63 protein-coding genes and 1 pseudogene (1 of these 64 cut by a window edge) are annotated in these 42,098 nt (G+C 68.1%); 11 read left to right on the top strand and 53 right to left on the bottom strand.

The window, feature by feature from the left end; genetic code table 11:
- The 5 genes in view from BLR04_RS31410 to BLR04_RS31430 are tightly spaced (each overlapping or abutting the next) and all read right to left on the bottom strand, a layout consistent with a single transcriptional unit that may run on beyond the window.
- Positions 1–1,126, bottom strand: partial view of a hypothetical protein gene (locus BLR04_RS31410; protein WP_143022295.1) — the 5' portion only. 335 nt of this gene lie to the left of the window's left edge; only the first 1,126 of its 1,461 coding nucleotides appear in the window; the start codon lies at positions 1,124–1,126; the stop codon falls past the left edge of the window.
- Entirely contained in the window at positions 1,123–2,073 is a 951-nt protein-coding gene (locus tag BLR04_RS31415) for a YqaJ viral recombinase family nuclease (protein WP_090772114.1), read from the bottom strand. Before BLR04_RS31415 ends, BLR04_RS31410 begins: the two co-directional genes overlap by 4 nt.
- Entirely contained in the window at positions 2,073–2,462 is a 390-nt protein-coding gene (locus BLR04_RS31420) for a hypothetical protein (RefSeq protein ID WP_090772116.1), read from the bottom strand. Before BLR04_RS31420 ends, BLR04_RS31415 begins: the two co-directional genes overlap by 1 nt.
- A complete protein-coding gene (locus tag BLR04_RS31425; RefSeq protein WP_090772117.1) occupies positions 2,462–2,650 on the bottom strand; it encodes a hypothetical protein in 189 nt (62 codons plus the stop codon). The genes BLR04_RS31420 and BLR04_RS31425 overlap by 1 nt, the downstream gene beginning before the upstream one ends.
- Positions 2,647–3,630: a hypothetical protein gene (locus tag BLR04_RS31430; protein ID WP_090772119.1), complete on the bottom strand. Its 984-nt coding sequence runs from the start codon at positions 3,628–3,630 to the stop codon at positions 2,647–2,649. Before BLR04_RS31430 ends, BLR04_RS31425 begins: the two co-directional genes overlap by 4 nt.
- Positions 3,631–3,962: 332 nt before the next feature.
- Between BLR04_RS31430 and BLR04_RS31435 the strand changes: the two genes are divergently transcribed.
- A complete protein-coding gene (locus tag BLR04_RS31435; RefSeq protein ID WP_090772121.1) occupies positions 3,963–4,469 on the top strand; it encodes a hypothetical protein in 507 nt (168 codons plus the stop codon).
- A gap of 10 nt (positions 4,470–4,479) precedes the next feature.
- On the opposite strand, the gene BLR04_RS31440 is transcribed toward BLR04_RS31435, so the two are convergent.
- From BLR04_RS31440 to BLR04_RS31450, 3 genes are read right to left on the bottom strand one after another with little or no spacing between them, the layout of a single operon-like run.
- A complete protein-coding gene (locus BLR04_RS31440; RefSeq protein ID WP_143022296.1) occupies positions 4,480–5,433 on the bottom strand; it encodes a helix-turn-helix domain-containing protein in 954 nt (317 codons plus the stop codon).
- Between the two features lie 37 nt (positions 5,434–5,470).
- The gene (locus BLR04_RS31445; protein ID WP_143022297.1) at positions 5,471–5,731 is read right to left on the bottom strand and encodes a hypothetical protein; all 261 of its coding nucleotides are present in this window, start codon (positions 5,729–5,731) and stop codon (positions 5,471–5,473) included.
- A 3-nt stretch (positions 5,732–5,734) separates the two neighbouring features.
- Complete coding sequence (locus BLR04_RS31450; protein WP_090772126.1) at positions 5,735–5,995, bottom strand: hypothetical protein; 261 nt, start codon at positions 5,993–5,995, stop codon at positions 5,735–5,737.
- Between the two features lie 439 nt (positions 5,996–6,434).
- Between BLR04_RS31450 and BLR04_RS31455 the strand changes: the two genes are divergently transcribed.
- A complete protein-coding gene (locus BLR04_RS31455) occupies positions 6,435–6,644 on the top strand; it encodes a hypothetical protein (protein WP_090772128.1) in 210 nt (69 codons plus the stop codon).
- Here BLR04_RS31455 and BLR04_RS31460 read toward each other — a convergent pair.
- Both BLR04_RS31460 and BLR04_RS31465 read right to left on the bottom strand, forming a co-directional pair.
- Positions 6,641–7,342, bottom strand: coding sequence for a GntR family transcriptional regulator (locus BLR04_RS31460; RefSeq protein ID WP_143022298.1), 702 nt, complete (start codon positions 7,340–7,342; stop codon positions 6,641–6,643). The two genes, BLR04_RS31455 and BLR04_RS31460, sit on opposite strands and share 4 nt — an antisense overlap.
- 38 nt (positions 7,343–7,380) lie before the next feature.
- Positions 7,381–7,857 (bottom strand): GntR family transcriptional regulator, encoded by a 477-nt coding sequence (locus BLR04_RS31465; protein ID WP_245740746.1) that lies wholly within the window; start codon positions 7,855–7,857, stop codon positions 7,381–7,383.
- 131 nt (positions 7,858–7,988) lie between these two features.
- Here BLR04_RS31465 and BLR04_RS40055 point away from each other — a divergent pair, with 131 nt between their 5' ends.
- Together BLR04_RS40055 and BLR04_RS31470 are read left to right on the top strand one after the other, a co-directional pair.
- A complete protein-coding gene (locus tag BLR04_RS40055) occupies positions 7,989–8,321 on the top strand; it encodes a hypothetical protein (protein ID WP_143022299.1) in 333 nt (110 codons plus the stop codon).
- Positions 8,318–9,034 carry a hypothetical protein gene (locus tag BLR04_RS31470; protein WP_090772133.1) on the top strand — a complete coding sequence of 239 codons (717 nt, stop codon included), beginning with the start codon at positions 8,318–8,320 and terminating at the stop codon, positions 9,032–9,034. Before BLR04_RS40055 ends, BLR04_RS31470 begins: the two co-directional genes overlap by 4 nt.
- Before the next feature lie 122 nt (positions 9,035–9,156).
- Here BLR04_RS31470 and BLR04_RS31475 read toward each other — a convergent pair whose 3' ends face one another.
- From BLR04_RS31475 to BLR04_RS31500, 6 genes are all read right to left on the bottom strand, one after another.
- Positions 9,157–9,621, bottom strand: a complete 465-nt coding sequence (locus tag BLR04_RS31475; protein ID WP_090772135.1) for a hypothetical protein — start codon at positions 9,619–9,621, stop codon at positions 9,157–9,159.
- The gene (locus BLR04_RS31480) at positions 9,618–10,037 is read right to left on the bottom strand and encodes a DUF6292 family protein (protein ID WP_090772137.1); all 420 of its coding nucleotides are present in this window, start codon (positions 10,035–10,037) and stop codon (positions 9,618–9,620) included. Before BLR04_RS31480 ends, BLR04_RS31475 begins: the two co-directional genes overlap by 4 nt.
- Positions 10,034–10,360 (bottom strand): hypothetical protein, encoded by a 327-nt coding sequence (locus BLR04_RS31485; RefSeq protein ID WP_090772139.1) that lies wholly within the window; start codon positions 10,358–10,360, stop codon positions 10,034–10,036. Before BLR04_RS31485 ends, BLR04_RS31480 begins: the two co-directional genes overlap by 4 nt.
- A gap of 102 nt (positions 10,361–10,462) precedes the next feature.
- On the bottom strand, positions 10,463–10,789 hold the full coding sequence (locus BLR04_RS31490; RefSeq protein WP_090772142.1) for a hypothetical protein: 327 nt from the start codon (positions 10,787–10,789) through the stop codon (positions 10,463–10,465).
- Positions 10,786–11,049 carry a hypothetical protein gene (locus tag BLR04_RS31495; protein WP_090772144.1) on the bottom strand — a complete coding sequence of 88 codons (264 nt, stop codon included), beginning with the start codon at positions 11,047–11,049 and terminating at the stop codon, positions 10,786–10,788. Before BLR04_RS31495 ends, BLR04_RS31490 begins: the two co-directional genes overlap by 4 nt.
- The gene (locus BLR04_RS31500; RefSeq protein ID WP_090772146.1) at positions 11,049–11,270 is read right to left on the bottom strand and encodes a hypothetical protein; all 222 of its coding nucleotides are present in this window, start codon (positions 11,268–11,270) and stop codon (positions 11,049–11,051) included. Before BLR04_RS31500 ends, BLR04_RS31495 begins: the two co-directional genes overlap by 1 nt.
- A 275-nt stretch (positions 11,271–11,545) precedes the next feature.
- Between BLR04_RS31500 and BLR04_RS31505 the strand changes: the two genes are divergently transcribed.
- From BLR04_RS31505 to BLR04_RS31515, 3 genes are all read left to right on the top strand, one after another.
- Positions 11,546–12,385: a hypothetical protein gene (locus BLR04_RS31505; RefSeq protein ID WP_143022300.1), complete on the top strand. Its 840-nt coding sequence runs from the start codon at positions 11,546–11,548 to the stop codon at positions 12,383–12,385.
- A 287-nt stretch (positions 12,386–12,672) separates the two neighbouring features.
- A complete protein-coding gene (locus BLR04_RS31510) occupies positions 12,673–13,419 on the top strand; it encodes a ParA family protein (RefSeq protein ID WP_245740748.1) in 747 nt (248 codons plus the stop codon).
- Entirely contained in the window at positions 13,416–14,159 is a 744-nt protein-coding gene (locus BLR04_RS31515; protein ID WP_143022301.1) for a hypothetical protein, read from the top strand. The genes BLR04_RS31510 and BLR04_RS31515 overlap by 4 nt, the downstream gene beginning before the upstream one ends.
- A gap of 68 nt (positions 14,160–14,227) precedes the next feature.
- Here the strand turns inward: BLR04_RS31515 and BLR04_RS31520 are convergent, their stop codons facing one another.
- The 37 genes from BLR04_RS31520 to BLR04_RS31695 all read right to left on the bottom strand — a co-directional run bounded on the left by BLR04_RS31520 (position 14,228) and on the right by BLR04_RS31695 (position 39,134).
- Positions 14,228–14,581, bottom strand: a complete 354-nt coding sequence (locus BLR04_RS31520) for a hypothetical protein (RefSeq protein ID WP_090772153.1) — start codon at positions 14,579–14,581, stop codon at positions 14,228–14,230.
- Between the two features lie 6 nt (positions 14,582–14,587).
- Positions 14,588–15,007, bottom strand: coding sequence for a hypothetical protein (locus BLR04_RS31525; RefSeq protein WP_090772155.1), 420 nt, complete (start codon positions 15,005–15,007; stop codon positions 14,588–14,590).
- On the bottom strand, positions 15,000–15,248 hold the full coding sequence (locus tag BLR04_RS31530; RefSeq protein ID WP_090772156.1) for a hypothetical protein: 249 nt from the start codon (positions 15,246–15,248) through the stop codon (positions 15,000–15,002). The genes BLR04_RS31525 and BLR04_RS31530 overlap by 8 nt, the downstream gene beginning before the upstream one ends.
- Before the next feature lie 91 nt (positions 15,249–15,339).
- The gene (locus tag BLR04_RS31535) at positions 15,340–15,612 is read right to left on the bottom strand and encodes an HU family DNA-binding protein (protein ID WP_176903377.1); all 273 of its coding nucleotides are present in this window, start codon (positions 15,610–15,612) and stop codon (positions 15,340–15,342) included.
- Positions 15,613–15,827: 215 nt separating this feature from the next.
- Positions 15,828–16,070 carry a helix-turn-helix domain-containing protein gene (locus BLR04_RS31540; protein ID WP_143022302.1) on the bottom strand — a complete coding sequence of 81 codons (243 nt, stop codon included), beginning with the start codon at positions 16,068–16,070 and terminating at the stop codon, positions 15,828–15,830.
- A 35-nt stretch (positions 16,071–16,105) separates the two neighbouring features.
- A complete protein-coding gene (locus BLR04_RS31545) occupies positions 16,106–16,552 on the bottom strand; it encodes a bifunctional [glutamate--ammonia ligase]-adenylyl-L-tyrosine phosphorylase/[glutamate--ammonia-ligase] adenylyltransferase (protein ID WP_143022303.1) in 447 nt (148 codons plus the stop codon).
- Positions 16,549–16,827 carry a hypothetical protein gene (locus tag BLR04_RS40060; protein WP_143022304.1) on the bottom strand — a complete coding sequence of 93 codons (279 nt, stop codon included), beginning with the start codon at positions 16,825–16,827 and terminating at the stop codon, positions 16,549–16,551. The genes BLR04_RS31545 and BLR04_RS40060 overlap by 4 nt, the downstream gene beginning before the upstream one ends.
- 10 nt (positions 16,828–16,837) lie before the next feature.
- Positions 16,838–17,575 carry a hypothetical protein gene (locus BLR04_RS31550; RefSeq protein ID WP_090772164.1) on the bottom strand — a complete coding sequence of 246 codons (738 nt, stop codon included), beginning with the start codon at positions 17,573–17,575 and terminating at the stop codon, positions 16,838–16,840.
- A 3-nt stretch (positions 17,576–17,578) separates the two neighbouring features.
- Entirely contained in the window at positions 17,579–17,980 is a 402-nt protein-coding gene (locus tag BLR04_RS31555; protein WP_090772166.1) for a hypothetical protein, read from the bottom strand.
- Positions 17,977–18,336, bottom strand: a complete 360-nt coding sequence (locus BLR04_RS31560) for a hypothetical protein (protein ID WP_090772168.1) — start codon at positions 18,334–18,336, stop codon at positions 17,977–17,979. Before BLR04_RS31560 ends, BLR04_RS31555 begins: the two co-directional genes overlap by 4 nt.
- A 19-nt stretch (positions 18,337–18,355) precedes the next feature.
- The gene (locus BLR04_RS31565) at positions 18,356–18,955 is read right to left on the bottom strand and encodes a hypothetical protein (protein WP_090772170.1); all 600 of its coding nucleotides are present in this window, start codon (positions 18,953–18,955) and stop codon (positions 18,356–18,358) included.
- Between the two features lie 79 nt (positions 18,956–19,034).
- Positions 19,035–19,487: a hypothetical protein gene (locus BLR04_RS31570; protein ID WP_143022305.1), complete on the bottom strand. Its 453-nt coding sequence runs from the start codon at positions 19,485–19,487 to the stop codon at positions 19,035–19,037.
- 34 nt (positions 19,488–19,521) lie between these two features.
- Positions 19,522–21,447: a DNA cytosine methyltransferase gene (locus BLR04_RS31575; protein ID WP_090772174.1), complete on the bottom strand. Its 1,926-nt coding sequence runs from the start codon at positions 21,445–21,447 to the stop codon at positions 19,522–19,524.
- A gap of 77 nt (positions 21,448–21,524) precedes the next feature.
- Positions 21,525–23,177, bottom strand: coding sequence for a DUF3560 domain-containing protein (locus tag BLR04_RS31580; protein ID WP_090772177.1), 1,653 nt, complete (start codon positions 23,175–23,177; stop codon positions 21,525–21,527).
- A complete protein-coding gene (locus BLR04_RS31585; RefSeq protein WP_090772179.1) occupies positions 23,174–23,824 on the bottom strand; it encodes a hypothetical protein in 651 nt (216 codons plus the stop codon). Before BLR04_RS31585 ends, BLR04_RS31580 begins: the two co-directional genes overlap by 4 nt.
- An 85-nt stretch (positions 23,825–23,909) precedes the next feature.
- Positions 23,910–24,326, bottom strand: coding sequence for a hypothetical protein (locus BLR04_RS31590; protein WP_090772181.1), 417 nt, complete (start codon positions 24,324–24,326; stop codon positions 23,910–23,912).
- Positions 24,326–24,829 (bottom strand): hypothetical protein, encoded by a 504-nt coding sequence (locus tag BLR04_RS31595; RefSeq protein WP_090772183.1) that lies wholly within the window; start codon positions 24,827–24,829, stop codon positions 24,326–24,328. Before BLR04_RS31595 ends, BLR04_RS31590 begins: the two co-directional genes overlap by 1 nt.
- Complete coding sequence (locus tag BLR04_RS31600; protein WP_143022306.1) at positions 24,826–25,242, bottom strand: hypothetical protein; 417 nt, start codon at positions 25,240–25,242, stop codon at positions 24,826–24,828. Before BLR04_RS31600 ends, BLR04_RS31595 begins: the two co-directional genes overlap by 4 nt.
- A complete protein-coding gene (locus BLR04_RS31605; RefSeq protein WP_090772187.1) occupies positions 25,239–25,874 on the bottom strand; it encodes a hypothetical protein in 636 nt (211 codons plus the stop codon). Before BLR04_RS31605 ends, BLR04_RS31600 begins: the two co-directional genes overlap by 4 nt.
- 201 nt (positions 25,875–26,075) lie before the next feature.
- A complete protein-coding gene (locus BLR04_RS40990) occupies positions 26,076–26,216 on the bottom strand; it encodes a hypothetical protein (RefSeq protein ID WP_176903378.1) in 141 nt (46 codons plus the stop codon).
- Entirely contained in the window at positions 26,213–26,497 is a 285-nt protein-coding gene (locus tag BLR04_RS31615) for a hypothetical protein (RefSeq protein WP_090772191.1), read from the bottom strand. The genes BLR04_RS40990 and BLR04_RS31615 overlap by 4 nt, the downstream gene beginning before the upstream one ends.
- Before the next feature lie 164 nt (positions 26,498–26,661).
- A complete protein-coding gene (locus BLR04_RS31620) occupies positions 26,662–26,931 on the bottom strand; it encodes a hypothetical protein (protein ID WP_090772193.1) in 270 nt (89 codons plus the stop codon).
- Positions 26,931–27,503 (bottom strand): hypothetical protein, encoded by a 573-nt coding sequence (locus tag BLR04_RS31625; protein ID WP_090772195.1) that lies wholly within the window; start codon positions 27,501–27,503, stop codon positions 26,931–26,933. Before BLR04_RS31625 ends, BLR04_RS31620 begins: the two co-directional genes overlap by 1 nt.
- Positions 27,504–27,530: 27 nt before the next feature.
- Entirely contained in the window at positions 27,531–28,067 is a 537-nt protein-coding gene (locus tag BLR04_RS31630) for a hypothetical protein (RefSeq protein WP_090772197.1), read from the bottom strand.
- Positions 28,068–28,161: 94 nt separating this feature from the next.
- A complete protein-coding gene (locus BLR04_RS31635) occupies positions 28,162–28,800 on the bottom strand; it encodes a hypothetical protein (RefSeq protein WP_143022307.1) in 639 nt (212 codons plus the stop codon).
- A gap of 5 nt (positions 28,801–28,805) precedes the next feature.
- The gene (locus BLR04_RS40065) at positions 28,806–29,018 is read right to left on the bottom strand and encodes a hypothetical protein (protein WP_143022308.1); all 213 of its coding nucleotides are present in this window, start codon (positions 29,016–29,018) and stop codon (positions 28,806–28,808) included.
- Positions 29,019–30,060: 1,042 nt separating this feature from the next.
- Entirely contained in the window at positions 30,061–31,224 is a 1,164-nt protein-coding gene (locus BLR04_RS31645) for a helix-turn-helix domain-containing protein (RefSeq protein ID WP_090772203.1), read from the bottom strand.
- Positions 31,225–31,574: 350 nt separating this feature from the next.
- On the bottom strand, positions 31,575–31,826 hold the full coding sequence (locus BLR04_RS31650) for a hypothetical protein (RefSeq protein WP_143022309.1): 252 nt from the start codon (positions 31,824–31,826) through the stop codon (positions 31,575–31,577).
- Between the two features lie 288 nt (positions 31,827–32,114).
- On the bottom strand, positions 32,115–32,420 hold the full coding sequence (locus tag BLR04_RS31655; protein WP_090772207.1) for a hypothetical protein: 306 nt from the start codon (positions 32,418–32,420) through the stop codon (positions 32,115–32,117).
- Positions 32,417–34,378 (bottom strand): helix-turn-helix domain-containing protein, encoded by a 1,962-nt coding sequence (locus tag BLR04_RS31660; protein ID WP_090772210.1) that lies wholly within the window; start codon positions 34,376–34,378, stop codon positions 32,417–32,419. Before BLR04_RS31660 ends, BLR04_RS31655 begins: the two co-directional genes overlap by 4 nt.
- Positions 34,379–34,388: 10 nt before the next feature.
- The gene (locus BLR04_RS31665) at positions 34,389–35,348 is read right to left on the bottom strand and encodes a hypothetical protein (RefSeq protein WP_090772212.1); all 960 of its coding nucleotides are present in this window, start codon (positions 35,346–35,348) and stop codon (positions 34,389–34,391) included.
- On the bottom strand, positions 35,345–35,794 hold the full coding sequence (locus BLR04_RS31670; protein WP_090772214.1) for a hypothetical protein: 450 nt from the start codon (positions 35,792–35,794) through the stop codon (positions 35,345–35,347). The genes BLR04_RS31665 and BLR04_RS31670 overlap by 4 nt, the downstream gene beginning before the upstream one ends.
- 13 nt (positions 35,795–35,807) lie before the next feature.
- On the bottom strand, positions 35,808–36,362 hold the full coding sequence (locus tag BLR04_RS31675) for a hypothetical protein (RefSeq protein WP_090772217.1): 555 nt from the start codon (positions 36,360–36,362) through the stop codon (positions 35,808–35,810).
- Positions 36,362–36,601 carry a hypothetical protein gene (locus tag BLR04_RS31680; protein ID WP_090772218.1) on the bottom strand — a complete coding sequence of 80 codons (240 nt, stop codon included), beginning with the start codon at positions 36,599–36,601 and terminating at the stop codon, positions 36,362–36,364. The genes BLR04_RS31675 and BLR04_RS31680 overlap by 1 nt, the downstream gene beginning before the upstream one ends.
- A gap of 149 nt (positions 36,602–36,750) precedes the next feature.
- Positions 36,751–37,137 carry a hypothetical protein gene (locus BLR04_RS31685; RefSeq protein ID WP_090772221.1) on the bottom strand — a complete coding sequence of 129 codons (387 nt, stop codon included), beginning with the start codon at positions 37,135–37,137 and terminating at the stop codon, positions 36,751–36,753.
- The gene (locus BLR04_RS31690) at positions 37,134–38,639 is read right to left on the bottom strand and encodes a hypothetical protein (protein WP_143022310.1); all 1,506 of its coding nucleotides are present in this window, start codon (positions 38,637–38,639) and stop codon (positions 37,134–37,136) included. The genes BLR04_RS31685 and BLR04_RS31690 overlap by 4 nt, the downstream gene beginning before the upstream one ends.
- A gap of 54 nt (positions 38,640–38,693) precedes the next feature.
- Positions 38,694–39,134, bottom strand: coding sequence for a hypothetical protein (locus BLR04_RS31695; protein ID WP_143022311.1), 441 nt, complete (start codon positions 39,132–39,134; stop codon positions 38,694–38,696).
- A gap of 265 nt (positions 39,135–39,399) precedes the next feature.
- Between BLR04_RS31695 and BLR04_RS31700 the strand changes: the two genes are divergently transcribed.
- The 4 genes and pseudogenes from BLR04_RS31700 to BLR04_RS31715 all read left to right on the top strand — a co-directional run.
- On the top strand, positions 39,400–40,074 hold the full coding sequence (locus BLR04_RS31700; protein ID WP_176903379.1) for a GntR family transcriptional regulator: 675 nt from the start codon (positions 39,400–39,402) through the stop codon (positions 40,072–40,074).
- Between the two features lie 41 nt (positions 40,075–40,115).
- Positions 40,116–40,850, top strand: a complete 735-nt coding sequence (locus BLR04_RS31705; RefSeq protein WP_090772229.1) for a GntR family transcriptional regulator — start codon at positions 40,116–40,118, stop codon at positions 40,848–40,850.
- A gap of 117 nt (positions 40,851–40,967) precedes the next feature.
- Entirely contained in the window at positions 40,968–41,159 is a 192-nt protein-coding gene (locus tag BLR04_RS31710) for a hypothetical protein (RefSeq protein ID WP_090772231.1), read from the top strand.
- Between the two features lie 148 nt (positions 41,160–41,307).
- Positions 41,308–42,098 (top strand): annotated as a pseudogene (locus BLR04_RS31715) (pentapeptide repeat-containing protein); the annotation flags it as partial.

Raw genomic sequence — 42,098 nt, forward strand, 5'->3', positions numbered from 1 at the left:
TGAGGTTCTTCGTCGAGCCCTCGACCGGGACCTTCAGGAACTCGGACAGCCACGCGAACCGTGCCTCGTCGTTCAGCTTCGTCGATCCGCGCCCAGTGTGCACGGTGATCCCGGCGTCCGTCATGAGGATGCCCAGCTCGCGCAGCTGATCCTTGTTCGCGGGCTCGTCCTCGACGACGTCGCCCTCGACGGGCTCGTCGGCGTCGGCCGGAGGCTGCTCGCCGCCGGCGAGCTTCTCGTCCGGCGCCGCGGCGACCGGCCCGCTGGCGGGCTCGGCGCTCGCCTGCGCCTCCTCCGGCTCCATCACGGTGGGCGGCAGGTGCTCGCCCCGGCCGAGCGCGCTCTCCACCGCGGCGGCCTGCGCCGGCGTCAGGTCAGCCGCCGACCGGAAGGTGTAGTCCGGGTGGACGAGATGCAGGTAGCCGAGCTTGTCAGTCACGCCCTTCTCGTCCATCAGCTTGGCCAGGCGGCGAAGCTGATCGGTGGTGGCCTTGACCACGCCGGTCACCTCCTGCGAGGCCGTGGCTGCCTCGCGCACCGAGGCGCCCGCCTCCACCCTGGCGTCGGTGACGACGTACGAGCCGTCCGGGTTCATCTCCGCGCCCAGCTCCTCCGGCACGTAGGTGAAGCCGAGCAGCGCCTCCTTGCAGGCTTCCCGGGCGCATTCGGACACCGAGCGGGCCTTGAGCATCTGCTCGGGGTACTTGAGGTAGTTCTCGTTCTGCTTGATCAGCCCGGCCTTCCGGGCCCGGTCCATCGTCCACGTCGCCCGGAACTCGAAGTCCGGGTCGTCGGCACGGATGATGGTGGTGACGGCCTTGACGACGTTGCCTTCGTCGTCGTGCTCCACCCACGTGCGCAGCTTGTGCCCGGCCTTACGGACCAGCGCCGACATGAGGCCTGCCGACGCGGTCGGCTTGCCCTTGATGATGTGGACCTCGGTGATGGCGACCATCGGCTCGACGCCGAGCGCGATGCCCCACTCGACCGCGTACAGCACGTTGGCGGGCTGCTTGCGGTAGGCGTCCGGCAGCAGGCCCGCGTTGGACAGGTCCTGCGCGTACTTGATGCGGGCAGGCATGTCCCACGTGGCGATAGCGGGCAGGTTGGGGGTTGCTGCGGTCATGCTGCGACTCCTTGCAGTTCAGGGGTGGGAAGGTCGGATTCGACGACCAGGAAGGGGGTGCCGCCGCCCTTCGCCTGGCGGCGAGCCACGTTGTCGAGGCCGAACCGGGCGCGGCCGGCCAGACCCATCGCATCGAGCAGCTCGGCGCGGGCCTTCTCAGCTCGGGCCTTGGCCGACTTCGCTTCGGCGGCCGCCGCCTTCTCCTCCGCGAGGGCGGGGAGCCAGCGGGCGGCCTGCTCGTCGGTGATGTCGTAGATGAGTTCGTTGTCGATGTCGGGGTGCCGCTTGCGGATGGCCTTGACGGTGGCCTTGTGGCCGTCGACGGGCGGCATCTCGTCCCACGCGATGCTGAGCAGGAACTCCTCGGCCTGCCTGCGCATCCACTCGGCGTCGGCTTCGTCGGGCAGGATGTGGTACTCGCGGAAGTCGAAGCCGCGGCCGATGACGACTGCGACCTTCCACCACGGCAGGCCGGTCACGTCGAGGTACCAGCGGACCTGGGTGAGGTAGTGGAACGGGATCTCTGCGGTTCCGGAGGTCCCCCAGCCGCGGCCGTCAGCGTCGGTCTTGATCTCCAGTCCGCCGACCACGCGACCGTCCTGCAGAAGGAACCGGTCGGGGTTGGTGAGCTGCCAGTCCCGATCCGGGTCAGCGTGCACGTACGTCCCGGCTTCGACGACCTCGAACTCGGGGTGCTCGTGAGCGAACCAGGCGGCCACGCCAGGCTCCAGGAAGTGGCCGCGTGACTGCTGGTCGTTCTGGGGGTCGGGTTCGATGAGTCCGGCTTTCTCGCACCACAGGCTGTACTTGGACTGCCACTTGGACAGGCCGATGATCGCGGCGACGTCGGATCCGCCGATGCGGTGCTGACGTGCTGCGTGCCACTCGGGGCTTCCGGAGGCCCACCGGCCGAGGTACCGGCCGGTGGGTGTGACGAGGGTGGTCATCAAAACGGGGGCTCCTGGAACTTGCGCTCGCGCCCCTCGCGGACCAGGTGCCACGGTCCCCGGATGGACAGCATGTCGTCGAGGTCTTCCACGGCGAAGTTCCCGCCCGTGTTGACCAAGGTGACCTCTCGGTTTCCATGTCGGCGGACCGCGTACCACTCGACGTCCTGGCCGTCTTCCCAGATGTCGCCCTCGATGGGCGGCCACTTCTCGGGGGTGAGGACCTCGACGTTGATGCCTTCGGTGTGCAGCGGGATCTCGCCGACGAACTTGGTGACGCCGTTGGGCTGCGGGAGGCTGACGAACAGCTGGTCGCCGTGCTTGAGCTCGTCGGCCTCGCACAGGATGGTGATCCTCAGGCGATCACCGGGCCGGATCTTCGGCGTCATCAGTCCTCCCGCTCGCGCTCGTAGACCCACCGGTCGAAGAGGGTCAGGGCCTTCTCGGCCGGGTTGGTCTGGTCTCGCCACACCAGGCGGCGGGCCGGCTGGATCACTGGGTCGCTGGGGTGCGGGGCGCGGATGGCGTGGAGCATGTCCGTGATCTCGTCGTCGGACGGCGTGGGCAGGAGCTTCACTCGGTCACCTCGCCGATGGCCAGCTGGTAGATGGTGTTGCGGTCCCGGACCGAAGTTGCTTCAGCGACGCGGACGAGCCGCTCGACCAGGTCCATGGGGCTGCTCATCGGCACGCCGAGCGCTGCGCAGTTGATGCGGTGGATCGCCACCGGGAGCGTCGTGTACGCGGCGGGCGCTTCGGGAACGGTCTGGACCTCGACGAGGAAGCCGCTGTTCATCCAGTGGAAGATGCCGAGCCCGTCCTCGGTGAGGCCTCCCTTCCACACGTCTGGGTAGCGCTCGACGAGCCGCTCCATGTGCGCGGCCACCCGAGCCGGAGTCGCGTCGAGCGGGACGTACGCCTCAGCAAACGGGATCACGCCTGCGCTTCGCCGAGGGTGGATCACCGGGAAGTCGCTGGTGACGTCGCGGCCGGTCGCGTCGCTTACGGTGATGTCCCACACGCGGCTCAGGTGACCGGGCGGCAAGGAGGCGCGGCGGGCGAGCCCGATGCCGAGCCGGGCGTTGAACCGCTCTGCGGTGATGCGTAGCATCTCGCGCGGCCCTTCGGCGGTCTGCCACCGCGCGTTGTAGACGGGCGCGGCCACCTTGATGAAGACGGGGCTGGTGGCGCCCTCGATCGGGATGACCTGGCCGTCGCCCTGCTCCAGGTCGATCGTCACCTCGCACGCCAGGCCGTGGTACAGGCAGAGGTAGGCGGCGAGCTGGTTGGCCAGGTGGGCGGCGTTGAGGGCGGCCAGCAGGATCGCGTTGGGGAGGCGGTCGCACTCAACGCGGAACACCGGGTCGTTCTCGACGTCCTTGACGCGCTGGTTGATCATGCGGTCGGCGGCCTGCCCGTCACCGTCGAGGAGTTGGACGAGCCGGTCTCGGGCTGCCACGCCGACGTCGGTGAGCCGGTTGTTGATGACACCGTCGACGAGTTCGTCGAGGCGCTTTCCCGTGACTCTGAGGGCGGGTGCGGGGGGCGTGATGGTCATTCACTCTCCTGGCTTTGTCAGTGGTACCGCTTGCGCTTTTGGCGAGGTGTTACGTGTGGTGTCCTCGCTTGGGGCTCGGTTCCGTTTCTGCTGGTTATTGCGGTCTCGGTGCCCTATTTGATCTTGTTTCGGACAGGCTGAACCGAGATCTCAACCATATCGTGAGCATGTCCTGTGTGTCCACTTTGGTGCGTACATACGTGACAGACGCGACACTCTTGCACGTGATTTCATGATCACCTTTAGTGATCGCTTTTTTGTCCAGCCCTGGGCGACATGGCGTACACGTTGGTACTGTTGCGACAATTACGCCACGAAAGAAGGACGCCACCGTGCCCACCCCACCGCAGAGGCCTGCCGACGCGGCACTCCTCCACCACCTCCGCACCCGGCGAGACGAGCTGCTGCCCGAAGTCCCTCTCAAGGCCATCGCCGACAAGGTCGCACGGACGGCGGGCTACAACTTCTACCCCAACAAGCTGCGCCGCATCGAAAGCGGCGAGACCAGTGCCAGCGATCTCGACTACGCCTGGGTTGCCTGGGCAGTCAACGCCACGCCCAACCAGGTCGAGGAAGTCGGCCGGCCCGAGGCCGCCCGCCTGCTTCGCGAGATCATCGACAAGCACTCCCCCAAGGACACCATCCTGTCCGCAGTGCTCGCTCCCGACGTAACCCCCGACGCCGTGCAAAAGCATCTCCGGCAGAAGCTTGAGGAGATCAGGTCGGCACCAAATTTCACGCCCGAGGAGCGGGCCAGCATGGAGGAGTTCCTCATCGCCCAGATCGAGCTTCTGCTCCAGAATGTTGGGCGTCAGATGGAGATGCTCCGCTCACGCTGACCCGCAGAGATCAGTTCAGCCAGTTACGCGCGGCATGGAAGATCAACGCTGGGCGGGAATCAACTTCCGCGAGGTCCCGCATCCGCTTGATCCGCCGCAGGATCGTCGACTTGGACACATCCATCAGCCGGGCCATCTGTTCGTCCGTCTGCCCTGCCACGATGTACTGCAGGATCGACATGTCGACCGGATCCAGCTCGGTGTGCTTATCGGCGGCGGCCAGGCGGGGATCGCGCAAGGGAACTGCCTCGTTCCAATGATGCTCGAACACTACGATCATGGATTCCAGCAATGACCCGCCACGGATGAGAAGCGTGGACATCTGATCCGGATATCCACGAGGCCACCTCGGCACCAACGCCTTCTCGCGGTCGGAGATGATCAGCTTGAACGGCAGACTCTTGGCCACCCTCACGTCTGTGCCCAGTGCCACCACGTTCCGCAGCCCGGACATGGCGTTCTCATCGTCCAGCACCGCCTGCTCGTAGATGAAGCGACGCTTCGGCCGGCGCACCGTGCCGTCCGGGTTGCGTCGCGCCGGGTCCCCCGGTGCATGCACCCTCGTAAGCGGGATGAACGGGTAAGTGGCGAACTGCATCACCTCTCGGTGTGCTCCGAGAGTGAGATCGTCGATCGCGGCCCCGACGCGCTGACGCGATTTGAGGACCTCCACGGGCGCGTTCGGGCCGTACTGAGTGTTCGCCTCGTACACCTCGCGCAGTTCTTCCGCCTGCAGCTTCAGACGCGCGAGGCTCACTTCCGCCTGTGCCACGACAGGCTGCAGAGCGAAGTCCGGGTGGCGCGCAGTGGCGGGTTCACCAACGACAAGTCCGACATCACGCAAGCGTTCGAGTGCGTACTCGGCGGGCAGACCGCCGAAACGTTCCAAAAGCTGCTGCGTCGACGTTGGGCCTTCCTCGATCAAGTAGATGTAGATCGAGGCCCCGGTGTCGCCGATCCCCATGGGCACGGCTTGATCTCCTTCGTTGCATCCCGGTTGGTTACAGCCGCGCCCGCGCTGGTTGGTGGAGCAGCGCGGCGGTGCTGCGTGCATGTTCCAGGCCGAAGCGGTAGGCCCGGCGCCAGGCCGCCACGGCGCGGTGGACCACGACCGCCAAGGTCGCGACTAGCACTGCTACGCCGGCCCACAGCAGGATGACCGCCCCGGTCATGCCGGAAAGGCCTGTTGCGATGGTGGCGGCGGCCACCGCGGCGGCCACCGAAGTGGCCGCCGCGGCGATGTACATGGTGAGCGTTTCCAAGATCTACCAGCCTCCGGCGTCGCTGTCGGCTGACGCCGAGACCTTGGTGGTGGTCACGGTGGTCGTCGACTCGGTGACGGTGCGGGTGATGGTCTTGCTGCCGTCAGGGTTGTAGACGGTCTGGATGGTCTCGGTCTTGGTGCGGGTGCCTGGCTTGGTGGTGCTGGTCGGCGTCGCGCTCGCCTCAGGGGTGGGCGGGTTGAGGGTGAGCTCCGCGGTGGGGGTGGGCTGCGCAGTGGCAGTCGCGCTTTCGGATGCGGACACGCTCGGCGAGGGAGAAGGGCTGACAGGGTCGGCCCAAGCAGAGGAAGAAGCGCTTACGGCGACGAGCAGAGCGGTGCCGGAGATAGCGAGGGCGGCGCGAAGACGCGTGATCATTGTCAAGAGCTGCTTTCAAAGCGAGATGGGTAGCGCGTAGGTGCGACACGGAAGCCGGATAGCGGTTTCCGCTTGGCTGGCATTACGCACCGTGCGCGTCGGAGCGATCCATGTAAATCCTTGAATGACGGGTATGTCCAGATGAACGGGTTGACACTTTAGACACATGACACTTTGTTGTCACCGTCAGACAAGCCGGAAAGGAACCGTCCGTAACGATCGGGCATCAGCGGCGGTTCAGCAGTACCCCGGTGTTTCGCACCTGACCATGACTGGCTAAGTTGACCACGGCCCTATCTGTGGGTTGACCCCCTAAGGAACGCACATGACACGCATCGCCGCGATCGCCATGAGCATTGTCTTCATCGTGGCGCTCATCGAGCACGCCCTAAAAGGCACTGCGCCCGCCATGCTCGTCGCCCTGGCCGCGCTCGCCATGGTGAGCGTCACCGCGACCGCGGCACTCGGCCGCCCCCGCCGCCTGGCCGGCCTCGCCTACCGCCGCGGCTATCAGGACGCCAGCCGGACGCCTTAGCTCTCCTCGCGTTCCTTGACGAAGGTGCCCTTCGCGGCCACCGTCACGACCAGGCCCTGCTCCTGCAGCAGGGCGATCGCGGCCCGCACCACCTTTCGGGACATCTGGAACTGCTCAGCCAGCGCCACCTCTCCCGGCAGGCAGTCGCCCGGCATGTAGCGGCCGTCGCGGATCTGCGCGGCGATCGCCTCGGCCAGCTTCTCGCCCTTCGTCGCCTCTCGACGAACTTGCGTTCCCTCAGGGCCGACGAAACGGCCGTGCCGACCGCGTGAGTGGATCAGACCCTCCTGGCGCAGCTCCCGCAGAGCCGCGCGGATCGCCGGCGAGGACAGCTTGTAGGTGGCCATCAGCTCTGGCTCCTTGGGCAGCTGATCTCCTGCCTTCAAGGTGCCCTTCGCGATGCCTTCGCGAATGTCGTGCAGCATCCGCCCGGTCGCTGACATCGGCGGCGTACAGCCTTTGGGATCGGTGACGAACGAGCCGGAGCCTTGCACGGTGACGATCAAGCCCTTCCGCCTCAGGCGCTCGAGACCAGATCGGACGGCCGCGCGGCCGACGCCATACGCGGCTTGCAGGTACGGCTCGGACGGTAGCTGGTCACCTGGACGGAGTCTGCCCGCCTCGATATCGGCCAGCACGCCAGTCGCGACGCGCTCCCCCGGCGTCATGGCGGGGGCCTCGTCGAGGGATGTGGTCACGCGACTACGGTACCCCCGACACCCGACAACAGGTACACCTATTGGGACGCGTTGGGTGGTTTTGGGTAGGTGCCCCGGCCCGGGACGGTGTAGACGACGTCCTGCTCGCGCAGAAGCCCGAGCGCCCGCCGCACCGTACCCTTGGCCACGCCGTACTCCTGGGAGAGCTGCGTCTCGGACGGCAGCGGTGTCTCCTCGCTGAACCGGCCGGCCCGGACCTTCGCGGCCAGGTCGTCGGCGATCGACTGGAACTGCCAGCCGGCGCGGGCCTCCCGCGGTGCATTTTGCGGCCCGACGAACGAGCCTTCCCCTCGCACGGTATAGATCAGGCCCGCCTCGCGCAGCTCCTTGATGGCTCTGCGGGCGGTGATCCGTGCGACGCCATACTGCGCCATCAGCTCCGACTCCGAAGGGACCAACGCGCCCGGGCCCAGCTCGCCGTCATCGATGCGCTTGCGGAGCGCATCGGCGAGCTGGTCGTAGAGCGGCCGCGGGCCGCGCGGGTTGAGCTGCACGTCACGGACGCTAGATGTCCTGGTACGTGCTCCCATCGGCGACTACATGTAGTTAGCAATTCTAATCCTTCTATTAAATCGTCTAGTACAAGCCCTAGACCGATAGGGACAGGTGCCATTACCGTGTGGATATGCCACCCAGAGACCACCACACCTCACGCATTCCGCCGGACAACACCGGGCTGCCTCAGGGCCTGGAGGAAGCCCTGGTTGTACTGGCTCACGACATCTGCGTCTGCGGAAAGCCGATCGTCCTCATGGGAAACGGCAAGTACCGCTCCACTGAGTGGCAACTCGCCGTTGACCGGTTGAAATGCCTCATCAACAGGTACCACCGGCCCGCCACGGAGGAAGACAAGGCCGCCCAGACAGCGCAGGTGCCCGCGCCCCATCAGTCGACGAGACGCATCCGGGTCACCGCACCCTGCAACCGTCCGACGCTTGGCGCGGGAGACTGGATGTGAGCGGCTACACCATCATTCCCCAGGTCATTGCCTACAGCGGCGAGATCGTCGACGACCCGATCATCTACGTACCGGACGACGGCACCGACCGAGGAGAGAGGCTCTCTTACCAGGACCCGAAGTCGTCCGACTACCTCAACGGTGTGCTGCGCGCCCGCGTGAAAACGAACCGGGCTGGTGTGGTCCGCATGCGCAAGCTGAACACCCGGCGGCAGTGGGCGTGCATGGATCACGGCATGTGCCAGGTGTGCGGCAAGTTCGCGCGCGATCCGCAGACGAAGCGCCTCTGGTGGCTGCTCGTGCCCCCGGTGTTCGAGCAGGTCGACGTCGACTCCGGCCGCACCAACGCGCCACCCATCTGCCAGACCTGCATCCCGTTCGCGCTGCGCGACTGCCCCATGCTGCTCAGGAACGTCACGTTGTGGTCGGTGGGCTGGACGGAGTCAGCCGGAGTGCTGGGCGACCTGTACCGGCCTAACGTCTGCGGCATCCCGCACCTGAAGCTCAAGAACGTGTTCGTCCCGTGGGACAACTTCCGCCGCCTGCCGGACACGCTCGCCACGAGCCAGGTCCTGCTGCTGAAGGACATGCGGCAGCACGACCTCCCCGAGCCGGCGCCACCGGACCCCGAACCGATCCATCCTGTGGGGGTGCCTGAGCTGGCGTGGCCACCACCTCGCACCCAGGACCGCGCTTCCCCGCACAGGTCCTGATGGGGTCCAGCCGCACGGTGCCCCGGTGGTGGCCACGCCACCCGGAAACGACGAAGGCCCTGATCCCAGATGGGATCAGGGCCTTCGCGATGAAGAACGGCCAACAGGCCAGTGATCAAAGCCTAGCCGATGGGCTTCGCGTTCGAGCGGGTCCGCGACAGAACGGGCATCGCGTCCCGCGTGACCTCGAACGCCGCCAGATACCCGCCGTCACTCTCGCTGATCAGCCCCACGCCGTAGTCGACGCCGCACGGCTGGCACCGTACCGAGAACTCCAGCCAAGCATCCGCCTTCAGGTGCGCCCACCGCGGGCAGCACGGCATCATCGACCACAGCATGCCGCCCCGCGCCAGCTCGGTGTACCGGTGGATGACGACTCCCTGGACCAGCTCGCGGTCCCCGATCGTCTTCGTCGGCCCGTACACGGTCGGCGTCGGGGCTTCGCTGGTCGACCAGGTCTTCGCGACGATCTCGTACCCGGCGCGTTCGATCGTGTCCTCCATCTGCCCGATCAACTGCTCGGGCTCCAGCGCGAGCTGGCCTGGGTCGCCCAGCAGCACGCGCAGGTCCTGCCGGTAGCCAGTCATGCCACCTCCAACGCCGTGGCGTAGTGCGCGAGATACGTCTCGAGCCCATCGTCGTCGCCGGCGCGGCGGAAGTCCGGGCCGATGAAGCTCGTCATGAGCTTCGCCCCGCCGAGGAGAGTGGCGACCAACTCGGCCAACTGCTCGGGCGTCGGGAGCACGCGGTCACCGAACCAGGTCATCTTGTCGACCACGTCGAACGGGCTCTCGCCAGGGACGCACCTGCTGTACGCCCAGCCGCGCTCCTCATCCCAGTAGAACAGCCGGTCGCCGGGCGCCTCGTTCGGGTCGCCGAGGTGCAGCACGCCCGCGCGTATCGGGTCGTTCGTGGTCTGGAGCCCGTTGATCTCGACGCCTCGGGCGATGACGGCGTTGCCGCACGCCTCCATGTACGGCTCGTGCAGGGTCTCGCCGATCACTGCTGTCCCTCCGGGCGGTAGGTGATTTCTTCGCGGATCTGCGGCTTCCACGCGTCGACGTCGACGGCCTCCAGGTCGGACAGGACGCGCGACAGCAGCTGCTCCCACTCCTCGACGCGGGCCCGCTGAGAGACGGGGATGGGGTAGGAGGACGGGCCGTTGAGCTGTCCACGCAGCATTTCGACGGCCGAGCCGATGCGCGACCGGCACGTCTTGACCTCCGTGCCAGCGTGTACCATCGCGCCCCACGGGCGGCGCCTCTCGTGGAACTCCCGCTGTCCTTCGCCCGGCTGCTGCTGCTCGGGCAGCTTGCCCTTAGCCACGGTTCTTCTCCTCCAGGTACTTGGCGAGGCTGTTCGCCCACTCTCGCGGGATCTGCGCGCGCGCCTCGGACAGCAGTCGGGCCGGGTCCAATCTGCTGGACATCACAGGCCTCCGTTCTGCTCGGCACGGAACTCTGCGGCGGCCGGCTCGCAGCACACCGGCTCACCGACGACCTGGCCCTCGTAGGCCTCGGGGTGCTCGGCGAGATCCGCCTCGGTGACGGTCTCCCAGTCGTATCCGCAGAATGAGCACACGGCGCGCTTGTCGAACTCGACCTTGACGCCGCGCACGTGGTCGACGTGGCGGTGTGTGGCGGCCGCAACCCTGTCGAGCAGGAGCAGAGTCGCAGCGTGGTCGCCGCGCGGGAGCACGTCTCGCAGGTCGGGCGTGATGACGAGACGGTAGTTGGAGTGGATCTCGCGTCTCATCGGCAGTGACCTTTCAAGGCGGCTTCCGCGCGCAGCCGCAGCAGCGCGTGGGCGATAGCGCCTACGGGGCCGCGGTGCTGGCCGCCCGCGTTGAAGTAGTCCTCGGCGGTTCGGCAGAGGAAGCGGAACTGCAGCTCGCCGTCGCTGTTGATGCACTGCTCACCATCGAGGGGCGGGCGCGCGGCCATCCTCTTCACAACGGGATCGAGCACGAGCTCGTCGACGGCGGACCGGTAGTGCGCGGGGGGCGGGGCGGTCATCAGTTTTCCTCCTGGTCGAGGGCCGCGCGCAGGGAGTGGACGAGCTTCTCGGCCTCGTCGAGGGCCATTTCGCTGAGGCTGCCGTCGAGGGTGCGGCCGCCGGGCAGCGGGTCGATGCAGATCGTGTTGCCGTCGTCGTGGCGGGAGACCGCGACCGGGCTTCCGGCGACGGTGTACTCGTACGGATCGCCGACCCGGCTCGCCGTGGCTCTGTGCTTCATACTGTCCCTTCCGAATGCGCTACCGCTTGCGCTTTCTATGCGTCTTCCGCTGCGTTCGCGTGTGCGTGTAGTCGGTGCTGTGGTGGTCGGAGAGCGCGCATCGCTCATCTCCGATGCTATCCGACCGTCAGACAGGTTTATACCGTTAGGGGACATCTCAGAGCCCCTCAAAACCGGACATAACGGAACATTTGAGACGCGACAAAGCAGCGGCCGAACCAATACGGTGAGACACAGCACCAACCCGCCCCGCCACCACCACCCGGAGCAGCACCATGCCCCGCAAGAAGTCCGACCCCAGAACGGTTGCGTTCGTCGAACCCGGAAAAGCGCAAGCGGAACCACAGGCACCTCGCAGGCCAATGCGCGTCCGGGAAGCCCAATGGACGAATCTCCACACCACCAGCGCCCGCCTCGACTCCACCACCGACGATCGGCTCACCGCCGCCGTGCAGCGCACCGGGCAAGGCCCGCAGGAGATCTGGGAAGACGCCATCAACTTCTTCTCCGATCGAACCGGCATCCCCGAGGAGATGCCGGCCACTGCGGACCTGAAGCTTCCAAGCCCCACGGAGTACCGCAAGGGCGGGCAGGACCTCCTCCAAACCACCGTTCGGCTCACCACCAACACCAGAGCGCGTCTCGCTGCCGCAGCGTCGCGCCTCGGCCTGGGCGGAGCCGAGACCATCATCGAGGCACTCAACGCCTGGTTCGACGAGCTGGGCATCCCCGGCGAATACGACCGTGACAAGGTGTTCCAGCGGCCCACCCTGTACTCCACCGCCGCCAAGCTCGACGAGGCGACGCGCGCGCGAGTGAAAGCCGCCGCCGAGCAGACAGGCCAAAGCATTCAAGGGGTGTGGGAGACCGCGATCAACGCGTACGCCGGCCGCCATGGTGCACCCAAGCAGATGCCGGAAGGTTCGGAGGTGGCGTTGCCGACACCGCGAACGAAGAAGCGAGGCGGAGATGACAAGCCGACGGCTGTCCGGTTGACGGAGAACACCCGGGCCCGCCTGGTCGCGGTGTGCAGTCGCCAGTCCAGGACTGGCAGCGACGTGATCGCCGACGCATTGACGGCGTACTGTGATCGTCTCGATATCCCTGCGCCCTGATCAGCACAGCTATGATCGTTCTCCTCAGGCACGATCGCCTGGGTTGCTCGAAAGGCCGCTCCCGTCCACCCGGGGCGGCCTTTCTGCGTGCTTGCAGCTGATCACCTCTCTAGGATGTCGAATGTGTCGCAGTTGTCGGCGACACCACCCCGCCACCACAGAGGAGAAGCATGCAACCCACCACCGTCGCCCCGCCTCCAACTGGCGACGAGCTTCCGCCGTGGCTCCGACCTCGCGTCCCGAATGGTTTCCGACCGCTCGACGCGCCCGCCCGGATGACCTGCGTCATGCAGAAGGGCGGCTCCGGCAAGTCCACCACCGCGGGCTGCATCGCCTGCGAGCTGGCGCTCATGGGATACCGCGTCCGCCTATGGGACGTCGACGCTCAGGGCGGCGGCGTCACCCACTGGTTCCAGCCAGCTCAGGCCGGCCAGGGCGAGCCGCTCAACCTGCTGCACCTGTTCAAGGGCGAAGCGACGGCCGACGAGGTCACCTACGCGACCCGCGTCCCGAACCTCTACATCGTCCCGTCATTCACGAGCCTCAAGCAGGTGGAGCTCGGCCCGCCTCCCGGCGTTGAGTACGTCATCGACCAGGCCATCAAGGAGACCACCGAGCCGATCGACGTTGAGATCATGGACTGCGGGCCCTCGCTCGGCCAGCTCACCATCGCGGCCCTGGTCGCCGCACCCAACGTCGTCGTTCCGTTCAAGGCCTCCGGGTTCGACCTCAACTCGCTGCGGGACCTGAACCGGACGCTGGCGCTGACGAAGAAGCGGCTGACGCCGGATCAGCGCATCCTCGCCGTGGTGTTGTCCGAGGTGCTGAAGTCGAACCTGACACGGGACGTGTTCGACGCCATGTGCAACGATTTCCCGGACGCGCTCGTCATGGGTGTCCGGCAGAGCGTGAAGGCGCGCGAGGCGACCTTGGAGTCGATCCGGCTGCCGCTGCACGAGTACGCGCCCGACGCCACGGTCCGCCAGGACTTCCAGTACCTGACCAGGATGCTCGTCGCTCCGAAGGCCGGGTGACGATGGCGGCCAAATTTACTGTCGCGTCGACGCAGCCTGAGACGGGTTCCAGCGTCCTGGACGAGCTGATCGGCGCGGTGCCGGCGCAGTCTCCGGCGCCCGCGGGAAACAAATTTGTTTCTCAGCTCGACGCCAACTCTCCGCTGGACGAGGTGGAGAGCCGTATCACGGCGGCCACGAACGAGTACGTGGTCGAGGTCGGCACGCTGCTCGGCCTGGTCCGCGACAACGAGATGTGGAGGAAGTCGGAGACGCCGTACACCTCATGGGAGGAGTACCTGCGCATCCGGTGGGACTGGACGCCGCAGTACGCCAACCTCCTGATCCGGCTCGTCCCTATCGTCCAGGCGGTCAGCCCGCACTCCGATCGGCCCGTCAACGCCGGGCAGGGCAAGGCGCTGTGGCCGATCTGGACGCAGGACGGCGGCCACGATAAGGCCGTCGAGGTTTTCAAGCAGACCCCCGGCAAGAAGTCGGCCGCGGCCATCACGCGTACCGCTGTGGCGCTGGGCTACATCGACGAGGAGACGAAGCCTCAGAAGGAGGCGAGAGCGGCCGCGCCGCCTGCGGTTCTGTCGCGGTTCCGTGAGTTCGCTGATCTGGTCAGCGAGGGCGATGGCAAGCACCTCATCGAGGCGGCCAAGGCCGACCCGGACTGGGGCAAGGGCGCGCTGCTCCCGACCCTTCGGCAGGCTGTGTGGATGCTGGAGTCAGAGTTCGGGGACCCCAGCGACGACTAACTGTCCCCGCCGACAACGAAGGGCGCCCGCCGTGCTGGCGGGCGCCCTTCGTGATGCGGGACGGCAGATCAGTTGTCTCGTCTTGCGTTGAGGTCAACCTCGACGCCGAGGTGCCCCACAGCATTGTGGTAGCGACTGGCCGCTTCCTGAGCTTCCTCCAGCGCTGACCGCAGCGACGCCACATGCACCATGGCAGCGCGCCGATGCGTCGCGGGGTCTGCCTCGTTGTCGGAGCGGAGGATCACCCGCTGGGGCAGCATTTCCAGTTCCTCAAACACCTGCTGGGAGAGCGACTTCAGCGCCGCCAGCGTCTCTCCGAAGTGGCTGCCGGCCGCGTACAGGTCGTCGACCGTCACGTCCTGGAGGTCCCTCGCGGCCTGGTGGAGGCGCTCTGCGCCAGCCTCAAAGTCGTCGATGCGCATGGGTTCCTACTCGTCTAGTTGAGACACCTGGACCACGACGAGGTGCCCCCATAAGGCTCTCGCCGTGGTCTCCCAGTGCGTGCCGTCCACCGTGAGGATGGGGCAGCCACGGAGAACAGCTTGGAGAGCAGTCTGGACGTCCCACAGGTCGCCCTCCATCTCCTTGCGCATGTGCGCCAGATCCACGCTGTCATCAAACACGGAGAGAGCGGCCAGACGAGTCGAGCCGAGCCGGCCGACGCCTCGCATGACGGCGAGCTGGTCGGCGGTGGCGGCTGTCTCCACGGTGGCGCCGGTGATGGCCAGGGCGGGGACGATCATGGGGATCTGGGACGCGTCCAGCTCTTGGAGGAGGGCGATCACGTCGGGATCGCCGCGGCTTACTTCGGCGAGCAGGAGCGCGTCGAGGACGTACCCGTCAGCCATTCAGCAGTTCCCGCGCCTTGGCCGCGCGGCGCTGTGCCCGGTGTGTGACGGCGGGGTCCTGGTGGGCGCGTTCAACGGCTTCCTGCCATGCGAGGTCGGCGCGGCGGTCCTCCTCCATCTGGTGCAGGGCTGCCTGGTTGAAGAAGCTGGAGACGGATCGGGCGCGCCCGGCTTGGACCTGCTGCTGGGCGTAGGCGTGGGCCGCCTCGTCCACGGTGATGGTGATCGGCTTGGTGCTCATATATTCATCATATATTCGGGGCGGCCGAATGTCCCGTGGAAAACAGAAGGGCGAGACCGCCCCCGCAGCCTCGCCCTCCCATCCCAGACCTCTACGACTTCGGGCCCGCCGCCACCACGCGCTTCCAGTCGGAGCCGGCCGAGAACCTTGGGACCCTCTTGGGCTTCGTCGTCATCGTCTCGCCCGTGGACGGCACCCGCACCGTGCGCGCGGCCGCTTCCACCGGCTTGACCGTGAACGCCCCCGTGAGCTGCACCGTGTCGCCAGCCGCGACGGCCCCCACGATGTAGTCGAGGATCTCGTTCAGCTTCTGCATCGTCACGCCCGTGGCCTTGGCCACGTCATCCTTGGTCCTCTTCGCCATCAGGTTTCTCCCGTCTCTCCATAGGTCTGGCGAAAGCGTAGCGGATTCTGCAAGCGGTAGCGCTGTCTGAATCAGCATTTCTAGTCGGGCAGGGACTGCCGGCGTGAGCGGTGCCGTGGCGATGGGCGGGGCTGGTTGTGAAGGAAGCACCGCGCACCTGGGGCTGCCTTGCTCCTGCAACAGCCGGTGCCGCGCGGCCGCGCCGCACACCTCGCTCACTCCTCCTCCGCCCGGTCCCGGTAGTACATGACGGTCTGGTGCGTCACCCCGAACCGCTCGGCCAGCTCGGTCAGCGTCGCTGTCCCGTCGGCCAGCGCCTGCTTGGTCTCAGCCGCGCGCTCGTCGGTGGCGCGGTCTCGAGGTCGGCCGCCCTTGCTGGGCGGTGGCGGCCCGGTGTCGGGCCGGCCCGCACGCTGCCAGCGCTCGTTGCAGGCTCGGCACAGGAGGCGCTTACGCACGTAGACGGGCTTCTTCGCGCAGCACGAGCACATGGTCATGGCCGGTGCTCCGGGGCGAGCCAGTACCACACCGTGAGGCGATTCTCGGTGCGGTAACCGCGGGAGTTGTAGGGCCGTTCTTCGGACACAATCAGGCCCTCTTCCTCCATCTTTCGCAGCGTCGGCTTCAACTTGGTCCCGTTGTACCCCGCGTCGCTACCGGGGTAGGCAACGCCCAGCACGCGCGCCAATTCCCCGGACGTAAACTCCGAATCCGGGTAGCGCTTAAGGTGCTCCAGCACCCTGGGCATGAGTTGCGGGTAGCGGTACTTGGAGCGTGGTCCTTCCAGGTCACGCAGGTACCGCCAGATCGTCCGATCGGTCACCTTCAGCCGAGCGGCGATGGCGTAGGGGTTCTCGCCCTGCGCGTGCAGGTCGCAGAACTGCTCGAACCGGCTTCGCTTGTGCACCCTCATCGTCTTCGGATCCACTGCGGGCGTCACGGCGCTACCTCCTTGATCATCGCGGCGGCCTTCAGCTGCGCGTCGTGCCACGTCAGGTGCTCGTGCTCGACGAGCGCGCTGATCAGCCGGTGCCATTCGATGGCGGCCGTCCAGGCGTAGAAGACGGTCATCATGTCTGCGCAGAGCGGCTCGACGAGCTCGTAGAACCACGTCTCCGATTCGGCGCAGGCGGCGAGGTAGCCGAGGTGGCTGTGTCGGCACCCGGTGCTCGAACGTCCGCATGGCGGGCAAATCGTACTGTCGAGTTGAGTCATGATCATCTCCCTAAAAGAGGGCCTCTTGCAGGCCAGGTGCGGCCACGTCGACCTCGAGCGGCGTCGGCCGCCGGGGCTGCGTGAGGAGGTACGACTGGTCACGGAAGTCCGCGATATCCGGCAGGCTGACCGGCTCCTGTCGCTCGACGTCGGCCCGCCAGCCGAGCACGTAGGGCAGCAGCTTGTCCGGGGCCTTAACGAGATACGTGCCGTCCACCGAGTCGCAGCCGATCGCCGCGGCGTACCGGTACCGCTTGAGGCTGCTGACGCGGCCCATGTGCACCCATTTGCCGATCTCGACTGCGTAGGCGGCGAGCGCTGCAGCGGCCCTGCTGAGCTTGAACGCGTCGGTCCCGGCGATGAACAGCACGTCGTAGTCGTCGTCGTGATCCCACGTGTCGAGGTCCATCAGGTCCTGGGCGGCCAGCGCCGCGGGGAACCCCGCATCCCGGATCCGGCGCAGCATGTCGCGGGACCGTCGCCAGGTGCCGGGATGGTTGAACGGCACGTCCGGCGCGACCACGAACCGGCACCACTGCCGCAGGTGGCGGAGCTTCCGCAGGAGGCGTAGGAACTCGTCGTCGCCGACGTACCGGCCGCTGAACGCGCCGTTGTCGATGCAGAACTCCCAGCCCTCCTCCAGCTTGTTGCCCTGCCGCGGCGTGCAGATGGCGCCGAGCCGGCCCGCGCGGATTTGTTCGCGGATCGGCTCGGTCGACGACGGCGTCATGTAGATCGGCGCCCGCATCGCTCACTCCGGCGTGGGGATGCGGCCGGCCTTGACGAGCAGATGGACGGCCATCAGGTAGACGGCGACGAAACACGAACAGTCGCTGAGCACGGTGCCGCCGCACCGCTCGTGGTCGCCGGTGTCGTCGTCGACGTGCTGCTCGTGCTCGTCGGCCGCTTCTCGGAAAACGGCCGCGAGCGGCTCGGCCAGGGTGGGGTCCGTCAGCGCCATCCATTCGGCGTCGCCGAAGCACTGGTAGGCGATGGCGACGTACGTGCCAGGGCTGTTCACGCTGTTGCCGTCCGGCCGCCACGGCGTCGAGCTGGTGACCGCCGCGGCGTCGAGCACCGCGGCGGCGGCCTCGCGCAGCAGCTCCCGATCCCTCAGGATGCGGGCCCTGATAGCGCGCTCGATACCGCTCATCGCGCACGCTCCTGCAGCCCGTTGTCCGCCAGCTCGTACGCCAGCAGCAGCAGGCCAGCGATCATCGGAGTGTGTCGTCGGGGCAGCGGCGGCTTGTCCTGGTCGCGGAGCACCCGCGCGTGAGCGATGGCGGCGGCCAGGCAGTCGTCGGGGTCGTCGTGGACGCCGCCGGCGAGCGACCAGTGCATGCGGCCGAGGTGGCCTGCGAGGTAGGCGTACCCCTGGTAGGCAACGCCGTCTTTGAACGGCCCGTGCGGGGACGACAGGATGATGATGGTGGGGGTGTCGTCGTCCGGCTCGGGCCGTGCCACGTAGTGCAGGCCGACGTCGACGGGGCGGCTGTGGTTCTTCTTCATGAGGGGATGTCTCCTGGGTCTAGTAGTCGCTGGGGTGCAGGTAGCGGGAGCCCGCGTAGCGGCCGGTCTCCTCGTCGAACTCGGCGAGCCGCTCGTGGTAGTCGCGGTCGACGTTCGTGATCGGGTACAGCCAGGCGTGGATGTGCGGGTTGAGCCGCACGGCGAGGACCTGGTCCAGCTCGCGGGTGTCGATGTGGGAGTGGCCCTGGTACTTGGTCGCCATCCAGAGGCGGCCGACGTCGATCAGCGCGTCGGCCAGCGCCCGTGTGGGGCTTCCCTCCGGGTAGTCGTCGATCAGCGCCGACAGGAACTTCTCCAGGTCCCCCAGCTGCGTGAACGGCTCGTAGGCGGAGAACGGCGGCCGGATCCGGTAGTGGCCCCATTCCACGTCCTCGGTCATCAGGCAGACGGTGTTGGTGCGGCGGGAGCCGGTGCCTTGGATGACGTAGCCGCGGCCGAGCCTCGTCGAGAACGGGGTGATGGCGCGCCGGTGGATGTTGTGCTCGCGACACAGCTCCATGAGCTGCTCTTTCGTGCCGTGGACGATGTTGTCGCCGTCGAGTTCGACGAGGTCGAGGGGGACGCGGGCGTAGGTGGGCAGCCATGCCGGTTGCTGCATCAGGGTCTCCTTGCGGGTGGGCCCCGCCCCGGCCGCCGGGGCGGGGTGAGGTTGCATGCGGTAGCGCTGGCGCTATCTGTCAGCTTTCACGGGCGGCCACGTACCACTGCGGCGCCCCCGGCTCGGGGATGCCGAGTGCGTCGAGCGCGGCTCGCAGCATTTGCGTGGCAGCGGGCTCGTGCTCGACGAGCTCGGCTACGGTGATGCGCTGGGCGGGGGATCGTTCGGACGCGTCTGTGCGGTACGACACCACGAGCCAGCGTTCGGCTCCTTCGCTTCCGTAGTCGACCAGGTGGACGCCCCACAGGTCGTCGGCGAACCCGCGGTCGAGGCCGTCCATCGCCGGGGTTTCGCCCTTGAGGGTGATGAGGTGGGCGGCGGCCTGCTCACCGAACCCGATGTTGTGGGGGTCGGCGGGGTCGTACCAGTCCACGGCGGGGTGGCCGCTGGCGGTTGTGGGGATCTTCCAGCCGAGCGGAGCGCCGGGCCCGCCGAGGTCGTAGCCGAAGACGAGCATTCCGGTGGCGGTCATGAGTAGTGCCTTTCTGCCAGCGGTTGCGCTGGCGCTATGCGGTAAGGGCGTAGTCGTGGGCGAACCGGTCGAACTCGACGTTGAGGATCGCCTCGATGACAGCACACGCGAGGATCTCGGCCATGGGCGGAGGTACCGCGTTGCCGATCAGCTTGACCTTGTCGCGCGCGGTGTCGGCGACGAACCGGTAGTCGTCGCGGAACGACTGGGCACGCTGCAGTTCCTTGAGCTTGAGCATCCGGAACTTGATGGACTGCACGTCGATCTGGCCGTCCGGGGTGAGCAGCGCCCATCGGTCGCGAGTCGGAACCGTTCCCAACGGCTCGTTCACGCCCTGCACGCGGCCGTTGCCGTAGTACGCCATCAGCAGCGTCTCGGGCATGGGCAGGCCGGGCGGAGCGGTGACGAGCGACTGGTGCCCGGTCGTGGTGACCGTGCGCATGTGCTCGCTGGTCGGCGTGACGTGCTCGCGCCCGTCTCCCTTGGAGCCGTTGTTGCGCATCAGGAGCGAAGGCGGAGGCGACCAGCCGGGAGGGACGCCGAGCCCGTGATGGAAGCCGCCGGCCGTGACCGCATGCGCGGGGTCCTCGAACGCGGGCCTCGACCTGAACTCGTCTCCACCGCCACGGAACGGGAACATCAGCGGCAGCATCCCGTCCTTCATGTCGGGGTCGCTGGCCAGCGCGTGGTTGGAGCCGTCCGAGACGAGGGTGGCCAGCGGGTCCGTGGTCGGGTTGGTGTTCCGCGCCCGGTCCGACCGCATCAGGGACAGGAACGCCGGGAACGCGCCGAGCTGCGAGTCAGGGTTGAACGCGATGGCGTCTTCCAGCCGAGTCGTGCTGGTTCGTTTCGGCATGCTGGTCGGCCGGGCCTTCTTGCCGTCGCGCCCTTCGCACGGCACGACAAGCGCGTTGGCCTCGCGCGTGGTGAGCGCGGAGATCGGCTCGTCCACTCCTCTGGGGCCGTCGTTCCACGTGCCGCCCGCGGGAGTGATGAACGGCTTGATCCAGTGCTCTTCGACGCCAGCACGGATACGGGCGATCGTCTTCGGCGCCAGGCCCTCAGGCTTCTGCTTCGTCTTCTTCCTGGAGCCGATCGGCGTGCCGAGGTCGGTCCAGTCCACCGCGTAGGCGGCGGGGAGCACCGGAGGTTCGATGATCTGCCCCTGGCAGGACACCTCGGGACACACCCACACGTACTGGCCGTGCTTGATGCCGTAGACGCCCATGTCCACGCCGTGGCGCTTCCACGCCCTGACGGCCTGCACCCATCCTCCGTGGCTGGGACAGAAGGCGTACGGGTCGAACCACTTGGAGTAGTTCGGGGTACGGCCCACGGACTCGTGGACGGCCGAGACGAGCATCCGGTCGCGGGACTGCGGGGTGGGCAGCGTGGTCCGGCCTTGTACGTGCGCGGCGTTGACGGCGTGGATCTGGACGATGTACCCGAGCTTCCGCAGCTCGCGGATCCACCGGTCCCAGTGCGCCCACAGGCGCGCTTGGACCACGTTCTCGACGCCGAAGCCCAGCACCGGCTTGCCGTGCTTCTCCTGGCAGTGGCGCAGGTAGGTGACGACCTCCTCCATCAGGGCGCGACTTCGGATGCGGGTCTTCTGGTGCTCGTCGAGGTCGTCCAGGTCGTCGGCCCAGAGGGCCATCTGGTTCTCTTTGTCGAAGTACCGCGTCTCGCCCGAGGCCGTACTGAACGCCGGACACGCCGGAGATGCCCAGAAAAAGCTGGCGTAGGGGAACTTCTCGATGGCGTCGGCCGCCTGGACGTCGCCGAGCCAGAAGTCGACGTCGGGGTGGTTCGCGACGTACGTCCACTTCGCCGTCTTCGCGTGGTTGGCGGCGAACTTCAGCTTGGTGCCGGGGACGGCCGCGATTCCGGTTCCGGAGCCGCCGCCACCTGCGAACATCTCGACAACGTCGATGTCGTCGGGGAAAAGCCGGTTAAGCACAGATTCTCCGTAGGTAGTGAAGGGAACGGCCCCGCCTCGTGGGGAGGCGGGGCCGTGAGTGGGGGTATGGCGGCGCTCTACTCCTCGGCCGGGATGACCACGAGCACCGTGCTCACGTTGGTCCCGGCCGATGCGAACGCGTCGTCGGGCAGTTGCGTGATGCTGCCACCGCGGGCCTCGACCAGCTCGCGGAACTCCTTGGCGACGTTGGCGACATGGTGGGCGACGCCGTTACTCATGACGGCGACCAGCCGACCGCCAGGCTTGAGGAACCGGAGCGCGTGCGTGACGTGCCGGATGTCCTGGCCTTTCGAGAACGGCGGGTTCATGACGACCCGGTCGAACCGGTACGGGTAGTTGTCCGGCTCGACCTGGAGGAAGTCACCCGAAGTCACGTCGGCAACGGCATCCATGTCCAGCAGGTCTGGCGCGAACGGCGCGTACAGCTCCACGCAGTGGACCGCGAGAGCGCCCGCCAGGGCGGCCGCCTTCACGAGCGCGCCCCGCCCTGCTGACGGTTCGAGGACCGTCATGCCGGGACGGATCTCGGCCGCCTCGATCACCCGCTCGACCACCATGGGCGTGGAGAAGAACGTCTCCAGGCCGCGCGGAACCTCCAGGGCCGCCGTCTCGATCTTCGCCGCGAGCTCGGCCACGTCCAACCTCGGCGCCTGGACCGTGCGCCGCGCAGGCGCCGGAGGCGGGGGCGGGGCGGGGCTGTCGGACTTGGGCTTGGCGGCCGGGAAGATGGTGTCCTCGTGCGGGCACTCGACGGCGCGGATCTCGGTGAACTTCACCTTGTCCGGCCACGAGTACCCGGACTCGACACTCACCGTCACCTTGTTGACCTTCACCACGGTGCGAGGCTGCAGTCCCCAGTAGCGGACGACGTCGCCGACGTGCACGTTGTGCTTGCCCCACTCGACGTACTGACCCGCCTCCACCGCGGCGTCCAGCTGCGCACGGTCGTACTGGAGCTGGTTCTCCAACTGGGCCTTGCGGGCGAGCAGCCGTTCTCGGTAGTCGCCGGTGGCGGGCTTGTGGACCTCGATGTAGTACGGCTCGCCCGCGTGGTCGAGATGCCTGCGCTCGTGGCCGTCCAACGCCTTCTGAATCTTGCGCAGCTCGGCCTCGGCCGTCTTGATGCGGCGAGCCGTCACGGCCGGGGTCGCGGAGCGACGCATCTGCGAGCCGACCGCGCTGGCGCGGCGGGCCACCTCGTGCGCCGCCTTGTCCTCGTCGACGCTCTTGCGCATCGCGGCGTGCATCTTCTCCCGGTCCCGACGTGCGCCCGGCTCCGAGTGGTGGCCGACGAGGATGGGCTGACCGCCCGCGAACCGTTCGCTGAGCTGCGACGCCCGCTCGTGAGCGGAGGCCGCCGCGCCGGCGTGGCGTTCGACCTTCCGCTCCAGCGCGTCGCGGCGGTCTTCCAGCCGGTCGGCCTTGTCCTCCAGGACCTGGGCGCGGTCGCGAAATTCGTCGTCGATCTCGACGGTGACGTCGAACCCGGCAGCGCGCAGCGCCTCAGCCGCCTGGTTGATGCGGTAGCGGTCGGCCACCTGATCGCGGCTGCTGCGGATACCAATACAGGGCAGGCCCTGCCTGGCCATGCTGGGGAAATAGGCGAATCGGCCGTTCTCCCACTTCTTGACGATGTCGAGCACCCCGTCGCCCTTGACGGTCCCGTACACGAGGGTGCCGTCCTCATGGTTGTGCTTAATCGTGATCACTGCTCGGAGTCCTCGCCCTCGCCGTCGACGTCGGCCGGGAAAAACCCGATGTCGTCCTTCAGCACCCGGTCGAGCAGTTCGCGGACCTCGTCGCGAGTCGGCGCGGGACCGCGCACCACCTCGTAGACAGCGCAGGTCTCCGGGCAGCGCAGGCCCACGTGGGTGCCGCAGTGGTCGCAGGGCCGGTTCTTCGGCACGGTGTCGCGCACGTCGAACACCCGCTCCGACGTGAACCCGCTCCACTCGCCCGCGTCGACCTCTTCGGTCTGGCCGGTCTCCTTGTTCTCGAACTCCTCGACCTTCTTGCCGCCGCGGCGGCGGGCGATGACCCGCATCGGCTCGGCGGTCTTCAGGACGGCGCGGTCCTCCTTCGCCCAGAAGAACGCGGAGTTCACCCGCGTCGCGTTCGGGTTCTGGGCGAGCATGGCCAGCGCGTTGCGCAGCGTGCGGTGGCCCTGCACACGGGCCGCGTACTCGCGGAACGCGTCGATCAGGTCCGGCCGCTGCGAAAGCGCCCGGGCGCCCATCACGACCGCGTCGCTGACGATCTTCTTGTCAGCGTCCTTGCTTTCGCGCCACACCTGCTTCTCGGCCTCGGTCCAGCTGGCGCGAGGACGGGTGCGGCGGCGTCGACTCTTGAGAGTCATTCGGGTTCCTTTTCTCGATGCGCAAGCGGCACCGCTGGCGCTTTGTGCGTCAGCGGTGCCGGTGGTGGTTGCGGGGTTTGCGGAGTTACGGGTACGAGAGCTCGTAGCCGTCCGGCAGGGACACGCGCCGGGAGCACTGCTCGCACTCGAAGCCGTCGTTCTCGAAGCAGCTGTCGCCGAGTGCAACGCTGATGACGCCCGGCCTGATGATGGTCAGCTCGTTGGACCGGGTGGCCACGTCGAGCTCGACGATCTCGTCGGTGGCGCTGCAGTCGGCGTAGGGGCAGACGAGCTTGCCGTCCAGAACGAGCACGGCGGGCTCGTCGTCCTGGTCGTCCGCCGTCCCGGACAGTGGGGCCTCGCAGCACTTGGACACGATCGTCGCCCGCGAGTCGCCGCGGGTGATGATGCGCGAGTTGGTGCCGCACGAGGGGCAGATGCGCCGTTCGACGTCAGGCAGCTCGTAGTCCTCGTCGCCGAAGGTGAGGTCGTTGTCCGTCATCACGCCTGCCCTTCCGGGAGCATCGGGAGGCCGTACCGCTTGTCGGGCGGGCCGAGGATCACGGTGATGCCGAGCGCCTTGGCGCGGTCGAGCGCGGCCTGCCCGTCAGCGGCCCACTCACGGACCTGCCACCGGCCGCCGCTCTGGTTGACCAGCGCATACTCGCCGAACTCCACGTCCCGGTCGCCGTGGCGGCCGTGCGCGATCGGGCCCATCGGCCGGTACCGCTTGCCGCCGTCCGGGAGGACAACGTGGTGGCCAGCGTGCGGCAGGCACCGGTCACAGCCGAGCGTGCCAGCGGTGTAGGAGCACAGGTCACCGTAGGTGCCGGTGTCCTCCCGCGTGACGGGATGCTCCTGCAGCAGCGGGCAGCCCGCGATGTGCATCCACTCGCGGCCCTCGCCGCGGGCCGTCATCACGTACGGGTGACGTCCGTTCGGGTCCTGGTACGGGGCGCTGTTGAGCATCGCCACGGAGAACTTGATCGGCTTCATGGTGGTCATGCGACGGCCCTTCGGAGGTGCTGCGCGGACGTGACATACGGGTTGGCGCGCTCCTCGCCCTCGACGTACGAGACGACCAGCCGGACGGGGCACGCCCGGCTGGTGAGCGCGGTCGGCGTCTCGACGTACATGTCGACGACCTGGCCGACCCGATCGCCGACCTTCACCGGGTCGCCGACACGGAACTCGGTCATCTGGTCGCGTCGGCCGCGCACGTGCGTCGTGATGTCGCGGCGGTTCAGGTGCCGCCAGCCGGCCGATCCGGGAACGCGGACGACGGCCTTGACCGGCGCTGTCCCGTCGAACAGGACGCGGATGGTCCAGCCGTCGCGCTCCAGGACGAGCGCCTGGCCGTCCCTAGCGACGGTCCAGTGCCCGAGGTTGGCACGGGCCATTAACGTCTGCGGGTTCATACCTGCTCCTCCTTGGTGGGTTGGGTGATGGTCATCTGCGTCGACCGGGCGTGACGGCCGACCGGCTGTTCGGGGTGGACGGCCAACTCGACCACGGCCACGCCGCGCATCTCGCTGCGCTCGACGTACCGCGCGATCCGCATCCCCGGCGCGTCCGGGTGCGGCTCGCCCAGCTCGATGAACTGCCACCGGACGCCGGTCGTCGCGTACCGTATGTGCACCTCGGCGCCAGGCTGCAGCTCCCACCAGGCGGTGGGGTCGTCCGGCATGGGGTCGGTGCGCCAGTCGGTGGTGTCGCGGGGGGTGTAGAAGTCGCCCCACAGGGCTTCGATCTCGGCGTCGACCAGCGCGAGCAGCTGCGGCCGCGCGGTCTGCCGGATGTCGCGGTCGGCTTGGTCCTCGATGCGGCGAGCGATGTCGAGCTCGCGCTTGGCCTCGTCGTACCGCTTCTCGGCGCGCTGGCGCCGCTCGGCGGTGCCGTGGAAGCCGTTTCGCGTGTGGTCGCGCTTCTGCGCCTCCCGAAGGCTGGTCTCGGCGTCCTCCAGCTGGCGCTGCGGGTACCGCATGCCGCGCGACAGTAAAAGGAAGGCGTCGAGGTACTGGTCGCCGGTGGCGACGAGCTGGTCACGCATTCGTGGTCTCCCGTTCGGGTGATGTGGTCAGGTCAGTGGTGTAGCCAGGGATCAGTTCGGCGTCTTCGAGGCAGAGCGGGTACCGCTGCCCGTCGATGATCACAGCAGTGGTGATCTCCTCGACGGAGCAGCCGACTGCTTTGCATGGGCCGTGCTCGTCTGGGCTGAGCCGGTCCCACGCGATGCCCTCGGCCGTCCCGGTCACAGGCCCGGGTCGGCGTCGGAGATGCCGTCGTCGACCCATTCGCTGGGGTCCTGCATGAGGACGCAGTCGGGGTCGCAGTCCTGGCCCGCGGCGGCCTTGCACTTTGGGCATGGCTCGTTGGTGGAGTACAGGTTCACAGGACTCCGGCCTCCTCCAGCCGCGCGTACGCGGCCGTCCGGTCAGCGTTCAATTCCCGCGGGGTGGCGACCTTCCTGCAGAAGCGGCACCGCTGGTGTCCCTCGGGCACGTCCGGCCGGTCGCCGTGGCCGGCCACGACGCCGTGTAGGCAGATGCCCATCTCGTCGCACGCGGCGTACAGGGCGTCGCCCGCGGCGTCCATGTCGGCCTGCTCCAGGTCAGCGTCCATGCGGGCGGACTCGATCGCTTCGGCGTCGGCGCCGAAGTCGTCGTCGAACATGGTGATCTCCCGTTGCTCTCTACGTGTACGGGTACGGGTGCGTTAGGGTGGTGGAAGCACCTAGTGGCCGACTCTCTTGGCGGCCGTTGCTGGTTCTACTTTCGAGCTGTGGTGGCTCGGGGTTTGGATGGCCGGACCTGGCGACAGGTCCGGCCATCTGCGGTTTAAGACGGCGGGAACACCAGGTGGCGGGCGTCGATGACGATCTCGCCGCAGCCGCCGCACCAGTAGTAGCCCTCCCAGGCGGGGTTCTCCTCGCCGTTGAGGTAGAGGCCGACCGCCATGAGGTTGCCGTCTCGGTCGCTGGCGTGGAATCCGCCATACTCGGCGATGTTCCGGCACCCGCAGACGAACGACTCATCCGGCAGCAGAAGCACCTGGTCGGGCCGCGGCGTCGCGCCGAAGCCGGCCCGCTCGGGAACGATGACGGTCATTAGAGCTGCCCGTCCATCTCCGCGATGGCCTGGTTGATGGCGACGCCGGTCGTCAGCGCGTGCCCGATCGACTCGATGGCCAGCTTCGGACCCACCGACTGCGTGAGCAACAACTCGTAGAGTGCCGCCTGGGCCTTGCCCGCGACAGGGGCGAAGTGCTTGCCGAACTCGACCTGCAGCGCTCTGGCCATCCTCAGCCCGTCGAGCAGGTGGTCGGCCAGCGCGATCGGGGTGGGCGGCTCCTCGTCCGGCTGGTCGAGCTCGCCGCAGTCGACGATGACGTGCTTGATGACCTTCTGCTGGTCGTCGCCGGACAGGGCGTCGAACGTCGCGTCGGGCGGGTACGGCGTCGCGCCGGTGTTCAGCTCGTACGCGGCCGACAGGCAGTCGAAGTGAAAGCCCGCCAAGTCGAAGACGTTGGCCGAGGCCAGCTCGAACTCCTCCGGCGTCGCGGCCGGCTCGGCCACCATGCGGGCGATGGTGTGGAGCATGTGCGTGGTGGAGCCGCCCGCGTCGCGGACCTCCGTCACGGCCTTCAGCAGTTCGGAGCGGGTGGGGGTGGTCGTCTGCATCGTGATGTCCTTTCGGGGGTGGTGTGATTAGCGGGCGTTAACGGACACGGAGTAGTCGTTGAGCCGCTCGACCCACACGCCGGGCGGCAACTCGGCCTCGGGGTACTCGATCCCGTCCGCGTTGAAGCCGCCGTAGGGGAACATGGGGGTCCACTCGACGCCCGGCCAGGTGATGACCCATTGGTGGTCGCTGTCGTCCCACTCGGGCAGCAGTTGCAGGCCGTGGACGTAGTCGGGCTTCATGTCGAGCTGCTTGCAGGCGGCCACGCGGACCTGCTCGGCCATCGCCTGCGTCACGACGGGCGCCTGCATCAGCCGCATCGTCTCCTGCAGCGTCGCGCTCGGGTCGAGCATGACGGCCCTGATCACTTCGTCGGCCTGGTTCGCGCCCCAGCCCTGCGTGCGCAGCAGCTCCACGAGAGCCGCGTTGATGTGCCCGAACACGCCGGGCTGGCGGGCGATCACCTGCTCGGTGCAGGTGTCAGCGGCGCGGAGCAGCTGCACGAGCTGCTCGCCGATCTGCACGGGGGTGGCCTGGGTCCTGGTCGCCGTGGTGGTGGTCATCGGGGTTCGCCTTTCTGAGAGAACAGGAACGCCCCGCCCGAGGTGGGCGGGGCGAGTTAAGCCTGCAATACCGCTTGCGCTTTATGCTGTGTGATCAGTTGGCCGGGAGAGCGATGACGGCCAGGCGGTCGAGCAGCGCCTTCGCGGTGGCGTCGTCGAGCAGGTCGAACACTCCCTCGTCGCGCCGGGCCGGGGCCTTGCCGGTGTGGCCCTCGATGTAGGCGAGCGCGTGGTACATCACGAACTCGCGCGCCTCCCGCAGCTCGGTGTAGCGGCACAGTGGGTTCGGGTTGACCCGCTGGCAGAGCGCGGTGCCCTTCGGCCAGATGTGCGCGGCCGCGCGCTCGGTGATGATTCGTCCGACGCGCGTGCGGGTGGTGGCGACGCCGTTACGCTCGGCGTACTCGTACGCGCGGCCCTGGAACAGGTGGTCGTCGGCGGCCATGACGGCCTCGTGCACGAGGGAGCACCAGGTCCACGTCTTGCCGAAGTGGTCGGCCGTGTAGGTGCGGGCGCTGCCGTACAGCTGCACGGCGATGTCGTCGCGCACCTGGTGGAAGGGGATCAGCGGGTGGTGGCCCGCGAGGAGGTCGGTGGCGGCCATCCAGGCGACGCCGTCGATCACGTTCCGGGTGGCGCCTGCCGAAGTCGCGACGATGGCGGCCATCTCGTCGGGCGTCCAGTAGAAGTCGATGGCCGGACGATCGTCGACGACGGGGGTATCGCTCTTCATGGCGATCACTTGGTCTCCTTCGTGGTGGCGGGAGTGGTTGCGGTGCCGCTTGCGCTATCTGCGATCTCTTTCGTGGCCAGCTCGACGAGGTGGCCGAGGAGTTGCCGGTTGGTGGCACGGGCGGCGGTGGTGGCCGGGCTGGTCACGCGCCCTTCTCCTTCGGTGTTTTCCCTGGTCGGTGCGGTTTTGATCTTGTTATTCAGTTGGATCTCGATCATACCAGGATCACCGCACGTATGTATACCTAAAGAGGACAGGACAGGAGATCACGACGAAACACCACGTCAGACCTGCTGTAGTCGCTTCTGAGAGCCTTGGACATCTCCGATACCGCTAGGACTTGATCGGACCTGATCGCGCCTCACCGTGGACAACGACAGGTCTAGCGCGGGTATCTGCGAGGCGCTGCTACCGGTCGCGTCCCAACGCTGTTGCGACATTTACGACAAATCTACGTTGTAAAGCCGGGTCCCGTAGACGGGCCGGCCCGTCCCGAAGGGCGGCAACACCAGCATCGACGCCGGGAATCTGCCCGCGTGTCCGGTATGACGATGAGGGGGAGCCACCCCAGCCGGGTGGCTCCCCCTCCGCCGTGTGCAGCGCGCGGCTTTACTTCGTAGATCTGTCCAAAATGTCTTACGCGGACTCGGACGGCTGGGAAGCACCATACGAAACCCGGTTCTCCACCCAGCCCCAGGTGCGGCCGCAGCTCAGGCAGCTCCACGCGAGCCCGTGCTCCGGGTGAGGAACCCTGTCGGACCCGCAGCATCGGCCGGCGTGCCGTACGAACGGCATCGGCTCTCGGCATTCGAAGCAGTGATAGTCACCAGTCCCCATGCCTTTGATCCGCTCCTGACCTCCGCGTCGAGGATGAGTGCAGCTCTCAGGTGTGGGGGGTTGAGGGGTGGCGTTCTCGATCATCGCCCCATCATGCATGATCACCCGACCGCCCCTCACGCTCAGACCGCGCACGAGCACGAGCCCGCGCCAGCGACGTCTCCCGCCGCAGGGCCTCCTTCGCCGCTTCGATCTCCTCCGGGCTCGGGCCGGCCGCTACCTCGGGCTCCGTTGCCCACTCGGCGTGCTCGAGGTCCTCGTCCGCTTCGTGGTCGGCACGCTTCCACCGCCAGCCGCCCTCCGGCGCCGCGTCATGGCGACTCCTCCGGGCCTCCAGCTCACGCGCCTGCATCGCCCTCGCAGCGTTCGGCGAGGTGACCGCCAGCCATTCACGGGCCAGAGCCGCCCACTGACGCGCGTCCGTCACGACATCCTCCGAGCCCGGTAGGCGGCGAGCATCTCCAGCTCGGCCGCTTCCTTCTCCCGGCGACGACGCTCCATCTCGACACGCACCGACCGGTAGTCAGCACTCGGACCATCCGAGGCGCGATCAGCGATAGGAGCCGGAGCCAGCGCCTCAGCGCGGCTCATCCTCGGCTCCTCCACGAGCTCCACGCCGGCCGCGGCCGCCGCCGCGTGACGCGCCTGCTTGCGCATCTCCTGCTCCGCGCGCCGTACGGCGTCGGCCGCGGCCGCCAGCTGCGACCGCGAAGGCAGCGCCTCTTCGTTGTCGTCGAGCCAGGCCGCGAGGCGGTGCCGCACCCAGCCGGGTATGTGCCGGATCTCGTGGACGCTCGACCACGTGTACGTCCACCGGCTGTCGTCGGGGCGTACGTCGAGGGCGTGCAGCACGTCGGCCGCTGTCCAGCCAGCGACGAAGAAGGGCTTCAGCAGCCAGCGCAGGAACCACGGCGTCATGTGCCGCAGCACGGTCGACTCCTTCCGGAGTCGTTCGCATGTGGCCAGTCTGTCGCGTTTAGTCCTCGGCGATTCGTGCAATGCCCATGTCGGCGAGATACGTAGTTTGCGGCCAGCAGTCCGGGGAGCCTCGCGCGTGCGCGTGGGACCTTCCTTGTCTCTCTCAGGGAGAGAGACAGAGGGGGGTTCATTTATGCCTTTAGCCTGGTCAGCGCTAGTGTCGTTGGTCGGAACAGGCGTGATGTCGCGAGGAACGCAGATCACCCAGACGGCCGCCCGGTTGCCCAGGCCGTCGTCGACCAGGCCCGCCGAGGTGCCCTTCCGGAACCGCACCGTCGTGCCCTGCTCGACGACGCCGAGCCAGCCGTGCTCACGTAGCCAGCGGACCCACCGCTTGACGGAGGCCTTGGACAGGCCGGTCTCCTCGACGACCTTCGCGATCGTCGGGCGGGAGCACATGGTGTCCCAGTCGGCTGCCCAGGCGATCTCCTGAGCGATGCGCAGCAGGTTGCCGTAGCCGTCGTAGCGGAGTTCCAGCACGTCGGCGTCTTCGCGTAGGGCGCGCAGGAACGACTGCTGGTCGGAGGCGCGGCGCATGCCCCGCGGCACGGCCGCGAGGATGAGCGCCTTGGAGGGCGCCGTCCGTAGAAGGTTGGGGAGGTCCGACACGCCGGAAACCGGAAGTCGTGTCGCGTTCTGTCCATGCGGCTGACGTGCCGGTTTTGTCGCCGGTGTCGTGTCCGGCACGGTTGGGGTTTCCGGGCATGCTGGCATGAGCCCCCGGTCGCCAGTTATCATGGCGATGCCTTTCTTAGCGGTGAGGCACAAGTAAGCCCGCTCGACGGCCTTGCCGGGCCACCGAGTGGGAAGGCGGACGATCCTCCTCGTCGCTCAGCTCCGTACGCCGGCCAAAGCATTCGGGAGCCGAGCCACTTAGTGGACCGTCACGACTGAGACAGCCGGGCTCTGCCCGGCTTTCTTAGTGTCTGGGGGTTCTCCTCCGTTGTTCGTGGGGCCGGTCAGGCCGCCACGATCGCCTTTCGCGTCGTGTCGAGCGGAAGCTGCTGCTGGGCTTGCTGCGCCCGAGCCTGCTCCTCGATGGTCGTCGGTGTACGGCCGAGGGCTTGGGCTGCCAGGGCCTCGACGACATGCGCCAGCGGCAGACCCGTCTTCTCCTGCAGGGCCTTCACCTCGTCCCACACGGAGGAGTCCCTCCAGGACATGGGATGCTTGGCGACCACCACGCGTGGTCGGCCTACCTGTCCGCTCATGGTCGTCAATCATGGCGCATTCTGGATTTCGAAATCTAGAAGTACGCGGGTGTGTCGCACGCGAATTTTCGATCATCGGCTTCGCAGGCCTTCCGTGCTGAGGGGTGGCGGGCGACTGTTCGGGCTGGGACTCATGGCCACGAGACCCGTGAGGCGTGTCTCGTTTGTCGTTCCAGTCGTGACAGTCGCGACTCGAACACCTTAGCGCGATGTGTGTGTTTGTCCAGTATGCGAGGTCAAAGCGCGTAGAAGAACGTGCGTGTGTCGCATTTGTCTCAAGCGTGGCGGTCACTCTCGACCGCCGTCACCCCAGCTCAGCACCATGACCATGACCACCGCAGACGCCACCAGCGCCGACCCCCACCCCATGCCCCACGTCAGGGCCGCCAGGATCCACGACGACGTCACCGTTAACGAGACAGGCCACAGACGAGCCCCCATCGCCACGAGGGGCACCAATGCCGACGACAGCAGGGCTGCGAAGGGCACCACCATGCTCAGGTCCGCAGGCACCTCCACCCAGACCACCGCCATCACCTGCCACCAGACCAGCCAGGCCAGAACCACCAGCAACCGCGCCATCGTCGTCATCACGCCACACGCTCCCCGTCCGCGATCACATAACGATCACCGTCCATGTGAGCCCGGCCCTGCTCGACCAGCGACGCAGCAACCCGGAACGCGACCGGCAGAGGCAGACCCGACCGCGTCACCAACTGCGGCCCCGTCAGCCCCTGGCCGGCGTCGGCCAGCAGGGACAGCACCGTCGTCTGCGCCGCGGCGGCGTCGGCCTGCGCGATGGTCGGCATCTGCACGGTCGTGTCGAGGTCGACCACGTCGGCCGTCGCGATCGCAGGCGAGCGACGCCCCTTGCCGCCGCGCTTTTTCCGCGCCGGCGCGGCGTCGTCGTGCTCGACAGCGATGTTCGGCAGCTTCACCGTCATGGCGGGCACGCCGCGCATGACCGCGCCCATCCTCGGGATGTGGCGAGCACGCATCATCACCGGCCTGTCGGTGGCGCCCAGCAGGTAGCCGCAGCCCTTCGTCTTCTTCTGCGTACCGGGGAAATGAATCTTGATCAGGTGCGGGTACGCGTTCATTCGCTCCCCGAACGTGGCCGACGCGATCCGGCGGTCGGAGACACGCAGCACCACGATGTTGCCGGAGTTCACCAGGGCGAGAATGTCGCCGCCGCCCATCCCGCCGACGTACACGTTCTGGTCGAGCGTCCACACCGTCATGCCGCACTTCGAGCCCTCGGCGAGGATGTCGTGCACGATCGTGGCCAGGTCCTCGTGTCGCGCGACCAGGTGGAACTCGTCGATGGCGATGACCAGCATCGGCATGCCATGCACGCCCGGGTGGTCGTAGGACTGCACTCCGCGCTGCGTAACCCCGTCCTCGTCGACCCACTCGATCTGCGACAGCAGCGCGCGGCGCCGCTGCATCTCCGCCTGGTAGGCGTACAGCCGCTGACGGATGGCATTGATGCCGAGCGCGTGCGGCACGTACGGCAGCAGCGACGGGCAGCTCTGCCCGTCCTGCGGGTCGAGGTAGTCGAGCACGATCCGGCCCTCGGTGCGGGCGAACTCCGCTGAAGCGATCTTCAGGATCGACGACTTGCCCGTCCGCATCGCGCCGAAGATCCCGACCGGCAGCGGCCCCGACCCCGGCTCCCACACCTGCAACGCGCCATCGCCCGCGCCGTCCTCGAACGGGCCGATCGGCAGGACACCGGTGTCCATGTCGAGCAGCGGCTCAGTCCACAGCTCCGGCTCCAGGACAGCGAGCTGCTTCAGGAACGTCACCATGGCGGCGTTCTGCTCGCCACCGGGCGGCTCCTCCACGTGCACGAAGTTGATGGCCACCCCGAAGTCGGAGCAGATCCGCTTGCGCGCCTGCATGGCGTCCTCGGTGGTGTGCCCGTCCAGCACGATCCGGTAGCGCGTCCCCGCAGCGCCGCCGCGCTGAAACTCCTCGCGGTTGGTCAGCTTGGAGTCGACCAGGGCGCCCTTCCGACCCGCCGTCTTCTGCGCCCACCGGATCACGATCGGGTCGGACGCCTCCAGCTCCTTGGCCTGCGCCGCCGCTTCCAGCGCGCGGCGCTTGCCCTTCGGACGGGTGATGTAGTTGCGGTGACGCCACACGTGCGGGACGGTCCACAGGCCGGCCGCCGCGAAGTACGCGCTCTGCATCACGCCGAACGCGCCCAGCTCGGCCGCGCCCGGCAGCCACGCGGCCGCGCCGGCCTGCCACCACCGCCACGCGAGGGCCTCGCGCGTCTTCGGGAACAGGGTGCGGACCGTCGCCGCGGTGGCGGCGGCGGCGGCCTCACCGACGAGGGCCTGCCACGCTGGCACGTCGGCCAGGTGAAGGAGCGCGCCCGTGCCCCACACGCCGGCGGCGGTGACGTGCGGGGCGACCGCGCGGCCGTAGCGGTGCGCGGCGCTCCTGGCGAACGCGGACGCGGCCTCGGCGAGGGCCTCGGTCTCGTCCTCGTGCTGGTCGGGCTGCGCTTCGGGCTGCTGGTCGGGCGTGGTGTGGCGGGCCACCGGGCGCTCCCTAGTTCTCGTAGAAGCTGAACTTGCGGACGATCCGGACGGGCGCGGACCGCACCGAGCGGGCGACGTCGCCGTGTCCGTAGTCGAGCGCGCTGATCACAGCCGCCACGGTCGGCTGACCACCGCCGCACGCGGTCACCGTCTGGGCGGTGGCGTGCGTGGCCAGCGCGGCCGCGGAAGCCTCTTGCTCGGCCTGGGCCAGCGCCTCCCACATGCGGGTGACCGTCCGAGAGTCCAGGCCGTCCGACTGAACGGCTTGGAACGCCTGCAACGCGAGGACGTACTTGTTGCGGGCCCGGGCGGCGACGTGCATGGCGTCCTCGTGCACGTTGCGCGCGTCGGCCTCGAGGACGCCGCTGGCGCGGAAGAACGCCCGCAGCCAGGTCATGAACCGCTCGAACCCGCCGGTGGCCAGCGCCTCCTGCAGCTGGGGGACGGTAGGCAGTTGCATGGAGGTGCCGTCGTTGGCAGGCACGATGGGAGCCTGCGACATGTCGACTCCTTCCAAGTCGATGAGGTTCCAGTCGGGGCGCGGCCGCTCGACGACTTCGGCGGGCTTGACCTCGCCTTCGAGCTCGGGCCGGCCCATGGTCGGTTTCGGCCGGTCGACGACCTCGACCTCCAGCGCGGGCGGCGGGGCGAGAGCTGGACGAGCCGGCTCCGCAGGCCGGGGCGGGGCCTGCGGGCGGACCTGCTCGACGAGCACGAGGTCAATCGGCTGCAGCTGCTCGTCGTCGCCTTGGTCACCGCCTTGGTGCTCGGGCCGGCCCGGCCCGAGCGCACGCCCGAACCAGGCGATCGCGACGTTCATGGTCTTGGCGGTCCATGTCCGCTCGACGGTGTGCTCGACCGGCTGGTCGGGCTGCTCGTCGCCGGGCTTGCGGAAGAAGAACCAGCCGCCGACGACGAACAGCGCGAGCGACACCACGACGGCGAACACCGCCATGAGGGCGTCGCTCATGACCAGTTCTCCACGGCCTGCCGCATCACTTCGGCGGTGAACTCCGCGTACTCGACCGGGCCCCAGACTGAGCCGTACGCGATCCCGCCGAAGATCCACAGGACGGAGCAGGCCACGAAGGTCGGCATGTCCGGCTTGGCGTCCTTGGCGATGTCCTTGACGACGGCGCCGGCGAGGAACGAGAACGCGGCGGCGAGCAGGAACAGCACCACGGACCCGAAGAGGGTCGCCATCGAACCGCGCGCGGCCATTTCCACGAGCCACGCGCCGAAGTTCACGAACAGGTACCCGGTGGGCAGCAGGAACATGCTGGCCGAGAACACCAGCAGCAGGAGCACCGCGAGCACGCCGAGCGGTTTGCCGGGCAGCTTGTCCTTCTTGCGGATGCCCGCGAAGACCCAGCCGAGGCCGAAGGAGAATCCGCCGCCGAGAACGAGACCGATCATGAGGGGTGGCCTTTCAGATGAGGGACAGCAGGATGGGCAGCAGGATGGGCAGGGAGATCATCAGCAGGTAGAACCCGGCCGTGATCGGGCCCCAGAACTTCAGGCCCGGCCAGCAGACGGCGGACCAGAAAGCGACCCACGCGCGGGGGAAACCGGACAGGGTCTTCAGTCGCGGCAGCTGCGCGCGGCACAGGCCGGGGAGGCCTTCCTCGCGGAACTTCGTCAGGCGGCGGCGGTAGTCGCCCGCGCCGAGGAACGCGATCGAGGTGCACCCGAAGCACCAGGCGACGGCGAACCAGCCGTGCACGCGCGCGGGCAGGTCGAGGAGCTCGGCCTCCCACGGGACGTACTCGCGTTCCCGGTGGTAGGCGCGCACCGTGGCGACCGAGGGAAGTCGCGCCGTACGCAGGCCAGGCATGCGCGCCCGGTCCTCCAGGACCTGGACCCACGAGGGCCTGCGCGCCGGCGAAGACGTCGGCGCGACCTCGGCTGCGGGGGCGACCTGCTCGGTCGGCTCCGTCTTCGACTGGTCGACGGGCAGGCCAGCAGGGGCGTTGTACTGGAACATCACTGGCCACCGCCCGCCTGTTTGTTGAGCGCCTCCGCGAACTGGCGGGTCTGCTCGGCCAGGTCGGTGCAGGCCTTTTGCGCCTGGCGCGGGTCGCGCTTGTACAGCTCGGCCAACTCCGACATGAGCCAGCACGCCGTCCGCCAGTACAGCCGCCACGGCGTGGCCGTCTCCCGGGCCGCGGCCGCGATGTTCGCGACGTGCTCGGCGCGCCGGTTCGCGGCGCGATTCGACACCATCTGTCCTCCGCTACGGTGCGTGATTCGTGTTACGGTGGCCTCGCGCGCGCAACGCGCAACGCGCAACGCGCCCGCGCGTTGGGCCCCCCGCACACCCGGCCTTGACCTGGTCTGCAGCGTTACGAGCCCACGAGCGCGATCACGGACAGTCACAGCGAACCCCCGGCGCACTCCCTCGCGAACGCGTCCCAATCCGGCTCGTGAGCGATCTCCGGCAGGGTGTCCAGGTGGCTCGCGAGCACCGAGCGAGGAACCCGCAGCGCGACCGGCTCTGCCCCCGGCACCCGGACGTCCCACCGGATGGACTCCTCGTCCATCGGCCACGCGGACAGCGCCGCGCACTCCGCGCGCCCGACCCGGCCCGCGGCGAGCACGTCCAGCGGGACGTCGACGCCGGCGCCGCCCTCGACGGAGAGGCGGACGTGGTACGGGCTGTCGGCGCGGAACTCCAGCTCGGTCATGACGATCGCCGCGGCGTCGTCGGCGAGGTGGTCCCAGGCCGGGATCGGCATGTATTGGGCGGCGGCCGCGGTCACTCTGCATCTCCTGTCGTGGCGGTCTGCATGGTCCGGACGAGCGGCTGCTCGGCGGCTACGTCTGGTCCGGTGCTTGGTCCGGTCGTGCGGCCCCCGCGGGCGGCGCGCTGGACCGGTTTGCCCGGCCCGGAGAGAACCCGGACCAACTCGTTCGCGACGTCGGTCGAGGCGGAATGGCCCTCAGCGCGTAGCGCGTCCTGCAGACTGCGGCGGGTCAGCCGGACGCCCTCGCGCCGGAGCCGCGCAGCGATCCGCTTACCTTGCGGGAGCAGCGCGTTCACCCGATCCGCTGGTCCGGTCGAACCGGTCCCGGCGGGCCGCTTGCTGGTCCGGTTGGTCCGGTCATGCCGACCCGGGCCCGGCGCGTCGGCCGGAAGCGTTTGGTCCGAATGGTCCCCTGCGGCGACCGGACCAACAGCGCGCCTTCGAGCCCGCCTCTTGGTCCGGATCGGCAGCCGGTATCGGTCCCGGATCCGGGTCCGGAATCGCGGCCGCGGTGCGGTCTCCCCCACCTGCTTTTGGTCCGGTTGGTCAGCGGGCACAGGCGGCGTCTGGTCCGCCTCGACAGCCGGACCAAGCGGCGGCCGGTAGCGCGGCACCAGGCCGACGCCGACCTCGTTCACGAACACCGCGATGTCGTGCACCGCCTCGGCCGCCCGCGGGTCGGGTCCGTGAATTTCCTCCGCGAGCGCCGCCATCCGAGTCAATGTCAGCTGCAGCTGCGAGCGCTGCGCCTCGATGACCGCGCGCTGGGCCTCGACCATCGACTTCCACGTCTTCTTCACGCGGCGGCGCTGGCGAACTACCTGCACCGCGATGCTCGGAGACTGGACACCCTCGCCGACCGCCCACCGAAACGCCTTGAACGTCTCAGGCAGGTGCAGCAGCCAACGCATCGGCGAGAACTTCGGCGCTCTCGGGTCGATGAGGCCCTTTTCGCGCAGGTCCTTGCGGTGCAGGTGACGCGAGTGCATCGACCACAGCCACGGGGACGCGAGCGAGCACGCCGCGAACAGCTCCGGGTAGTCCTCCACGTGCGTGTACGACAGGTACCCCGCGCCCGCGCCGACCAGATACGAAAGCATCCGGGTCGTCCAGGCGGCGTCACCTTCCCGAAGAGCGACGTGCGCGTGCCAGGACACGTACACCGCGACCGACTCGACGATCGCGGCCGCGAGTATGGCCCACAGCGGGGGAAGACCACGCGCCATGAAGGCCATCGCCTGGCCGGAGACGGCGACGCCGTTGACGCCGATGTTCGTCACCGACATGACGGCCATGTGGCCGGCTGTCTTTGCGCGGGTCTTCCATTGCTCGACCGAGCGGCGGCGGCGCTTCTCTCGATCGGTACGGGCGGACTCGTCTCGTGCTCGGGCTTCCTCTTCGGACGCCCGAGCGTCCTCGCGCCGGGCCTCTTCGGACAGGCGGCGGCGCTCGATCCGGAGGCGCTCGGCTTCGAGAGCGTCCCTTTCCTTCCGGGGATCGGGCCTACGCAGGAACATCAGAACTCCCAATGTGGTGGCGGTACCGCTGGCGCTTTTTGCGAAGCTGCAGGGTCATTGAGTGGGGCGGCTGCAGGTCTCCGTATGCCCCATTGCGGCGGCCTTGCGCTGGGCCCGGTCGCCCCTGATGTCCGCCAGGACCTGCTTGACCTCCGGCGCGCGGGCGGGACCGGTGAGCCCGCCGCGTGCCCCGTGCAGGTCGTGGATCGAGCCGCCGTGGGTGTCGATGGCCAGTGCCTCCTCGAGTACGGCCAACCGCAGGCAGGCGCCGCGCGCCCGGCACGGCTTGCACAGGAGTCGGGCGCGACGCTGGGTCAGGCCCTGCGCGGTCCATGCGTCGCCGGCACTGCGCGAGCAGATGCCGTCCTCGCCGACCTTGTCGGCGAGGCTGCGGACTTCGGCGCGGAGCAGGTGCTCCAACGGCGGGCGGGGGGCCGTGCGCTTGTCGGTCGTCTGGTCGGCGGCGGCTTCGGCGGATGCCGTGATGGTGCTCATCGTCACCTGATTTCTGTCGGAAGGAGAGGGTGGGTGATGCGGGGCCCTGGGACTTGCTCATGGGCCGTCATCGCTGGTTGGGAAATTCGCGGCGGAAGGGCACCAGGTGCAGCGGTGGTTGCCCGCTAACCTGTTGGTAGGTTCATGGTAGGGCTACCAAACCCATACCGCAACCCGTGTATCTCTGCCGTGCATCCCCGCCACTCCCAGGCGGATCATGGATGCCTCTAAGGTGGAACCCGACCAAGGAGCACATGGAGACCGGATGCCGATGCCGCCCGCGAAGGCCGAGCGCATAGCTGACGTGCTCGCCCAAGCCATCAGGCGAGGCGACCACCCGCCAGGCAGCCGACTGCCCTCCGAACGCGATCTGGCGAGCACTCACGGGGCGGACCGGTCCACCATCCGCAACGCCATCAGCCTGCTCGTCGACCAGGGCCTCGTCTCCCGCATTCCTCGGCAAGGCGTCAAAGTCTCTGACCCTGGCGTCCCCGTTCCCGTCAGAGAGCCGGCCAGAGCGGAATCCGAGATCGCTTGCGGACGGCCGCACGCTTGCCGCACGCTTGCCGGTATGACGGCATGGCTGACATCCCAGGACAGACTGACGGTCGTGCGGGTCGACGACATCGTGTCCGTGCAGATCGTCGTCCCGGGCGAGGCCGATGAGCGCCTGCACCCGACGAAGCGCCTGGATCGCGCCGAGGAGGCGCGGATCGTGGTCGGTAGCAGCTCCGGCGTCACGATGTGCGCGGCGACGTGCCCCGGCCGAGATGCGCTGTGGGCCTGGTCCGAGCTGATGGCCGTGGTGTCCTCGCTGATGCAGCCGACTTCGGAACACAGGGAGATGTACGTGCATGCGCCTGCGTCGTGGCCACGCCGGAGGCCGGAGCGGTTGTGGCAGGTTTCGTCGAAGATGCCCGAGCCCGAACTGGTCCACTAGTAGCCCCACCGTTCCCTAGGGAACGGTGGTACGGTACTTGCATGTCCCGCTTCGCCGAGATCGCCGACGACATCAAGGGAAAGATCAAGAGCGGACAATACCGCCCCGGACTACCCCTCCCCCACCAGGATCTCCTCGCGCTTGAATACGGCGCCTCAAATCAGACGATCTACCACGCCATCCAGGTCCTGAAGGCCGAGCAGCTCGTCATCCGCAGCGTCACTCAAGGGATGATCGTGCAGCCGCCGCCCATTGTCGTGGACCTCGTCCTGCACGGCCCCCACGGCAACGGCCCGCTCCCCTGGGCCGCGTGCTGCGAACGCTCCGGCGCCGAGGGCAAGATGATCACCGGGAAGGTAGACACCGTCGAACCCTCCCCCGACGTCGCCGACCTCCTCAAGCTCGACAGCGGCGACAAGGTGGTCATCCGCAACCGCCAAGCCACCATCAGCGACAACGTGGCCCGCCTCGACCAGGCGGTCTACCCTCACAGCGCCGTGGCCGACACCCCAATCGCCAAGCGCGACCAAGTCCCCGGCGGCATCTACCGCGCCCTGACCGACGCCGGCCTGGAGCCGTACTCGATCGTGCGGCGCGTCATCGGCGCCCGCATGGCCACCAACGAGGAAGCGAAAGCGCTGAAGGTCGTGAAGCGCTCCCTAGTCCTCACCTACGACCAGGTGATCGCCACCCGCGAAGGCCAGCTCGTCGAGCTGCTGCGGTTCGTCGCGAACCCCACCCGCATCAGGTTCGTAGACGAGGACATGTCGCTGTAGAGACGCCGGACAGCGGGACAGCAGCAATACGGCGGATTCGTGCGCCTCGAGCACCTCAGCCGTGTACAAAGGGTTCCGGCGTTTCCAAGGGATCCGGTCATCTTTTAGAGGAGAAAGATGACGATGAAGATCCTGGTGATCGTTATTGTGCTGCTTACGGCCACCATCGCGGCGCTCATCACGGGCATCCTGACCAGGTGGAACGAGGCATCGGCAACGACAGCGATCATCGCAGGTGGGACCGCGTTCGCCGGGACCACCTATCTGGGGCTGGAGATCCTCTCGAAGCTAGGAATCCTTCCTTCTTAGGGATCGCCGCCCGGCCCGGACGGCCACAGTGGGCTCAGCTGTTGCCCACTGTGGCCAGGCCCGCGAGCCGCCGGTTACGGCAGAAACGGGCCACGCGTCGTACCTCTGGCTCTAGCTGCGAGGCTGAACTTGGGCCAGAGTGGAGGCCGTGAAGCCTGTTCCGACGGTGATGACTGTGATCGGCGCGGCGCTGGTGGCGGGGATCGTCTGGGTGCTGGGCCCGGGGGCGCGCTGGGTACTGGAGCACATCGACGGAGTCGCGATCGGCGAGCCGTCAGGTCTGGTCGGAAGAGATCTGGCGGCAGCCCTAGATGCGGTCCGCGGCCGGGTACTCGCCGTGGCGACCGGGCTGGCCGCGCTGGTCGCCGTCTACTACACCGCGCGTAACGCCGACACTGCCCGGCGCACCTTCCAACTCGGCGAGCGCGGCCACGTGACCGACCGCTACGGCAAGGCCGTAGAGCAGCTCGGCAGTGCCGAGGCCCCGGTCCGTTTAGGTGGCCTGTACGCCCTGGAGCAGCTCGCCCAGGACAACCCCGACCCGCATTTCCGGCAGACCATCGTGGACGTGATCTGCGCATACCTGCGCATGCCATATACCCCGCCCCCGGCCGCCCAGATCACGGACGAGCCTGCCGTGCCGCGCCCTACTGAGGATGGCGTCGCCGCGCCAACGGGTCGAGATCCATTCGAGGAGCGCCAGGTCCGGCTGACCGCCCAGCGCATCCTCGCCGCACACCTGCGCTACCGGGACCAGCCCACCCGCCGCTGGTGGCGATTCCGCAGCGGTAACCTCAACGCCCGCCACTGGCCGGACATCCGCCTCGACCTCACCGGCGCCGCCCTAATCGACTTTAGCCTGGCCAACTGCCGCGTCAGCGAGGCCGCGTTCGTCGAGGCGACCTTCACCGGCCGCGCCTGGTTCGACCGGACGACCTT

The organism is Nonomuraea maritima (assembly GCF_900100395.1).
Taxonomy (GTDB): domain Bacteria; phylum Actinomycetota; class Actinomycetes; order Streptosporangiales; family Streptosporangiaceae; genus Nonomuraea; species Nonomuraea maritima.

Bases quoted from the DNA above. Each gene is read 5' to 3' on its own strand.
- BLR04_RS31415 (WP_090772114.1), bottom strand. From the start codon at position 2,073: ATGACCACCCTCGTCACACCCACCGGCCGGTACCTCGGCCGGTGGGCC.
- BLR04_RS31420 (WP_090772116.1), bottom strand. From the start codon at position 2,462: ATGACGCCGAAGATCCGGCCCGGTGATCGCCTGAGGATCACCATCCTG.
- BLR04_RS31430 (WP_090772119.1), bottom strand. From the start codon at position 3,630: ATGACCATCACGCCCCCCGCACCCGCCCTCAGAGTCACGGGAAAGCGC.
- BLR04_RS31440 (WP_143022296.1), bottom strand. From the start codon at position 5,433: ATGGGGATCGGCGACACCGGGGCCTCGATCTACATCTACTTGATCGAG.
- BLR04_RS31455 (WP_090772128.1), top strand. From the start codon at position 6,435: ATGACACGCATCGCCGCGATCGCCATGAGCATTGTCTTCATCGTGGCG.
- BLR04_RS40055 (WP_143022299.1), top strand. From the start codon at position 7,989: ATGCCACCCAGAGACCACCACACCTCACGCATTCCGCCGGACAACACC.
- BLR04_RS31475 (WP_090772135.1), bottom strand. From the start codon at position 9,621: ATGACTGGCTACCGGCAGGACCTGCGCGTGCTGCTGGGCGACCCAGGC.
- BLR04_RS31490 (WP_090772142.1), bottom strand. From the start codon at position 10,789: ATGAGACGCGAGATCCACTCCAACTACCGTCTCGTCATCACGCCCGAC.
- BLR04_RS31495 (WP_090772144.1), bottom strand. From the start codon at position 11,049: ATGACCGCCCCGCCCCCCGCGCACTACCGGTCCGCCGTCGACGAGCTC.
- BLR04_RS31500 (WP_090772146.1), bottom strand. From the start codon at position 11,270: ATGAAGCACAGAGCCACGGCGAGCCGGGTCGGCGATCCGTACGAGTAC.
- BLR04_RS31505 (WP_143022300.1), top strand. From the start codon at position 11,546: ATGCCCCGCAAGAAGTCCGACCCCAGAACGGTTGCGTTCGTCGAACCC.
- BLR04_RS31510 (WP_245740748.1), top strand. From the start codon at position 12,673: ATGCAGAAGGGCGGCTCCGGCAAGTCCACCACCGCGGGCTGCATCGCC.
- BLR04_RS31520 (WP_090772153.1), bottom strand. From the start codon at position 14,581: ATGCGCATCGACGACTTTGAGGCTGGCGCAGAGCGCCTCCACCAGGCC.
- BLR04_RS31525 (WP_090772155.1), bottom strand. From the start codon at position 15,007: ATGGCTGACGGGTACGTCCTCGACGCGCTCCTGCTCGCCGAAGTAAGC.
- BLR04_RS31530 (WP_090772156.1), bottom strand. From the start codon at position 15,248: ATGAGCACCAAGCCGATCACCATCACCGTGGACGAGGCGGCCCACGCC.
- BLR04_RS31535 (WP_176903377.1), bottom strand. From the start codon at position 15,612: ATGGCGAAGAGGACCAAGGATGACGTGGCCAAGGCCACGGGCGTGACG.
- BLR04_RS40060 (WP_143022304.1), bottom strand. From the start codon at position 16,827: ATGACTCAACTCGACAGTACGATTTGCCCGCCATGCGGACGTTCGAGC.
- BLR04_RS31550 (WP_090772164.1), bottom strand. From the start codon at position 17,575: ATGCGGGCGCCGATCTACATGACGCCGTCGTCGACCGAGCCGATCCGC.
- BLR04_RS31555 (WP_090772166.1), bottom strand. From the start codon at position 17,980: ATGAGCGGTATCGAGCGCGCTATCAGGGCCCGCATCCTGAGGGATCGG.
- BLR04_RS31560 (WP_090772168.1), bottom strand. From the start codon at position 18,336: ATGAAGAAGAACCACAGCCGCCCCGTCGACGTCGGCCTGCACTACGTG.
- BLR04_RS31565 (WP_090772170.1), bottom strand. From the start codon at position 18,955: ATGCAGCAACCGGCATGGCTGCCCACCTACGCCCGCGTCCCCCTCGAC.
- BLR04_RS31570 (WP_143022305.1), bottom strand. From the start codon at position 19,487: ATGACCGCCACCGGAATGCTCGTCTTCGGCTACGACCTCGGCGGGCCC.
- BLR04_RS31585 (WP_090772179.1), bottom strand. From the start codon at position 23,824: ATGACTCTCAAGAGTCGACGCCGCCGCACCCGTCCTCGCGCCAGCTGG.
- BLR04_RS31590 (WP_090772181.1), bottom strand. From the start codon at position 24,326: ATGACGGACAACGACCTCACCTTCGGCGACGAGGACTACGAGCTGCCT.
- BLR04_RS31595 (WP_090772183.1), bottom strand. From the start codon at position 24,829: ATGACCACCATGAAGCCGATCAAGTTCTCCGTGGCGATGCTCAACAGC.
- BLR04_RS31600 (WP_143022306.1), bottom strand. From the start codon at position 25,242: ATGAACCCGCAGACGTTAATGGCCCGTGCCAACCTCGGGCACTGGACC.
- BLR04_RS31605 (WP_090772187.1), bottom strand. From the start codon at position 25,874: ATGCGTGACCAGCTCGTCGCCACCGGCGACCAGTACCTCGACGCCTTC.
- BLR04_RS31615 (WP_090772191.1), bottom strand. From the start codon at position 26,497: ATGTTCGACGACGACTTCGGCGCCGACGCCGAAGCGATCGAGTCCGCC.
- BLR04_RS31620 (WP_090772193.1), bottom strand. From the start codon at position 26,931: ATGACCGTCATCGTTCCCGAGCGGGCCGGCTTCGGCGCGACGCCGCGG.
- BLR04_RS31625 (WP_090772195.1), bottom strand. From the start codon at position 27,503: ATGCAGACGACCACCCCCACCCGCTCCGAACTGCTGAAGGCCGTGACG.
- BLR04_RS31630 (WP_090772197.1), bottom strand. From the start codon at position 28,067: ATGACCACCACCACGGCGACCAGGACCCAGGCCACCCCCGTGCAGATC.
- BLR04_RS31635 (WP_143022307.1), bottom strand. From the start codon at position 28,800: ATGAAGAGCGATACCCCCGTCGTCGACGATCGTCCGGCCATCGACTTC.
- BLR04_RS40065 (WP_143022308.1), bottom strand. From the start codon at position 29,018: ATGATCGAGATCCAACTGAATAACAAGATCAAAACCGCACCGACCAGG.
- BLR04_RS31650 (WP_143022309.1), bottom strand. From the start codon at position 31,826: ATGAGCGGACAGGTAGGCCGACCACGCGTGGTGGTCGCCAAGCATCCC.
- BLR04_RS31665 (WP_090772212.1), bottom strand. From the start codon at position 35,348: ATGAGCGACGCCCTCATGGCGGTGTTCGCCGTCGTGGTGTCGCTCGCG.
- BLR04_RS31670 (WP_090772214.1), bottom strand. From the start codon at position 35,794: ATGATCGGTCTCGTTCTCGGCGGCGGATTCTCCTTCGGCCTCGGCTGG.
- BLR04_RS31675 (WP_090772217.1), bottom strand. From the start codon at position 36,362: ATGTTCCAGTACAACGCCCCTGCTGGCCTGCCCGTCGACCAGTCGAAG.
- BLR04_RS31680 (WP_090772218.1), bottom strand. From the start codon at position 36,601: ATGGTGTCGAATCGCGCCGCGAACCGGCGCGCCGAGCACGTCGCGAAC.
- BLR04_RS31690 (WP_143022310.1), bottom strand. From the start codon at position 38,639: ATGTTCCTGCGTAGGCCCGATCCCCGGAAGGAAAGGGACGCTCTCGAA.
- BLR04_RS31695 (WP_143022311.1), bottom strand. From the start codon at position 39,134: ATGAGCACCATCACGGCATCCGCCGAAGCCGCCGCCGACCAGACGACC.
- BLR04_RS31700 (WP_176903379.1), top strand. From the start codon at position 39,400: ATGCCGATGCCGCCCGCGAAGGCCGAGCGCATAGCTGACGTGCTCGCC.
- BLR04_RS31705 (WP_090772229.1), top strand. From the start codon at position 40,116: ATGTCCCGCTTCGCCGAGATCGCCGACGACATCAAGGGAAAGATCAAG.
- BLR04_RS31710 (WP_090772231.1), top strand. From the start codon at position 40,968: ATGACGATGAAGATCCTGGTGATCGTTATTGTGCTGCTTACGGCCACC.